The following is a 51,786-nucleotide window of genomic DNA, read 5'->3' as shown; positions in this document are numbered from 1 at the left end:
GAGCTGCTACTCTCTCCCAGCGGTTCATTCTCGCCTCTTGGCAATGAATGTCATAAGACAAGCGCGTCGCATGAGGCCGGTCGAACGCGACGCGCTTTAGTGACAGCCACCTTGGACAGCACCCCTTCTGCGCTCTCATGGCCGCCCGCCGCTGAAGACATGCACGGATAAAGATTTCTTTATATCCCATTGTCGTCCCACTCCCGATCTGCTAGTCAGGCCGGCAACTCGCGCCCTCCGACACGCCTTCGGGGCGGGCGCGTCCCGCAATCAATTCGCATCGGAGCACTGCCATGACGGGTAGCAAGGACTATGTGGTCGCAGACATCGCGCTTGCCGGCTGGGGCCGCAAGGAGATCGAGATCGCCGAAACCGAAATGCCGGGCCTGATGGCCTGCCGCGAGGAATTCGGCGACAAGAAGCCGCTCAAGGGCGCGCGCATCACCGGCTCACTGCACATGACCATCCAGACGGCGGTGCTGATCGAAACGCTTAAGGCGCTCGGCGCCGATATACGCTGGGCTTCCTGCAACATCTTCTCGACCCAGGACCACGCTGCCGCGGCCATTGCCGAGGCCGGAATTCCGGTGTTTGCCGTCAAGGGCGAGACGCTGGAGGATTATTGGGTCTACACCGACAAGATCTTCCAGTGGGCCGATGGCGGCACCTCCAACATGATCCTCGACGACGGTGGCGATGCCACCATGTACATCCTGATCGGCGCCCGCGCCGAGGCCGGCGAGGATGTGCTGTCCAATCCAGGCAGCGAAGAGGAAGAAATCCTGTTTGCCCAGATCAAGAAGCGCATGCAGGCATCGCCCGACTTCTTCACCAAGCAGAAGAAAGCGATCCGCGGCGTCACCGAAGAGACGACGACCGGCGTCAACCGGCTCTATCAGCTGCAGAAAAAAGGCTTGCTGCCGTTCCCGGCGATCAACGTCAATGATTCCGTGACCAAGTCGAAATTCGACAACAAATACGGCTGCAAGGAATCGCTTGTCGACGGCATTCGCCGCGGCACCGACACGATGATGGCCGGCAAGGTCGCGGTGGTCTGCGGCTATGGCGACGTCGGCAAGGGCTCGTCGGCTTCGCTCAAGGGCGCCGGCGCCCGTGTCAAGGTTACCGAGGTCGATCCGATCTGCGCGCTGCAGGCGGCGATGGACGGTTTCGAGGTGGTCACGCTCGAAGACGCGGCACCGACGGCCGACATCGTCATCACCACCACCGGCAACAAGGACGTCGTCACCCTCGACCACATGCGCCTGATGAAGGACATGGTGATCGTCGGCAACATCGGTCACTTCGACAACGAGATCCAGGTGGCCTCGCTGCGCAATCTGAAGTGGACCAACATCAAGCCGCAGGTGGATCTGATCACCTTCCCGGACGGCAAACGGATGATCCTTTTGTCGGAAGGCCGTCTGCTCAACCTCGGCAACGCCACCGGCCATCCGAGCTTCGTCATGTCGGCGTCCTTCACCAACCAGGTGTTGGCCCAGATCGAGCTGTACACCAAGCCCGGCCAGTACGAAAACCAGGTCTATGTCCTGCCGAAGCATCTCGACGAAAAGGTTGCGCGCCTGCATCTCGATAAGCTCGGAGCCCGCCTGACCGAACTGTCCGGCGAACAGGCGGCCTATATCGGCGTCACCCCGCAGGGACCGTTCAAGCCGGAACACTACCGCTATTAACCACGGCGAAAGTTGCTACTAGATATTGAAGCCGGGTGATTGACTTTTCGCCCGGCTTTATTTTTGCGCTGATTGATTCTTCACGCCGATTCGCGCAAGCGCTATGGTGCTGATTCGCGGTCCCGGGACGAGGCCCGGGCGCACGCATCAGGGCGGTCTTGCATTCAGGCGGCGAAGAGGACCAAGACATGCCGGGGGACAACCCGCCTTGCGCGGGACAGGCCGTTTCCGGCGGCCATAACGATTCGACTACGGGCTCCGCTGCTGGAGGCGGCAGCCTTTTATGGCGTGCCGGGAGCCGCGTCGGGGTGCTGCTGGCTTCTTCCGCGCTGGTTGGTCCGCTGCTTGGCTTTACTGCACATGCCCAGACACGCGTGGCGCAAAAGGCCGGCCTGTCGGTCAGCACGGTCGAGGTGATGCAACTCGCCATGTTCGTCGGCGTCATGGGGGCGGCATTGCTGTCGGCCATCTTTCTGATCCGCGAAAGGGCGCGCACCTCGGCGGAAAATGCCGAGCTCAGGACCCGCATCGCCGACGTCAATGCCGCGCTGCAGCGCTCGGAGGCACTGCTCCATTCCCGCGATCAGCGCGTGGTCGTGTGGGCCGCCGAGAACAAGAAACCCGAGCTTGTCGGGACGTTGCCGATCGAAAGCGGCGCGCCGGAGGACAGGGCGGCTTTCCTGGCTTTCGGCCGCTGGCTGATGCCGCGTTCGGCGGCCGCACTTGAACATGCCGTCGCGGCGCTGCGGGATAAAGCAAAGCCGTTCGATCTGGTCATCGAATCGCAGGCCGGCCAGCCGCTCGAGGTCCATGGGCGCAAAAGTGCGGCGCATGTGCTGGTTCGCTTCGTCTCGCTGTCGGAGACACAGCGAAGCCAGGCCAGGCTGAAAATCGAGAACCAGCGCTTAGCCGCCGACCATGAGACGCTGATCGGCCTTCTCGATGCGCTCAAGATGCCGTCATGGCTGCGCACCGTCGACGGGCGGCTGAAATGGGTCAACCGGGCCTATGCCGAAGCGGTCGAGGCCGAGAATGCCGAAGCGGCGGTCCGCGCTGGCAAGGAATTCCTCGGCGGCCAGGCGCGCGACACGATCGCTGCGCAGCACAAGTCGCACCCCGTCTTCGAACAGACACTCTCCACGGTGATCGAAGGCGACCGCCGTGTGTTTGCGGTGACCGATTTTGCCGGGGCGGATGGTTCGGCTGGTCTCGCCTGCGACATCAGCGCTATTGAGGCCATTCGCGCCGAATATGAGCGGACCGTGCAGAGCCACGCCGATACGCTCGATCAGCTCAACACCGCGGTGGCGATTTTCGATACCGACGAGAAATTGCGGTTTTTCAATCAGGCGTTCCAGAAACTATGGGGCCTCGACAGCGGCTTCCTGCACAGCGCGCCGGACAACGCCTTGCTGCTCGATCGCCTGCGCAGCGAAGGCAAGATCGCCGAGCAGCCCGAATGGCGGCGCTGGAAAGAGAGCCTGCTCGGCGCTTACCGCGCGGTTGAATCGCAGGAGCATTGGTGGCATCTGCCGGACGGCAAAACCATTCGCGTCGTCGCCAACCCGCAGCCCAAGGGCGGCGTGACCTGGGTGTTCGAGAATCTGACCGAGAAGATGGACCTTGAAAGCCGCTACCAGACCGCCGTCCGGGTTCAGGGCGAAACGCTCGACAACCTCGCCGAAGGCGTCGCGGTGTTTGGCCCCGACGGCAGGCTGAGATTGTCCAACCCGGCCTTCGCGGCACTGTGGGGGCTGGATGCCGATGCCTCAAAACCCAACGTCCATGTCTCGACGATCCGCGACCTTTGCGACCGCCATGCCATAGACAGTCCGTGGGGCTGGTTCGTTGCCGCCATCACCGGCTTCGACGACGAGCGCCGCGACCGCTACGGCCAGACCGAATTGCACAACGGCACCGTTTTGCGCTACGCCGTCATCCCTTTGCCCAACGGCCAGGTGATGATGACCTTCGTCGACGTTACCGACAGCGTCAATGTCGAGCGGGCGCTGAAGGACAAGAATGAGGCCCTGCAAAAGTCCGACCAGATCAAGAATGAATTCGTGCAGCACGTCTCCTATGAGCTGCGCTCGCCACTCACCAACATCATCGGCTTTACCGAGCTTCTTTCACTGCCGTCGACTGGTCCGCTGAACCAGAAGCAACGCGAATATATCGGGCATGTCGGCTCGTCCTCCTCGGTCCTGCTCACCATCGTCAACGACATCCTCGATCTGGCGACGGTGGATGCCGGCATCATGGAACTCGACATTTCCGAAGTTCACGTCGACCGAACCATTACAGCTGCCGCCGAACTGGTCGCCGACCGGCTGGAGGAACATGCGATCAAGCTTAGGATCGACGCGGCGGCCGCACCGAAGACCTTCCACGGCGACGAGATCCGCGTTCGCCAGATCCTCTACAATCTGCTCAGCAATGCCGCCAATTACGCGCCGGAGGCGAGCACCATAACGCTCGCCTGCCGCCAACTTGCCGACGGCGTGGAGTTTTCCGTTCACGATGACGGCCCCGGCATGCCGCCGGACGTGCTTGACTCAGTGTTCCGGCGCTTCGAGCCGCGCGCCAATGGCGGCCGCCGCCGTGGCGCCGGGCTCGGCCTGTCGATCGTCAAGAGCTTTGTCGAACTGCATGGCGGCAGCGTCCGCATCGAGACCGGCAGGGATAAGGGCACCACGGTTGTTTGTGCCTTTCCCGACACGCCGTCGGGCATCCGCGCGGCGGCCGAGTAGCGCGTTCGATGGCGGTATTGGTGCTGGAGCGTTTTCTCGCCGACGAGGCTGCGACGGCAAGGCTTGGTGAGGACCTCGCCATGTCGCTGCGCATTGGTGACGTGCTCGCTCTCAAGGGCGATCTCGGCGCCGGCAAATCGACCTTGGCGCGGGCGCTGATCAGGGCACTGGCCGACGATGCCGGCCTCGACGTGCCGAGCCCCACCTTCACGCTGGTCCAGAGCTACGACACGCGTGTGCAGGTCCATCATTTCGATCTCTACCGCCTGGGCACGGCATCCGAGCTGGACGAGCTGGGCTTCGACGAGGCGCTGACGCAAGGCGCTGCGCTGGTCGAATGGCCGGAGCGGGCAGAGGCATATTTGCCGAAAACCTCGGTGCTGGTCGAACTTCTCCAGCAGGGCGACGGCCGACTGGCGAGACTATCGGGAGAGGGCGCCGCCTTCGAGCGCGCGGCGCGATCGCTGGCAATGCGCGATTTTCTCGGCCAGGCCGGTTGGGGCGAAGCGCAGCGGCGATATTTCATCGGTGATGCCTCGGCCCGCTCCTACGAGATCGTCACGCTCGCCGGGTTTCTCCCGCGCGTGCTGATGAACTCGCCAAGGCTGGTGCTAGGCCCGCCAGTCCGCGACGGCAAACCCTATGCCGAGATCGCCCACACCGCCCAATCCGTTTCGGCGTTCGTCGCCATCGACCGGGCCTTGCGGGCCGGGGGCGTCAGCGTCCCGGAAATCCATGCCCAGGACCTCGACCAGGGTTTTCTCCTGCTGGAACATCTCGGTTCCCAAGGGTTTCTCGACAAGCGCGGCCAGCCGGTGGCCGAGCGCTACGCTGCGGCGGCCGAACTGCTTGCCATGATGCACGGCAAAACATGGCCGGCCCGTATGCAGGCCGGCCCCGGCGTCTTCCACCAGGTGCCGCCTTTCGACCGCGACGCCATGATGATCGAGGCCGAATTGCTGGTCGACTGGTATGTCCCGGCGATATCAGGCGCTCCGCCAACCGAGGTGCTGCGCGCCGGTTACCGCAGCGAATGGAATGCGGTGCTCGATCGGCTTCAAGGGCGCGAATACACGCTGATGCTGCGCGACTTTCATTCGCCCAACCTGATCTGGCGCGGTGACCGTTCCGGTCATGACCGCCTCGGCGTCGTTGACGTCCAGGACGCGCTGATCGGACCGTCCGCCTACGACGTCGCCTCGCTCGCCATGGACGCGCGCGTCACCATTTCACCCGAAATCGAAAAGCACACGCTCGCCGCCTATGTCGCCGCGCGACGCGCGGCCGGCGTTTTCGACGAGGACGAATTCCGCGAAACCTACGCAATCATGGCCGCACAGCGCAATTCCAAGATTCTCGGCATCTTCGTGCGGCTCGAAAAACGTGACGGCAAGCCTTATTATCTGAAGCATCTGCCGCGCATCCGCGACTATCTTCGCCGGGCGCTGGCGCATCCGGCGCTGGCAGGGCTGCAGGATTTCTATATCGCTCACGGCTTGCTGGAGGAACGGTCGATTTGACGGCTAAGGATTTGGCCCCGAAGGCGTCGGACGAGGGACCGATGCCGACGACCGCCATGGTGCTCGCCGCCGGGCTCGGCAAGCGCATGCGGCCGATCACCGAGACCATGCCGAAGCCGCTGGTCAAGGTCGCCGGCAAGACATTGCTCGACTGGGGGCTGGACTGCCTAGCCGAAGCCGGCGTCGCCAAGGCCGTCGTCAACGTGCATTACCTGCCGCAACAGATCGTGGACCACGTAACCCGCCGCATTGCGCCGAGGATCGTCATCTCGGATGAGAGTGGGGGCTTGCTCGACTCAGCCGGCGGTATCGTCAAGGCACTGCCCAGCTTGGGGGCGCCCTTCTATGTGCTCAACGCCGACACCTTCTGGATCGACAGCGGCGTTTCCAATCTCAGGCGACTTGCCCTTGCATGGGAGGGCGCGACAATGGACATTCTGCTGATGCTTGCGGATCTCCAGTCGGCCACCGGACATAGCGGCGGCACCGATTTCCTGATGCCGCCGGACGGCGCCTTGCGGCGTGCGAACAATGATCCGGCCGGCTTGATCTATGCCGGCGCCGCAATCGTTCATCCGCGCATCTTCAAGGATGCGCCGGCCGGCCCGTTGTCGCTCAACGCCTATTTCGATGCGGCAATCACCGCCGGCCGGCTGTTCGGCATGAAAATGCAGGGTCACTGGGTCACCGTTGGCACACCTGACGCGATCCCGCGGGCGGAAGCAGCGGTCGCCGCCGCGCTTGGCGGCACGCCCGATGCTGTTGCTGAGGCACCCGGCGCTCTTACCGAGTCGAAATGAGCGGCTCCCGCCGCGTTTTCTCGATCCCGCCCGGAGCGCCGTTCCTGCCGACGCTGGCCGAGGCGCTGCTTGCAGGGCGCCTGGTTCCCGGCTTTGCCTATGATGGCGATCCGCTGATGCTTGCCGATCTCACCATCTATGTGCCGACGCGCCGTGCGGCGCGGGCGCTTCGCGGCGAATTCGTCGATGCTCTCTCGCGCTCGGGAAGCCGCTCGGCGATCCTGCCGGTCATCCGCCCGCTTGGCGAGTTCGATGAAGATGAAGCCGCCTTCGAGGCGGGAGCTTCGGCCGCCATCGACCTTGCGCCGCCGATCGCCGCGGCAGAGCGCCTGTTGCTGCTTGCGCCGCTGGTGCGGGCGTGGAAACGCCGCCTGCCGGCACATGTCGCGGCATTGTTCGACGAGGAGATCGTCATTCCGGCCTCCGCCGCCGACGCCATCTGGCTGGCGCGCGAGCTGGCGCGCCTGATGGATGAGATCGAGACCGAGGGCACGGATTGGGCAAGGCTCGCCGACCTTGTGACCGGCAACCTGGCAGGCTGGTGGCAGGTGACGCTCGATTTCCTGACCATCGTCACCGAGAACTGGCCGAAGCTGCTCGAGGAGCGCCATCGCTCCAATCCGGCCGCGCATCGTAACGCCCTGATAAGGCTGGAGGCGGCGCGGCTAAAGCGCAACCCGCCGGCCGGACCGGTGATCGCCGCCGGCTCCACCGGCTCCATTCCCGCCACGGCCGAGCTGCTTGCCGTGATAGCCGGTCTGCCCAATGGCGCCGTTGTGCTGCCCGGCCTCGACCGGGCGCTGGACGAGCCGTCCTTTGCCGCGATCAGTGCACTCGGTGCGCGCCCCGCTCTGCTTGGTCACCCGCAATACGGCCTGGCAAAGTTGATCGGCAAGATCGGCGTGCCGCGCGCCGACGTCGAAGATCTTGCTGTTGCGCCGCGGCCGCTTGCACTGCGCGCCGCACTTGTCGGCGAAGCGCTGCGCCCGGCGGAGACTACCGAGCTGTGGGCGCAGACGCGCGCCCGTTTCACCGTTGGCGATATTGCCGAGGCCTTCGCCGGCGTGACGCTTCTCGAAGCGGCCTGCGAACGCGACGAAGCCGTGGCGATCGCCGTCGCGCTCAAAAGGGCCGTCGAACAGCCCGGCCAGCGCGCAGCGCTGGTCACCGGCGACCGTGCTCTGGCGCGGCGGGTCTCGGTCGAGCTGCAACGCTTCGGCGTCGCCGCCGACGATTCCGGCGGCACGCCGCTCATCAACACTCCAGCCGCCAGCCTGCTCAGGCTGGCGCTTCAGGCAGCCTTGCGTCCGGGCGACCCGGTCGCCGTGCTGTCGCTGCTCAAGCACCCCCTGCTTGGCCTCGGCCTGGAGCGGGCGAGCCTGCGCCATGCGGCCGAAATCGTCGAACTCGTGGCGCTGCGCGGCGGCACCGGGCGTCCGGACGTCGCGTCGCTGCCGCAGCTCTTCGATAGCCGGCTCCTCGAATTCGACGACGGCGGCAATCGCCGCCCGCCTTTCTGGCGATCGCGGCTCTCGGTCAGGCGCATCGAACAGGCGCGCGGTCTGCTGATCCGGTTAACGGCCGCGCTGGCGCCGCTGGTTGCCTTTCGCGGCGAGGAGAATGCCGATCTTGCCACGCTTGTGCGCGCCAGTGTCGGCGTGCTCGAAAGCCTCGGCCGCGCCGCCGACGGCAGCCTGAGCGAACTCTATTCCGGCGATGCCGGCGAAAAGCTCGCCGAGCTCTTGCGCGGGCTGGTCGCGGCCTCGGTGTCGTTCGCCTTCGCCGCTGACGAATGGCCTAACGTGATGGAGGCGCTGATCGCGCCCGAGACGGTCAAGCCGGCGCAGGGCACCGACAGGAACATCGCCATCTGGGGCGTGCTGGAAGCGCGGCTTCAGGACGTCGACACGCTGGTCGTCGGCGGGCTCAACGAAGGCGTGTGGCCGCGCAAGCCGGAGAGCGACCGCTTCATGTCGCGGCTGATGAAGACCGGCATCGATCTCGAACCGCCGGAGCGGCGCATCGGCCTTGCCGCCCATGATTTCCAGATGGCGATGGGCGCCAAAAAAGTGGTGCTGGCTCGCTCCGCCCGTTCCGGCGACGCACCGTCGGTGCCCTCGCGCTGGCTGCAGCGTATCCTTACTTTCGTCGGCGAGGATCATGCCGCGGCACTTCGCCGGCGCGGCGATGAGCTGCTCGCCTGGGTGCGTGCGCTCGATGCCGGCGAAAAGCAGGACTTTGCGCCGCGGCCGCAGCCGAAACCGCCGCTCGCCGCGCGGCCGCACCACTTCTCGGTCACCGAGATCGAAACGCTGCGTCGCGATCCCTATGCGGTCTATGCCAGAAGGATACTCGGCCTGATGCCGCTCGATCCGGTCATTCGCGATCCGGGCGCTGCCGAGCGTGGCACGCTGTTTCACGCTATTCTGCACCTCTTCACGGGGAGAGTTGCCGATCCGCGCGCACCGGACGCGCTGGACGGGCTCATCGCCGCAGGCCGGTCCTGCTTTGCCGACGCCGCCCTGCCCGCCGATGTCGAGGCGGTGTGGTGGCCGCGCTTCGAAAAGCTTGCCGCAGGCATCATCGAATGGGAGCGTGGCCGGGCCGCCGCCGTGGCACGGCGGCACGCCGAGGAGCGTGCCGAAAAGACTGGCGTCGGCCGATCCGGCGTGACCCTGTCCGGCTATGCCGATCGCATCGATCTGTTGGCTGGCGGCATGGCCGACATTCTCGACTACAAGACCGGCTCCTCGCCATCCAAGGCACAGGCGCACACGCTGCTCGCGCCGCAACTGGCGCTGGAGGGCGCGCTGCTGCGTCGCGGCGCCTTCAAGGAGCTTGGCGCATGCGAGCCGTCGCAACTGGCCTTCGTGCGGCTGAAGCCGAATGGCGAAGTCTTCGAGGAATCCATCCTCGAATACAACCGCAAGCCGCGAACCGCCGCCGATCTCGCCGAGGAGGCCTGGGCGCGGCTCGAAAAACTGCTGATCCACTACGCCGACCCCGCGACCGGCTATCTGTCGCGGGCACTGCCGTTCCGCGAGGGTGAGACCGACGGCGACTACGACCATCTCGCCCGCGTGCTCGAATGGTCGGCCGGCGGCGACGCCGACGACGAGGCAGGGGAGGCATGAAAAAGGCCTACCCCATTCCAAGCGACACCGCCGCCAGTCAGGCAAGCGCCTCCGACCCGCGCAATTCCGCCTGGGTGTCGGCCAATGCCGGATCCGGCAAGACCCATGTACTCGCCCAGCGAGTTATCCGGCTTCTGCTGCGCGGCACCGATCCGTCCAAGATCCTGTGCCTGACCTATACGCGTGCCGCCGCCGCCAACATGTCGAACCGGGTGTTTTCGACCCTGTCGCAATGGACGGCCCTGGGCGATGGCGAGCTCTCGACGCGGATAGAGTTGCTGGACGGCCGCCAGCCCGACGGCGAAACCATGCGCCGGGCGCGGCGGTTGTTTGCCGAGGCGCTGGAAACACCGGGCGGGCTGAAGATCCAGACCATCCACGCCTTCTGCGAATCGGTGCTGCATCAGTTCCCGCTGGAAGCCAACATCCCGGCACATTTCGAAATGCTTGATCCGCAAGTGGAGGCTTCGCTGTTCGCCGCTGCCCGCCGCGACATGATTTCGGGCGGCGTTGCAGGCGATGCGGCATTGGCCGAAGCTTTTGCCACCGTGCTGGAGCGCGGTGGCGAACATGGGCTCGACGCACTGCTCGCGGAGATCGTGCGCAAGCGAGACGGTTTGCGCGCCTTCATCGCCGCGGCCGGCGGCGATGGTTTTCAGGCGCTGTTCGACGAGTTCCACTTCCGCGCCGGCCAGACCGTCGAAGGCATAGCCGCCTCGGTCTGGCCGCTGCCCGGCTTCCTGCCGGATTATCTCGTCACCTTTTCACGGGCGGCGGACGCCGCTGATGCGCGCATCGTGCTGAATAATCTGCTGCCATATGCCCGTCTTGCCTTCGCCGAGAAGGATCCGGTCCGTCGCCTGAATTTGCTCTCCAAGGCTTTCCTGAGGGCCGACGGCGAGCCTTACGATCCGGCAAAGACGTTTAAAAGGGCATTGCTTGGCCGGCAGCCCGATCTTGCCGAACGTTATCTGGCGGCGGTCGACGCCATTCTCGAAATCTCCGACCGGCTGGCCTTGTTCAGGATGCTGGAGGGCACGCGTGCGGCGCTGACCATCGCCGACTGGCTGATCGCCCGCTACGAGCAATTGAAGCGCGCCCGAGGCTTCCTCGACTTCAACGACCTGATCACCCGCACGGTCAATCTACTGGCGCGGCCTGACGCCGGCCCCTGGGTGCAATACAAGCTCGATCGGGGCATCGACCACATCCTCCTCGACGAGGCGCAGGACACCAGTCCCGACCAGTGGGAGGTGGTCAAGCGGCTGGCGGAGGAGTTCTTTGCCGGGCTCGGCGCACGCGACGCCGTCCACCGCACCATCTTTGCCGTCGGCGACGAAAAGCAGTCGATCTACTCCTTCCAGGGAGCCGCCCCGGATTCCTTTGCCGACAGCCGGCTTTTGTTTGCCGGCAAAGTCAGATCCGCCGAGGCCGCCTTCGCCGATCTCAAGCTGACCTGGTCGTTCCGCTCGACCGAAGATGTTCTTGCGGCCGTCGACCGTGTCTTTGCCGACCCGAACGTGCGGCGCGGCATCAGCCACGATCCCGATCCGCTCGACCACAAGGCGATCCGTAGCGATGCGCCGGGTTATGTCGAGGTCTGGCCGTCGATCGGCGCCGACGTCGTCGACGAACCCGACGATTGGACGCAAGCGGTCGACCATGCTCACGCGCCAGCAGTCCGCGTCGCCGAAAACGTCGCCGCGACCATTGCCGGCTGGATCGGCAGCGGTGAGGTCATCGAAGGCCGCGGCAAGAAACTCCGGCCCGGCGACGTGCTGGTGCTGGTGCGCAAGCGCGATCGCTTCGTCCATGCGCTGACGCGGGCGCTGAAGCGCCGCGACATCCCGGTGGCCGGCGCCGACCGGCTCAGCCTGCCCGGCCATATCGCGGTAAAAGACCTGATCGCGCTTGGCCATTTCCTCATCCAGCCTGAGGACGATCTGTCGCTGGCCGCCGTGCTGCGCAGCCCGATCTTCGATGTCTCGGAAGAGCAGCTTTTCGCGCTTGCTGCCGAGAGGCCGTCCGGCGTCTCGCTGATCGCCTCGCTGCGCCGGCATGCCGGCGAAAGCGAAGCGTTGGCCGCCGTCGTCGGCCGGCTCGACACGTGGTCGAAAGAAGCCGCATTCAAGCCGGTGTTCCAATTCTATGCCGCGGCTCTCGCCCGCGACGGTCTGCGCAAGAAGATGATCGCGCGGCTCGGGCCGGAGGCCGGCGACATCCTCGACGAATTCCTCAATTTCTGCCTGGCCGAAGAACGGACCGGCCTGCCGGGACTGGAATCCTTCCTGTCGGTGCTGGAAAACGCCGGCCCCGAGATCAAGCGCGAGATGGACCAGACCCGCGACGAGGTTCGCGTCATGACCGTGCATGCGGCCAAAGGCCTTGAAGCGCCGGTGGTATTCCTGGTCGATGGCGGCTCCGCGCCGTTCAGCGACCAGCATCTGCCGAGATTGATGCCGTTCGAAGGTTCGGGCGACTGCTGGGAGGGCAAGGGCTATCTCTGGCGTTCGGCCAGCGATGTCGCCAATGGGTTTTCACGTACCGCATCGGCCCGCGCCCGCGAACTCGCCGACGACGAATATCGCCGGCTGCTTTATGTCGGCATGACCCGCGCCGAGGATCGGCTGATCGTCTGCGGCTACCATGGCAAGCGGGCGCCGAATACCGGCACCTGGCATTCGATCGTCAGCCGCGCACTGGTCGGTGCCGCGGACAGCGAGGAACGCCGGCATCCCGCCACTGGCGAGACCGTGCATCGTTTCCAGGTGACGAAGCTGCCGCCAATGCCGCTGTCGGCTGTGGACGAGGCACGACAGGCGGAACGCTTTGCGCCACTGCCGGAAACCCTGTTCCAGCCTCTGCCGCCCTTCGAGGAATTGCCGCGGCCGCTCTCGCCGTCCGGCGCCTCGGTGCTGATCGAGGAGGCGCGGCAAGCGGTGGCCGACACGCGTTCGCCGGTACTGGATGCCGACGCCGAGCCCGGCTTTGCCGTCATGCGCGGGCTGGCGCTGCATAAATTGCTACAGATGCTGCCCGGCATCGCCGAGGAAAAACGCCTGGATGCCGCCGAACGCTATCTGGCAAGAGCCGGCGCGGAATGGCCCGACGACGAGCGCGGCAAGGCCTTGGCTGGCGTTTTCAGAATTCTTGCCGACAGCCGCTTTGCGCCGCTGTTTGCGCCAAACTCGCGCGCTGAAGTCGCCATCATGGGCAGCCTGGAGGTGAGGGGCAAACTGCGCTCGATTTCCGGCAAGATCGACCGGTTGGCAGTAACGCCGGACAAGGTTTCGATCGTCGACTACAAGACCAATCGGCCAGCGCCAGCTACGCTCGCCGAAGTGCCGCAAGCCTATGTTCTGCAACTCGCGCTTTATCGCGCGCTGCTTCAGCCGCTCTATCCGGGACACGAGGTCTCGGCGGCGCTGCTGTTCACCGAGGCGCCGAGGCTGATCGAGCTGCCGGCAGCGGCCATGGACGACGCGCTTGCTAGACTCACGGGAGCGTGACACAACACTTGCTTGAAGACGGATGCGATCACCACCACATTTGGTGCGACGAACAAATCGAAAGGATCTCAGCATGGCCACCGTCAAGGTCGACAAGAGCAATTTCCAGGCCGACGTGCTCAACGCCAAGGAGCCGGTCGTGGTCGATTTCTGGGCGGAATGGTGCGGCCCGTGCAAGATGATCGCCCCGGCGCTCGAGGACATCGCCATCGAGCTCGGCAGCAAGATAAAGATCGCCAAGCTCAACATCGACGAGAATCCTGAGCTGGCCGCGCAGTTCGGCGTGCGCTCGATCCCGACGCTGATGATCTTCAAGGGCGGCGAAGTCGCCGACATGAAGGTCGGTGCCGTGCCGAAGACCGCATTGTCGCACTGGATCAACGGCAGTCTCGCCTGATCCGATCAAATTATGCAGAAAAGCCCGGCCTCGCGCCGGGCTTTTCTTTTGCTGGCGTCATTGGTGGGCCGCTCTGGCACTCGCGGCCTGCCGCCCGGTATTCTTCTCTTCTGAATACAAAGGAGAAGCGATATGACCGGATCCGCCAAGGCCACCGTCTTCATCGACAATGAGCGCGTCATCGTCACCGAATACCGCTTCGCTCCCGGCGACAACACCGGTTGGCACCGCCATGGCCACGACTATGTGATCGTGCCGCTGACCGACGGCAAGGTGAAGCTCGTGACCAAGGATGGCGAATCCTTCGCCGAGATGAAGAAGGGCGCGCCGTATTTCCGCAACGAGGGCGTCGAACATGACGTCATCAGCGCAAACGATGGCGAATTCGCCTTCATCGAGGTCGAGCTGAAATAGTCCACCAGCCATCGGCTGCGCCGCTACAATTGTCCGGCGAGGCGCTATTCACCAATCCGCGATACGATCGCCGCCGAGGAATTGGGCGCTTTTCTCAGTGTATTCGAACAGTTCTATCTTCACGCCGTTGGGGTCACGGATCCAAGCCTGGTAGGTGTCATCGCACGCGCGTTTCTTGGAAGTGACATGAACGCCCTTTGACCCCAGATGGGCGATCGCGGCGTCGATGTTCTCCACTTCGAGGCAGAAGTGGTTGATCTGGTTCAAGTCGCCATAGCTTGCGCCGCCTTTCTGGAACACCTCGACATGGCTACGGCTGCCGCAATTGAGGTAGAAGCCGAAAATCTTCCCGTCGCGCTGGAAATTGAACTGCGTGTCCATGCCGAGGACGTCCCGATAGAAGCTTCGCGTCATCTCCAAGTCATTCGCGAAAATGCAAACGTGGGCGAGCTGCTTTACCTTGATCATGATTGGCTGCTCCGGTGATCTGGTAGGTCTGTCCGGCTGAAGCACGCCTCAAACCGGCGGCGTGCCGTTTTCGGCCAATACCGCGCCGGCCAGGTAAAGCGATCCGCCGATCAGGATGCGTGGCGGTGGTCCGTCCCATGTGTCGCGCAGCAGCATCAGCGCATTGGCGACAGAACTGACCGGTTCGGCCGACAGGCCGGCCTCGGTAGCGCGCGTCGCCAGTTCGTCGTTCGGCACGCCGGCGTCGCTCAGGCTCACCGGCACGGTGTAGACATGCCGGACCAGCCCTTTGAAGGCGCGGAAATAGCCGCTCTGGTCCTTGGTGTTGATCATGCCCGAGATCAGGAACAGCGGCCGCGGGTTCTTTTCCTCCTGCTCGGCCAGCGCCTCGGCGACGACCACGCCGGCGCCGGGATTGTGGCCGCCGTCGAGCCAGATGTCGGCGCCCTTTGGCGCCAGTTCGCTCAGCCGGCCCTGAGGCAGCTTCTGCATCCGGCCCGGCCAGGCAACATTGGCCATCGCCTTCTCGGCGGCGCGGTGGCTGATCTCGAAACCCGCCGCCTTGACCGCCGCGATCGCCGCCGCCGCATTGGCGAATTGGTGGCGTCCCGGCAGGCGCGGCGGCGGCAGGTCCATCAATCCGTCTTCGTCCTGATAGACCATGCGGCCGTTTTCCTCATAGGCAAGGAAGTCCTGGCCATAGAGGAAGGCGGGGCAGTCGAGCCGCTCGGCGGTTTCGATGAGCACCTTCTGCGCCGTCTCGCTTTCCTGCGCGCCGATGACGACCGGGCATCCGCGCTTGATGATGCCGGCCTTTTCGGCGGCGATCAGCTCGACGCGGTCGCCGAGATAGGCTTCGTGGTCGAGCGAGACGGGCATGATCACCGACACGGCCGGCTCGGCGATGACATTGGTGGCGTCGAAGCGGCCGCCAAGGCCGACCTCGAGGATGACGGCATCGGCCGGATGTTCGGAAAACAGCAGGAAGGTGACGGCGGTGAGGATTTCGAAGACGGTGATCTTCTGGCCCTGATTGGCTTTGGCGACGCGGGCGATGGCTTCGGCGAAGACCTTGTCGTCCACCAGCTTGCCGCCGCCATCGGCGGCCAGCCGGTAGCGCTCGTGCCAGTTCACCAGATGTGGCGAGGTGTGGACGTGGACGCGGTAGCCGGCGGCTTCGAGCAGCGCCCGTGAAAAGGCGGCACAGGAGCCCTTGCCGTTGGTGCCGGCGATGTGGATGACCCGCGGCAGCTGGTCCTGCGGATTGCCGAGCCGCTCGAGCAGCCGCGAAATGCGGTCGAGCGAAAGGTCGAAGCCCTTCGGGTGAAGCGCCATCAGGCTTTCGATTTCGCGGTCGGCGGCAAGCGTGGTCATGGAAGAATCCTAGGCGCGTGCGCAACGGCACACAACAGCCGCTCGCGCCGCGTGATGTCGCTTCAGGCGTGCGGCCGGGCTTCGGCCGGAATCACCGAGGGCGGCAGGATTTCCGGCTCCTGCGGTTTTTGCTCTTCCGGCAGCTTGAGCAGCATTCTCAGCAGCCGCGCAATCGTCTGACGCATTTCCAGCCGTGACACCACCATGTCGACCATGCCGTGTTCCATCAGATATTCGGCGCGCTGGAAGCCGTCGGGCAGCTTTTCCCTGATCGTCTGCTCGATGACACGCGGTCCGGCAAAGCCGATCAGCGCGCCTGGCTCGGCAATATGCACGTCACCCAGCATGGCGTAGGAGGCGGTGACGCCGCCGGTCGTCGGGTTGGTCAGGACGACGATGTAGGGCAGGCCGGCCTCCTTCAGCCTGTCGACGCCGACCGTGGTCCGCGGCAACTGCATCAGCGACAGGATGCCTTCCTGCATACGGGCGCCACCGGAGGCTGCAAACAGAATCAGCGGCCGCTTGCGCTGCAAGGCGACCTCGAAGGCATGCACGATGGCGTCGCCGGCCGCCATGCCGAGTGAGCCGCCCATGAAGGCAAAATCCTGCACCGTCACCACCACCGGCAGACCTTCGACGGCGCCCAGCGCATTGATGATGGCGTCTTCCATGCCGGTCTTGGCCTTGGCATCCTTCAGCCGGTCTAGGTAGCGCTTCTCATCGCGGAACTTGAGCGGATCCTGAACGACCTTGGGGTTTTCCAGCGTCTCGTATTTGCCGTCGTCGAGGAAGAATTTCAGCCGTTCCTTGGCCGATATCTTCATATGGTGGCCGGAGGACGGGATGACGAACTGGTTCTGCTCCAGATCCTTGTGGAACACCATTTCGCCGGTCTCGGGATCCTTGATCCACAGGTTTTCCGGCATGTCGGTGCGGCGGCCGAGCATCGAATTGATCTTCGGGCGGACGTAATTGGTGATCCAGTTCATCGCTTCGGCTCCTGTCCTTACGAAGAGTTAGACCATGATCCCGAAAAGTGGAAACCGGTTTTCGGCAAAGATCATGGCCAACCAGAAGATCAAGATTATTCGGCGGCAGCAAGGCGTGCCGCGCGAACCCCTTGCGAAAGTCCGCTGACCAGCGTGGCGACGGCCTCGGCCGGGTCGGCGGTCTTTTCGCCCTTCGGCCCGAGCACGTTGGCGACGGCATTGACAATCGCGGTGCCGACGACGACGCCGTCGGCCGACGCGCCGATGGTGCGCGCCTGCTCGGCGGTCTTGACGCCGAAGCCGACGCAGACCGGCAGGTGGGTATGGCTCTTGATGCGCTTGACCGCCGCCGCCACCTTGCCGGTGTCGGCCAGCGCCGAACCGGTGATACCGGTCATCGAAACATAATAGACGAAGCCGGAGGTGTTCTGCAGCACCTTGGGCAGGCGCTTGTCGTCGGTGGTCGGCGTCGCCAGCCGGATGAAATTGATGCCGGCCTTGAGTGCCGGGATACAAAGTTCCTCGTCCATCTCAGGCGGCAGGTCGACGACGATCAGCCCGTCTATCCCGCTGGCCAGCGCATCGCTCAGGAAGCGCTCGACGCCGTAGATGTAGATCGGATTGTAATAGCCCATCAAGACGATCGGCGTTTCATTGTCGCCGGCGCGGAATTCCGAGGCCATCTTCAGCGTTTTGACCAGTGTCTGGCCGCCCTTCAGCGCCCGCAGGCCGGCCGCCTGGATCGCTGGGCCGTCGGCCATTGGATCCGAAAACGGCATGCCGAGCTCGATGATGTCGCTGCCGGCGCCGGGCAGCGCCTTCATGATCGACAGGGACGTGTCGTAGTCCGGGTCGCCGCCCATGAAATAGGTGACGAGTGCCGGTCGACCTTCGGCCTTCAGCTTTGCCATGCGGCGGTCGATACGGGTGGCCATGATCAGATCTCCATGCCCAGCATATTGGCCACCGTATGCACGTCCTTGTCGCCGCGGCCGGACAGGTTGACGATGACGATCTGGTCCTTGTCCATATCGGGCACGATCTTCACCGCCTGTGCGATGGCATGGGCCGATTCAAGCGCAGGAATGATGCCCTCGACGCGTGTCGTCAACTGGAACGCCTCCAGCGCCTCTTCGTCGAGGATCGGCACATAGTCGACGCGGCCGGAATCGCGCAGCCATGAGTGCTCCGGCCCGACGCCCGGATAATCGAGGCCGGCCGAGATCGAGTGGCCGTCCATGATCTGGCCGTCGGCGTTCTGCAGGAGGTAGGTACGGTTGCCATGCAGCACGCCGGGCGCGCCGGCACTCATCGAGGCGCAATGCTCGATGCCGTCGAGGCCGCGACCGCCGGCTTCGACGCCGATGATACGCACCTGCCTGTCGTCGAGGAAGGGATGAAACAGGCCGATGGCGTTGGAACCGCCGCCGACACAAGCGATGATGGTGTCCGGCAGCCGGCCTTCCTGCTCGAGGATCTGGGCGCGCGCCTCGGTGCCGATCACCGACTGGAAGTCGCGCACCAGCTCCGGATAGGGGTGCGGGCCGGCGGCGGTGCCGATCAGGTAATAGGTATCCTCGACATTGGTAACCCAGTCGCGCAACGCCTCGTTCATGGCGTCCTTCAGCGTGCCGTGGCCGGCGGTCACCGGCCGCACCTCGGCGCCCAGAAGCTTCATGCGAAAGACGTTGGGGCTTTGCCGGGCGACATCGGTTGCACCCATATAGACGATGCAGGGAAGCCCGAAGCGCGCCGCCACCGTGGCGGAAGCGACGCCATGCTGGCCGGCACCGGTCTCGGCGATGATCCGCGTCTTGCCCATGCGCTTGGCGAGCAGGATCTGGCCGAGGCAGTTGTTGATCTTGTGCGAGCCGGTGTGGTTCAGGTCCTCGCGCTTGAAATAGACCTTTGCGCCGCCCCCGAGGCCCTTAGCCGCGGAAACCCCGCGAAGATGCCTGGTCAGGCCTTCGGCGAAATAGAGCTTCGACGGCCGCCCGGCGTAATGCGTCGAGAGATTGGTGAGTTCGGCCTTGAAATCCGGGTCGTTCTTGACCTCGTTCCAGTGCCGCTCCAGCTCGAGGATCAGCGGCATCAGCGTTTCGGCAACGAAACGACCGCCAAAAATGCCGAACATACCCTGCTCGTCGGGGCCGGTGCGGAAGGAATTGGGTGTCGCCGGCCTGTCCATCGCCGATCTCCTGGTTTGTGGTTTGAAGCGCGGTCAGGCGGCGCGGTTGTCGCGTGCTGTCCCGACGGCCCGGAAAAATTGTTCGATCAGCGCCGGTTCCTTGATGCCCGGCGCGCTCTCCACGCCTGAGGAAACATCTATTCCTGGCGGGTTCGCCAGCCGAAGGGCGTCGCCGATATTGCCGGCATTGAGCCCACCGGAAAGCATGTAATCGACGCCGGCGTCAAGGCCAGCCAGAACGCGCCAGTCGAAGGCGAGACCGTTGCCGCCCGGCAATTCCGAACCCTTAGGCGGCTTGGCATCGAACAGGAAACGGTCGGCAATGCCGATGAAGGGTTTGACCCGCTCGAGATCGGCAGCCTCGCTGACCGGCAGCGCCTTCATCACCGGCAACCCGTAGCGCACCTTCACGTCGGCCACCCGCCCGGGGGTTTCGGCGCCGTGAAGCTGCAGCATGTCGGGCTGCATCTTTTTGACGATCTCATCCAGGAACACGTCGCTGGCGTCGACCGTCACCGCAACCGCCTTGGCGTTGCCGCGCACCGCTTCGCGCAGTCGGCCGGCTTCCGCCGGCTCGACATAACGCGGGCTTTTGGCAAAGAAAATGAAGCCGACATGGCTGGCGCCGCCGGCCAATGCCGCAGCCAGTGCCTTGTCGGTCTTCAACCCGCATATCTTGATGTCGAGCGCCATGGCGCGGGATTGGCACGAAACGGCCAAAGAGTCGAGAAAAAGCATCCTGTTTGCCGCCAGCGCGGAACGCGCTACCTTGCTAATGTAAGAGCGGAACGCGCCACCTTGCTAATATAAGAGCGCAACGCGCTACTTGCTCAGGCACAAAGGCGGGAGAACAAAGACCATGCCGGAAAAGACCGTCGCGGAACTCAGGCACAAGCTGGCGCAGGCCCATGAGGTCATCGCTCATTTGATGGACAAGGCCGCTTTCAACGGCGCCGAGGCGCACCGGGCGTTGGCCTATTTCAGCAACGACACCTTCGAGCAGGATTTCCTGCCCTGGCCGCGCCATGTCGATGAGGGGTTGCGGCCGGAGGAGTTGAACGCGGCGAATGACGATTGATCGGACAACTACTCGAACGTGATCGCCTGCAGCGCGCCGCCATTGCGCTTGAGCCAGTCCTTGCAGCGGTCAGTGTCCGGGCAAAGCTGCTCGCACAATTTCCAGAATTTCGGGCCGTGGTTCATCTCCTTGAGATGCGCCACCTCATGCGCGACAAGGTAGTTTATCACCGGCCGCGGCGCCATCATGATGCGCCAGGAAAACGACAGATTGCCCTCCGACGTGCACGATCCCCAGCGGCTCGACGTATCCTTGAAGCGGATCGCCTTGGCGCGCTTGCCGACCGCAGCACAGTGCTTGGTCACCAGCGCCTCGATCTCGCGCTTGGCCTCGCGCTTCAGGAAATCGGCGATGCGGCGCGGCAGATGCACGCGTTCGCCATGCACGATCATCAGCGGCCCGCGCTCGTCGCGCGACAGCGTGACGGTGCCGCGTTTCGACGGTTCATGGACGATGCGATGCGGCACGCCGCGCATCGGTATCTTGATGCCGGGCCGCACCTGTGGCCGATTAGGCACTTTGGCCAGCCTTTGCTCCAGCCAGTCCTGATGGCGGTCGAGGAATTTTTCGACCTCGCCGCGGCGCAGCCCCGGCGGCACGGTGATGCGCAGACCACGGCCGCCGGAATCGATGCGCAGCGTCAGGCGCCGCGCCCGGTCGTTCTCGACGATCTTGAGCGGCAGCGTGCGGCCGGCAACGCAATGCTCGCGCTCCACGACGGGCGTGGGCTTGGGTTTCGTCGGGGTGCGAAAGAAGCCGAAGGACATTCCGGGACGATACGTGATTCGAGGGAAACGACTAGAACAAAAAAGAAACGGCGCCGCTGACGCGACGCCGTTGGATTATCTATCTGGGCACGGGATCTTACTCGTCGAGCAGGCCTGGCGTGGACTTGCCGCTGGGTTTGTTGTTCGTCGTCGATCCGGTCGTGGGCGACGTCGACTTGTTGCGGTTGGCCATGAAGCGGTCGAACTCTTCCTGGTCCTTGGCGCGGCGCAATTCGCGGGCATATTCGTCGAACTCGCTCAGCATCTCGTCGAGCTTGCGGCGTTCCTCGGCAAGTCGCTCGAGCTCCTTTTCGCGCCAGTCGTCGAAAGCGACGTTGCCGGTGCGGGCGGAGCCATGACCCCAGCGTGCGGCCTTGTCGGAACCGCGGCGGCAGCCGGCGAAGATGCCGTCGGTAGCGCGGTTGACGTCACGCTTGAAGCCGTCGAGCCTGTCGCCCCAGATGATGTAGGCGAGCATGGCTAAGCCGAGCGGCCAGAACACCATGAACCCGATCACCATCAACGCGATGGTCGCCGGCGTCCAGGCCGGACGGATCAATGCAGATGTGTTCATTTCTCCCAATCCTTCAGTTGGAGACAGCCAAATCCGGCTGCGTGGAATCGAAATGGGATGGAGAAAACGGCGATTCAAGACAGCAACCGCCAAAACCGGACAAGCGGCTGAAATGATTATCGCTTTTTGACCTTTTCGAGGAAAAGCACGACCAATCCCGCTATCAGCCCCCAGAACGCCGCACCGACGCCGAATAGCGTCAGCCCTGATGCGGTGACCGCGAAGGTGACGGTGGCGGCCATCCGCTCGTCCTCGCCTTTCAAGGCGATCGACAGCGCATTGGCGAGCGGTGCCATTAGCGCCAGGCCGGCGACCAGCGCGATCAGGCTCTGCGGCAATACGGCGAAGATCGCCACCAGCGAGGCGCCGAACAGTGCAAAGACGAGGTAGGCCAGCGCGTAGAACGGCCCGGTCTTCCAGCGCTCGGCCGGATCGGGATGCACGTCAGGCCCGGTGCAGATCGCCGCGGAGATCGCCGCCAGATTGGTGGTCGAGGCGCCGAACGGCGCCGTCAGCAGCGAAAACAGGCCGGTGACGCCGATCAGCGGCCCGGGTTCGGGATGATAGCCGGCTGCCCTCAGTACGGCGAGGCCGGACAGGTTCTGCGAGGCCATGGTGACGAGGTAGAGCGGCAAAGCGAGGCCGATGATCGCGGTGGCGGTGAACTGCGGCATCACCAGCGTCAAGCTCGAGAGTTCCGGTGCCGGCAGGCCGCCGACCCGGCCGGTGAGAAAGGCGGCGAGGCCGCCGCCGATCAGCACCAACAGCACCGACAGCGCCGGGTTGAACAGGCGGATGACGAAGAACGCCGCAACCAGCGGCAGGATCAGCCACGGGTCGACGGGGACGGTTTTCACCGCATTGATGGCGAAGGTGACGACGATGCCGGCCAGCATTCCGGACGCGACCGAAGCCGGTATTCTGGCGATCAGCTTGGTCAACGGCCTGAACAGGCCTGTGGTGATCAGCAGGACCGCGGTGACGATGAAGGCGCCGACCGCCTCGCCCATCGAAAAGCCGCTCGATGCGGCGATCAGCGCCACGCCCGGCGTCGACCATGCGGTGATGACCGGCATTTTCGTGCGCCAGGACAGCCACAAGCTCTCGATCGCCATCGCCAGGCAAAGTGCCGTCACCCAGCTTGCGGTCCCGACCTGCGTTGCGCCGACCGCCTTGGCGGCGGCAATGACGATGGCCAGCGTACCGCCGAAGCCGACTATCGCCGCCACGAAGGCGGACACCGGAATGGAAATGCGCATGTCTCTATCCCGCCGCCTGCCGCACCATCGCGTCCACCGCCCGTACCAGCATGTCGAGATCCTGAGGCCGCGACAGGCGGTGGTCGCCGTCGGGAATGAGCGACAGCGTGACGTCGTCGGCCGGCAGCAGGCTGACCAGCTTCAGCGCATGGCTCGACGGCACGTCGGCATCGGCCAGCCCTTGCAGGATGTGGACCGGACAGTGCGTATCGATCGGCCCGGTCATCACCCGGTTGCCGCGGCCGTCCTCGATCAGTGCGCGCGTGTAGATGTACGGTTCGGCGGAATAGTCCGACGGCTCTTCGAAAAAGCCCTTTTTCCTGAGGTCGCGCTTCTGCGCCCCGGTCAGCACCGGCTCCACCAGTTCGAACGTGAAATCAGGCGCCGGGGCCAACAGCACAAGGCCGGCGATGCTGTCCTCGCCCGCCTTGCACAATTCCTGCACCATGCGCAGCGCGATCCAGGCGCCCATCGACGAGCCGACCAGGATTTGCCTGCCCTGGGTGAAGCGGCGGAAAACCGCCAGGCTCTCGTCCAGCCATTTCGAGATGGTGCCGTCGGCAAAGGCGCCGCCTGACTCGCCATGGCCGGAATAATCGTGGCGCAGGAAGGCCCGGCCTTCTTTGCGCGTCCATTCCGACAGGGCTTCGGCCTTGGTGCCCAGCATGTCGGATTTGTAGCCGCCAAGCCAGACGATGCCGGGCTCGGCACCTGCCGCATGCCTGACGGCGATGCTCGTCCCGTCGACATCCAGAAAGATCGGGGTGGTGGCGCTCATGGTGTATTCCCTCACGCCAGTCTTTTGGCACAGGCGGCGGTTCAACGAAAAGTGCTCTGCTACTTTCTTCGCTTGGTGCAGAGGAGCATTCATCGAGCAGGTGATTTCCTGAGAAGGCTGTGCTATTGACTCCGACCGCGCGCTCACCACATTGCGCGTTCGCAATTCTGAACTGAAGAACCCCTTAACGAAACGGCTCAAGGAGACCACGACCATTCGCAGACCTTTCAAAGCAGCGGCGCCCACCAAGGAAGGCCCGCGCTCCAACCGTGACATCCGGGTTCCCCGGGTCCAGCTAATCGACGCCGAAGGCCAGAACCGCGGCGATGTTTCCATCAACGACGCATTGCTGCTCGCCGAAGAGGCTGGGCTCGATCTGGTCGAGATCTCGCCTAATGCAGTGCCGCCCGTCGTAAAGATCCTCGATCTCGGCAAGCTGAAATACGCCAACCAGAAGAAGGCGGCCGAGGCGCGCAAGAACCAGAAGGTCATCGAGATCAAGGAGATCAAGATGCGCCCGAATATCGACAGCCACGACTATGAGACCAAGATGAAGGCCGTCCGGCGCTTTTTCGAGGAGGGCGACAAGGTCAAGCTGACGCTGCGCTTCCGCGGTCGCGAGATGGCGCATATGGAACTCGGCATGCAGCTTCTTAACAAGGTTCGCGAGGAAGTGGCGCCCATCGCTAAGGTCGAAGCCGAGCCGAAGCTCGAAGGCCGCCAGATGATGATGGTGCTGGCCCCCCGCTAAAGCGCATTGCGCTTTAGTTCTGTTTGTGTATGTCGTTGTCGCAAAACCGCTGCGCACTTTTGGGTCAAGCCCGTGGCAGGCTTTTGGGCGACATGCATTAAATCCGCCTGAATCATGTTGCAAGGCGTCCCGGCGATCGGCGGGGCGCCTGTTTTCTTGGCCAGACGCTGCGATCGCCGGCGAGAGCAAAGACGCTCTGGTTCCCTCGACGATCGGATTTCCCGACATGGTCAATGACGTCAAGCATTCGGAAGCCAAATATGGGCTGGGCAGCTACCAGCACACGCGCAGGATGGTGCTTGCCGTCGTCGTCGTCGTTCTGTTCGCGATGCTTTTGTTCGGGCAGTCGGTTTTTCCGCCCGATACGCCTGTGCATGAAACGATCGAAATGGTCGGCGTCGTGCTGATCTTTCTCGGCATCGTCGGACGCTTGTGGTCGACGCTCTATATTGGCGGTCGCAAATCCTCCGAAGTGGTGACCGGCGGACCCTATTCGATCACCCGCAACCCGCTCTATGTCTTCTCAACTTTAGCTGCCACCGGTGTCGGCGCACAGATCGGCTCCATCACCGCCACGATCGGCTTTGGAGCACTCTGTGCGGGTGCCTTTTACATCGTTATCCTGCGCGAGGAGAAATTCCTCAAGGAGGTTCTGGGTGCCCCATACCAGGCCTACCTGGCGAAAGTGCCGCGCTTCTTCCCGAAACTGTCGCTTTATCAGGAAGGCGACACCGGCAGCTTCAAGCCGCGCCTGTTGCGAACCACGCTGCTGGACGGTCTGGTCTTCCTGGTTGCCTTGCCGGCCTTCGAACTGATCGACGGCGCCCAGCAGTCAGGCATATTGCCGGTGCTGTTCCGTTTCCCCTGAGTATAGTGTTGCTGAGTACAGTGTTGCTGAGCACAGTATTGCTGGGCACGGGGGTGTTGCGCGCCAGCCCGCTTTGACGTATAGGACCGCCGTTCCCAAAAAACCGCCCGGCAGGGCATGCCGTGGCGGTTTCATTTGCTTTTCGGGCTTTGGTCGGCCTGGAGCGAACAAAAAGCGCATTGGTGCGCATATAAACGGAGTAGCAAAATGCCCAAGATGAAGACCAAATCGGCCGCCAAGAAGCGGTTCAAGATCACAGGTACGGGTAAAGTTCTGTCGGCCGCGGCCGGCAAGCGTCACGGCATGATCAAGCGTTCCAACAAGTTCATTCGAAATGCCCGCGGCACGATGGTTCTGGCTGAACCGGACGGCAAGAAGGTCATCAAGAATTTTCTGCCGAACGGCCTCTAGGCATGATGCCAAAAAGTTGCAGACTTTTTGGAAAACATCATGCGCCAAAATAAGGGGCATTCGGCCTGGACACGCATTTGTTTACGCAATTCCGAACGGAAAACCGCTAGGCACTTTTCCTGGAATTGCTTTTAAGGAGATCATGACATGGCACGCGTAAAGAGAGGCGTCACCTCGCACGCCAAGCACAAGAAGGTCCTGAAAGCCGCCAAGGGTTTTTACGGCCGTCGCAAGAACACCATCCGCATCGCCAAGCAGGCGGTGGAAAAGTCGCTGCAGTACGCCTATCGCGACCGCAAGAACCGCAAGCGTTCGTTCCGCGCGCTGTGGATCCAGCGCATCAATGCGGCGACGCATGAGCATGGCCTAACCTATGGCCGCTTCATCGACGGTCTCAACAAGGCCGGCATCGAGATCGACCGCAAGATCCTGTCGGACATGGCCATCCACGAGCCGCAGGCCTTCGCCGCACTCGTGGCCAAGGCCAAGGTCGCGCTCGAATACCTCAAGAATACCACGCCGAATGCTTTTGAAAGCGCTGTCGCTTAAGACCAGCGCTTCCCAAGCTATTCGACACTTGATTTGGGAAACCCGCGCTGGCAGGGCTGGCGCGGGTTTTTCTTTGCTTCCAATCGGATCTGGAACATGAGTGACATGGAAACTCTCGAACATTCCCTGATGGCCGAGATTGCCTCGGCGGCCGACGAGCAGGCGATCGAGGCGGTGCGTGTGTCGGCCCTCGGCAAGAGGGGCTCGGTTTCCGAGATGCTGAAGACACTCGGCTCGATGAGCGCCGAGGAGCGACAGGTCAAAGGCCCGGCAATCAACGGCCTCAAGAACCGCGTTACCGAGGCGCTTTCTGTTCGCCGCGCCGAGCTGAAAGACGCGGCGATTACGGCCCGTCTCGCCGCCGAGAAGGTCGACGTGACACTGCCGGTGCGGCAATCGCCGGCCGAGCGCGGCCGCATCCATCCGATCAGCCAGGTCATCGACGAGATCGCGGCGATCTTCGGCGATCTCGGCTTTGCCATTGCCGAAGGTCCCGACATCGAGACCGACTATTACAATTTCACCGCGCTGAACTTCCCGGAAGGCCACCCGGCGCGCGAGATGCACGACACCTTCTTCTTCCAGCCGGATGAGCAGGGCGAGCGCAAGCTTTTGCGCACCCACACCTCGCCGGTGCAGATCCGCACCATGGAAATGCAGAAGCCGCCGATCCGCATCGTCATTCCCGGCAAGACCTACCGACAGGATTCCGATGCCACCCACTCACCGATGTTTCATCAGGTCGAGGGGCTGGTGATCGACAAATCGGCCAATGTCGCCAACATGAAGTGGGTGCTGGAGGAGTTCTGCAAAGCCTTCTTCGAGGTGCCGAGCGTCAAAATGCGCTTCCGGCCGTCCTTCTTCCCGTTCACCGAGCCCAGCCTCGAGGTCGACATCCAGTGCGACCGTTCGCGGCCGGGCGAGGTGCGCTTCGGCGAAGGCTCCGACTGGATGGAGATCCTCGGCTGCGGCATGGTCCACCCCAATGTGCTCCGCTACGGCGGGCTCGATCCCGACGAATATCAGGGCTTCGCCTGGGGCTTGGGCATCGACCGCATCGCCATGCTGAAATACGGCATGCCCGACCTGCGCGCCTTCTTCGACGCCGATGTGCGCTGGCTGTCGCATTACGGTTTCAGGCCGCTCGACATGCCGACGCTGTTTGGCGGGCTAAGCTCGTGACGACCCGGCCGCACCAAATCCCCGGGCAGCTCGCCTTCCTGCACATGTCCGACGCGCGGCCGCATAGTTTCAAGCCCAACGTGCCCAGACCACACGGAACATAGTCATGAAACTCACCCTCTCCTGGCTCAAAGACCACCTCGAAACCGACGCCTCGCTGGCGGAAATCGTCGAGCGGCTGACCTCGATCGGCCTCGAGGTCGAGCATGTCGACGACCGCGCGAGCCTGAAACCCTTCGTCATCGCCAAGGTGCTGACGGCGGTCCAGCACCCAGACGCCGACCGGCTGCGCGTGCTGACCGTCGACACCGGCGACGGCAGGGCGCCAGTGCAGGTTGTCTGCGGCGCGCCGAACGCCCGCGCCGGCCTGATCGGCGCCTTTGCAGCGCCCGGCACCTATATTCCCGGCATCGACGTGACGCTGCCCATCGGCAAGATCCGCGGCGTTGAAAGCCACGGCATGATGTGCTCCGAGCGCGAGCTCGAACTCTCCGAAGAGCATGACGGCATTATCGACCTGCCGGCCGATGCGCCGGTCGGCACCAGCTTCGCCGCCTATGCCCATCTCGACGATCCGCTGATCGAGATCAATCTGACGCCGAACCGGCCGGATGCGACCAGCGTCCATGGCATCGCCCGCGATTTGGCGGCAAGCGGGCTCGGCACGCTGAAGAGCGCGCCGATAGAGCCGGTCCCCGGCAAGGGCGAGACGCCGGTCAAGGTGACGATCGAAGCGCCGGAGCTCTGTCCCGGCTTTGCGCTGCGCCTGGTGCGCGGCGTCAAGAACGGCCCCTCGCCGAAATGGCTGCAGCAAAGGCTTCTCGCCATCGGCTTGAGGCCGATCAGCGCGCTCGTCGACATCACCAACTACGTCACCTTCGACCGCGGCCGGCCGCTGCATGTTTTCGACGCTGGAAAGGTCACCGGCAACCTCACCGTGCGCCGGGCACGCGACGGCGAAAAGGTGCTGGCGCTCGACGGCCGCGAGTACACGCTGACGCCGGAGATGTGCGTGATCGCCGACCAGGATGGTATCGAGTCGATTGCCGGCATCATGGGCGGCGAGCATTCCGGCTGTGACGAGAACACCACCGACGTGCTGATCGAGTCCGCACTTTGGGACCCGATCGCCACCGCCCGCACCGGCCGCACGCTCGGCATCATCACCGACGCGCGCTATCGGTTCGAGCGCGGCGTCGACCCGGAAATGATGGTTCCCGGCCTGGAGCTGGCAACGAAGTTGGTGCTCGATTTCTGCGGCGGCACGCCGGCGCAAACCGAAGTCGTCGGCTATGCCGGCCATCAGCCGAAGATCGTCTCGTTCCCATTGTCGGAAGTGAAGCGGCTGACCGGCATCGAAGTGCCGCGATCGACAAGCCTCGACATTCTTGCCCGCCTCGGCTTCCGGCCGGAGGGTACCGGCGACGTCGTCAATGTGGCGGTCCCGTCCTGGCGGCCGGATATCGACGGCAAGGCCGACTTGGTCGAGGAGGTCATGCGCATCCACGGCGTCGACAATATCGCGCCGCAGCCGCTCGGTTCCCATAACGCGGTCAACGCCAAGATCCTGACTGTGCTGCAGATCCGCACCCGCGCCGCCAAGCGGGCGCTCGCCGTGCGCGGCATGATGGAGGCCGTCACCTGGTCGTTCATTCCGGCAAAACACGCCGAATTGTTCGGCGGCGGCCAGCAGGCGCTGAAGCTTGCCAACCCCATCGCCGCCGATATGTCGGACATGCGGCCGTCGCTGCTGCCGGGGCTGATTGCGGCAGCACAGCGCAATGCCGACAGGGGCATCGGCGATGTCGCGCTGTTCGAAGTGTCGGGCACTTACGAGGGCGCCGGCGCCGACCAGCAGAGGCGTGTTGCCGCCGGCGTGCGCCGCGGCACCGCCAAGCTCGAGGGCTCCGGCCGCCATTGGGCCGGCAATGCCGGCGCCGTCGGCGTCTTCGATGCCAAGGCCGATGCGATCGCAGCACTCGAAGCCTGCGGCGCGCCTGTCGAGCGGCTGCAGATCGAGGCCGGCGGCCCGGCCTGGTATCATCCCGGCCGCTCCGGTACGATCAAGCTTGGGCCGAAGGTCGTGCTCGGCACCTTCGGTGAATTCCATCCGAAGACGCTGGAGGGGTTGGACGCCTCCGGCCCACTGTGCGGCTTCGAAGTGTTCATCGATGCCGTGCCCGAACCGAAGGCCAAGCCGACGCGGACAAAGCCGCGGCTCGATCTGTCCGCCTTCCAGGCGGTCAAGCGCGATTTCGCCTTCGTTGTAGACAAGGCGATCGAAGCCGGCACACTCGTTCGCGCTGCCCTTGCCGCCGACCGGAAGCTGATTTCGGGCGTCTCGGTGTTCGACGTGTTCGAAGGCGCCGCACTCGGGGCGGCGAAGAAATCGATCGCCATCGAAGTGTCGATCCAGCCGGTCGAAAAGACGCTGACCGACGAGGATTTCGAGGCATTGGCCAAGCGCATCGTCGAGAATGTCGGCAAACAGACCGGCGGGGTTTTACGCGGCTGAGGGGTTGCGGGCGCCCGGCGAATCGCCCTCCAAAGGGCAATGGACCGTTTCCGCTATTCCGGACTCGCGTTCGAAACCCAACGGGCGGCGTTTCTCGACATCGTCTCGGCTGATCCGCTGATCGGCGAGACGCTGGAGCGGGTTCGAGAGCTTGACCTGCCCGACTGGCTGGTCGTTTCCGGCGCGCTCTACAACAGCGTTTGGAACCATCTGACCGGCAAGCCTTCGGGTTACGGCATCCGGGATGTCGACCTGTTCTATTTCGACGATAGCGATCTGTCCTATGAAGCCGAGGACAGTGTGATCGCCCGCGCCGCGCCGGTCTTCGCCGATCTGCCCGTGCCGGTCGAGATCCGTAATCAGGCGCGGGTGCATCTGTGGTATCCGATCAAGTTTGGGCAGGAATGCCCGCGTTATATGAGCGCCAGCGAATCGGTCAGCTATTTCGCGTCGAAGACGCATGCAGTCGGCGTGCGCTACGATGCCGAGGGGCGCCTCGATCTGGTGGCACCGTTCGGCCTCGACGACATCTTCTCGTTTCGCATCACCCCGAACCGGGTGATGGACAACCAAAAGACGCACGCGACGAAGGGCGCGCGTGCGAGGGAGAACTGGCCGGAGATTACTGTCGTGCCGTGGTAGAATGTCGGCGCGACCTTGTTGCACGGCGACACACAAAAAAGGGCGCCGAAGCGCCCCTTCTGTTTCATTGGCATTGATTCACCCGTTCACCAGCGCCAGCAGCTCCTCCGTATAGCGCTTGCCGACGACTTTCTCCGGCGACAGGGCGTCGCCGATGGAGGCCACCTCGGCTTCACTCAGTACGATATCGGCTGCCGCCGTATTCTGCTCCAGGTGGCGGATTTTTCGCGCACCGGGGATCGGCACGATGAAGTCGCCCTGATGCAGCACCCAGGCGAGTGCCAGCTGCGCCGGCGTCACGCCCTTCTCTGCGGCCATCTTTTCCAGCACGGCGACGACCGCCGCATTGGCCGCCATGGCGTCGGCCTGGAAGCGCGGCAACCCGCGGCGCCAGTCGTCGGCGCCGAGAACATCGGGCTTGGCGATCGTGCCGGTGAGCAGGCCGCGGCCGAGCGGGCTATAGGGGACAAAGCCGATGCCGAGCTCGCGGCAGACCGCAAGCACCTCTTCCTCCGGATCGCGGCTCCACAGTGAATACTCGCTCTGCACCGCTGCGATCGGATGCACGGCATGCGCCCGGCGGATCGTCGCCGCACTCGCCTCCGATAGGCCGAGCGCCCGCACCTTGCCCTCGCGCACCAGTTCTGCCATGGCGCCGACCGTATCCTCGATCGGCACGTTCGGATCGACGCGGTGCTGGTAATAGAGATCGATGGCCTCGGTATCCAGCCGTTTCAACGACGCTTCGGCAACCGCCTTGACATGTTCCGGGCGGCTGTCGACGCCGGCCATGCGCTCCATGCCGCTGCCCTCTTCCAGGATCTTGAAGCCGAATTTGGTCGCGATCGTCACCTTGTCACGCACCGGCTTCAGCGCCTTGCCAACCAGGATCTCGTTCTCGTAAGGGCCATAGACTTCGGCCGTGTCGAAGAAATTGACGCCGATGTCGACGGCGTGGCGCAGCGTCGCGATCGCGTCTGCCTCCAGCTGGCCGCCATAGGCAAAGCTCATCCCCATGCAGCCGAGGCCGACCGGGTAGACGTCAAGTTCATTGCCAAGCTTGCGGGTTTGCATCACGTGTCTCCTTGGATGGTTGTGATGCCGCAGAGATAGCGTCTTGCGCCGCGTTCGATAATCGGCTCTCATTTGCACGGGCTGTTCCCAAAAATAGATCAATGAAGCGAACCTATCTTTCACAGCTCGCTGTGCTGGCAACGGTCGCCCAATGCGGCAGTTTTCGCGGCGCGGCCAAGGAACTGGCAATCGCGCCATCGGCGGTCAGCCACGCGGTGTCCAGCCTCGAAGCGGGCCTCGGCGTGCGCCTTCTGGCGCGCAGCACGCGCAGCGTCGCCCCGACCGAGGAAGGCGCGCAACTGCTCGAACGCCTCAGACCGGCACTGTCGGAAATCGACCTGGCGCTGGAATCGGCGATCGAGGCACGCGACCGGCCGGCCGGCAATCTCAGGCTGACCGTGCCGCGCACCGCGGCCCACCTGGCGCTGACGCCAAGGCTCGGCGCCTTTGCCGCCGCCTATCCGAACATCGTGCTGGAGATCGTCATCGAGGACCGCTTCACCGATATGGTCGAGGGCGGCTTCGATGCCGGCGTGCGGCTGGGCGAGAGCCTGCAGCGCGACATGATCGCCGTGCGCATCGGGCCGAACCTGCGCGGCGCCGTGGTTGGCGCGCCGTCCTATTTCAAGACCATGCCCAGGCCGCTGCATCCGCACGATCTTGCCGCTCACCGCTGCATCCGTTTCCGCTTCTCCAGCGGCATTCTCTACCGATGGGAATTCGAGAAAAACGGCGAGGAGATCGAGATAGCGGTACAGGGGCCGCTGATCCTCGACGAGGACCATCTGATTGCCAATGCCGCGGTAGATGGCACCGGGCTTGCCTTCGTGTTCGAGGACTATGTCCGCGATGCGCTCACCACCGGCAAGCTCATGCGCGTGCTGGAGGACTGGTGCCCGCCTTTCGACGGCTTCTTCGTCTATTATCCCAGCAGCCGCCAGATGCGGCCGGCGCTCAGGGCCGTTGTCGATTTCTTCAAGGTCGGCGAGTAAGCCAACCCTCCCCACAAAGAGAGGTGGAAGAAAGCCGACCTGGCATTCGTTTACCGACCATGTCAGCACTGCCCAAAAACCAGACAACCGGCTATGGCTGGACGGCGATCGTCCTTCATTGGCTGATCGCCGCACTCTTTATCGGCCAGTTCGTGCTCGGCTTCGTCATGGTGCGGCTGCCCAGCCAGCGCACCGCCTTCGAGTTGATCCAGCTGCATAAATCCTTCGGCTTCCTGCTGCTTGGACTGGTCATCCTGCGCATAGCCTGGCGCCTGGGCAGACCGGCCCCGCCGCTGCCGCGCTCGGTCAGCCTCTTGGAGCGCCGCACGGCGCCGCTTGTCCATCTCGCGCTTTATGCGTTTCAGCTCGCTCTGCCGCTGTCCGGCTGGGCGCTGGTCTCGGTCTCGGTGCTGGAGATCCCGAGCGTGCCGTTCAATCTATTCGTCATGCCCAATCTGCCGCTGGGTGAATCGGACGTGGCAGAAAACTTCTGGGCGGCAACGCACTGGTATCTCGCCTATGCCGGCATCGGACTTGTCGCTTTGCATCTGGCCGCGGCGCTGCGCCATCATTTCTGGCTGAGGGATACCGTGCTGACGCGCATGATCACGGCTTCGTCACATCGCGACACGGAATAGAGCGGGCGACTCATTCGTTCATGTGGCGAGGACGCAAGAAAGCGTTGCCTCCCAAAAGGATCATTTCCATGTATGCGCGCATCTTCGGATTTGCGGCAGCCGCCGCTTGTTTTGCCATGCCTGTTTTCGCGGCGGTCGCGCTCAGTGACGCCGCCGGCAGCTACACGATCAACCCGGCGAACTCCAGCATCCGCTTCTCCATAGGCAAGGTCGGCGGCGGCGGGCTCGAGGGCGCCTTCGCCCGCTTCAAGGGCAGTATCCTCATCGACAACAGCGATGTCGGCCGGTCCCAGGTCAATTTCACCATCTTCCCCGAAAGCGTCGGTACCGGCCAAAGTCGCATCGATGCCTTTCTTCGCTCAGACGCGGTTTTCGACGCGGCCAACAGCCCGGAGATCCAGTTCCGTTCGACCAGCGTCAAACGCACCAGCGACACGTCGGCCCTTGTTACTGGCAGGCTGACGGCGCGCGGCAAGACCTTTCAGGAAAAGTTCACGGCCGAGCTCGGCGGCCTCAAGGCGGGCACGATAAAATTCCACGTCACCGGCAAGGTGTTGCGGTCGCGCTATGGCATGGATGTCGGCACGCCGATTTATTCCAACGCCGTCGACTTCGACATGACGCTGACGGGTAGAAGGGGATAGCCTTTGCAGGACTTGGGTTCCTCGCCCCCGCAAAGCGGGGGAGAGGTGGCCCGCATTGGCTTTTCTCTTGAATTAGGGCAAACCTCCAGGCCTGCAATCGAGAGGAGAAATCTGATGTTCCGATGGGGTGTTTTGTCGACGGCCAAGATCGGCCGCGAGCAGCTTTTGCCGGCAATCGTCGGGGCGGAGAACGGCGTGCTGTCGGCGATCGCCAGCCGCGATCTGTCAAAGGCCCGGGCGCTGGGCGAACGCTTCGGTGCGCGCCACGCTTTCGGCTCCTATGAGGAACTGCTCGCCTCCAGCGACATCGACGGCGTCTACATTCCGCTGCCGACCTCGCAGCATGTCGAATGGACGGCCAAGGCGATCGAGGCCGGCAAGCATGTTCTGGTCGAAAAGCCGCTGGCGCTCGATGCCAAGGACATTCCGCGGCTGATCAAGCTGCGCGATGCCAGGAAGGTGCTGGTCTGCGAAGCCTTCATGGTCGTCTACCATCCGCAATGGATCAAGGTGCGCGAGCTGATCGCCAGCGGCGCCATCGGCCGGCTGCGCCATGTCCAGGGCGCGTTCTCCTATTACAATGTCGACCCCAACAACATGCGCAACAAGCTCGATCTCGGCGGCGGCGCGCTGCCCGACATCGGTGTCTACCCGACGGTGTCGACGCGCTTTTCGACCGGCAAGGAGCCGCTGCGCGTCCAGGCGACGATCGAGCGCGACAAGACCTTCGGCACCGATATCTATTCCTCGATCCGCGCCGATTTCGGCGATTTCGAACTGTCGTTTTACCTGTCGACGCAGATGGCGGCGCGGCAGGTGATGGTCTTCCACGGCGAGAAGGGCTTCATCGAGGTGTTCTCACCCTTCAACGCCGGGCTCTACGACCATCACCGCGTCGAACTGCACAACCAGAACCACAGCGAGGCGCAGGTATTCCGCTTTCCCGGCACGCAGCAATACCAGCTGGAAGTCGAGGCCTTCGCACGGGCGGCGCAGGGCGGCAAGGACCGCGTCTTCACCCTGGAAGAATCGGTACTCAACCAGAAGGTCATCGATGCCATCTTCCGCGCCGGCGAGAAGGAAGGCTGGGAGGCAGTCTAGGCCGGCCATGACCCCAAAAGGTGGGGACCGGTTTTTGGACCAGATCATGGCCAAATAAAATGCCCGACGATGCGGATGTGATCATTGTCGGCGCCGGCCTTGCCGGTCTTGTCGCGGCGGCCGAACTGGCCGAGGCCGGCAAGAAGACCATCATTGTCGAGCAGGAGCCGGAGCAGTCGCTTGGCGGCCAGGCATTCTGGTCGCTCGGCGGCATTTTCCTTGTCGATTCGCCCGAACAGCGGCGCATGCGCATCCGCGATTCGTATGAGCTGGCGCTCGAGGACTGGTTGGGCACCGCAGCGTTCGATCGTGCGGAAGATCTCTGGCCGCGCCGCTGGGCCGAGGCCTATGTCGGCTTCGCCGCCGGCGAGAAGCGCTCCTGGCTCATGCAGCGCGGCCTGAAATTCTTTCCGGTGGTCGGCTGGGCCGAGCGCGGCGGCGGCAATGCCGTCGGCCACGGCAATTCGGTGCCGCGCTTCCAATGTCACCTGGGGCACCGGCCCTGGCGTGCTCGAACCGTTCGTGCAGCGCGTGCGCGAGGCCGAGAAGCGCGGGCTGATCCGCTTCAAATTCCGTCACCGGGTCAACGAATTGACCCGGGCGGGCGGCGTCGTCGACGGCGTGCGCGGCGACATACATATTGGCGGCGAGCAATGCCGAGCGCGGCCGCAAGAGCTCGCGCGAGATCACCGGCGATTTCGAGCTGAAGGCGCAGGCCGTCATCGTCGCCTCCGGCGGCATCGGCGCCAATCACCAGCTGGTCCGGGAGAATTGGCCGCAGCGGCTGGGCGCGCCGCCGAAAGGCCTGATCACCGGCGTTCCCGATCATGTCGACGGCCGCATGCTGGCGATCACCGAGGCTGCCGGCGGCCGGCTCATCAACCGCGACCGCATGTGGCACTATGTCGAGGGCGTCAGGAACTGGGCACCGATCTGGACCGATCATGCGATCCGCATCCTGCCCGGCCCGTCATCGCTGTGGCTCGAGGCGCGCGGCAAGCGCCTGCCGGTGCCGCTCTATCCCGGCTTCGACACGCTGGCGACGCTCAGCCACATCACGAGCACCGGATACGACTATTCCTGGTTCATCCTGACCAAAAGGATCATCCAGAAGGAGTTCGCGCTGTCGGGCTCCGAGCAGAATCCGGATTTGACGGGGAAGAGCTGGCGCCAGGTGCTCGGCCGCGCCACCAGCGGCGTGCCAGCGCCGGTCAAGGCGTTCATGGAGAAGGGCGAGGATTTCATCGTCGAGCCCGAGCTGCCGGCGCTGGTCGCTCGCATGAACGCATTGGCCGGCGGCGAGCCGCTGCTCGAATTGGCGCAGGTCGAGCGCGAAATCCGCGCCCGCGACCGGCAGCTCGACAATCCGTTCTCCAAGGACATGCAGATTACTGCGCTGCGCGGTGCGCGCGCCTATCTCGGCGACCGGCTGATCCGCACCGCAAGGCCGCACAAGCTGCTCGACCCCGCCAATGGCCCGCTGATCGCCGTCAGGCTCAGCATCCTGACCCGCAAGACGCTCGGCGGGCTTGAGACGGACCTCGACAGCCGCGTGGTGGGCGCCGGCGGCCAACCGGTCGAGGGGCTGTACGCGGTGGGCGAGGCCGCCGGTTTCGGCGCCGGCGGCATGCACGGTTATGCAGCGCTCGAAGGCACGTTTCTCGGCGGCTGCATCTTTTCCGGCCGCAGTGCCGGACGGGCAGCGGTGCGAGCGGTGGGGTGAAACAAGGCCCGCCCGCGGCCGTTGCGCCAAGGTGGCGGTCGCACCGAATGGCCAACTTCCCTTAGGCGAAGGGCTGCAAATTGACGTCCTGAAGCTTCGAACCGGCAAGCAAAGCCTCGAGCACCTGCTTCTTGAGAAACAGGCACTGCGAACGGGCAAGTTTGACGATGGCGGAAACGTCGCCTGCCTCGCAGGCAAGAACCAGTTCCTTTTGCTGGGCGATGATCAACTGGGTGAAATCGCGCGACTTGAACCCGAGGTGGAGAACCCGCGCCGACTGGTCGAGTATCTGGTCCAGCAGATGCGCCAGTCGTAGATTTCCCGAGAGCTCCGCAAGGGCCAGACGAAAGGCACGATCTGCTGCAAGGAAAGCGACGTGGCTGCGTAGCGTCTCCGGCTTCAGCACTTTTTTTGCTGCCAGCCTGATGTCCTCCAGCCCGCGCTCGGTCATGTTCGATGCCGCCACCCTGAAGACTACCGGTTCGATCAAGCTACGGACATCGAAGATCTCGTTGACATCGCGCAGGCTGAGCGTCGCGACGACGTAGCCGCGGCGCGGCTCGCTCCTGACCAGCCCTTCCTGCATCAGGCGGGCCAGCGCGGCGCGGATGGTCGCCTTTTTGATCTGGTATCGATCGCCGATCTGTTTCTCGGTCAGCGCTTCACCGGGGCGCAGCACGCAGGCAATGATGTCGTTCCTCAACTGCTCATATGCCTGTTCCCTGCGAAGGACATCGGCGGCTGACAGTGCTGTCGCCTCGACCGTGGCCGGCCTTGCCGGTTCGGCGCTCAACTTCGTCATTTTCATATTTTGTCCGTCTGGCTGTCCGGTTGACGCTGACATCAGCATTCGCTAGCGTGAGCATCTTAGATTGATGATCTGAGCATCTCACGGAGGATAAGTGATATGCCTTTAGCCGCCAACTCGCCTCTCTACGCCGTTGCCGATGGTATCGTCAATGCCGCGAAGGGGCCAGATCCCCTCGAAGCGGTAAGGACAGTGCTGAGCGACTACACCAACCGTTTTCACGCATCGGGAACGCTCGCTCACGAAGAAGACGACGACGAGGTGCTTTTGCATGCGAGCCCGAACCTGACGATCTATCACATCACTCTGTCGCCCGGCCTGCAGTACCCGCCTCATAACCACCTGATGGATGCCTTGATCGGCATCTACAAGGGCAGCGAGACGAACTTCATCTATCCCGTTGCCGGCAGCGAACTCGATATCCCGGAAAGGCGGGACATCGCAGCGCCTGCCGTCGTGCACATGGCGTCAAATACCGTGCATGCGGTTGCGAATACCGGCAGCGCGCGGTCCGGTGCGCTGCATGTTTACCTCGGTGATCTCACGCAAACCCACCGCCAGCTGTGGAGCCCGGACAGCAACCAGGCAGAGCCGTTTGACAATGACCGCTACCTGGCCGGCGCTCGGCCCATTCAGCAGTCCGGGCGCGAATGAGCGCAGGGGCGTCGCGGGCGGCGAAATCGGTCGTGATCAGCGAACCCGTCGGAATCGCGTCACACTTGTCACTCTCGCCAATCCGCTATCGCCCCTATCCTGGCTCACGACCCAACACGCAACACATCGCGCCGATGCGGCGACAAATCAGCAAGGGAGATGCACAATGACGGCACATCAGAATGGCACAGGCGAGCAGACGACGCGGCTCGCGATGAAGACACCACCGGTCGTTTCGCCTGACGCGTGGGAGGCCGCGCGCCAGCAGCTGCTCGTGAAGGAAAAGACCGTGACCCGGGCTCGCGACGCCTTGGCGGCCGAGCGCCGGCGGATGCCATGGATGGCGGTGGAGAAGACCTATACGTTCGAAGGGCCCGACGGAAAGGTGAGCCTGCTCGATCTGTTCGAGGGCCGCCGTCAGCTGATCGTCTACCGCGCCTTCTTCGAGCCTGGCGTATTCGGCTGGCCCGATCATGCCTGCCGCGGCTGCTCGCTGGGGGCCGATCAGGTCGGCAACCTCGCCCATCTGAACGCCCGCGACACCACGCTTGCCTACGCCTCGCGCGCACCGCAGGCAGATATTGCGCGGCTGAAGGCGCGGATGGACTGGAAGATGCCCTGGTACACCATCACCGACAGCTTCGATGCCGATTTCGGCGTTGACGAGTGGCACGGTCACAACGTGTTCATCCGCGACGGCGACCGCGTGTTCCGCACCTACTTCATCAACAACCGAGGCGACGAGGCGATGGGGACCGTATGGAGCTATCTCGACCTGTCGCCGCTCGGACGGCAGGAGGTGTGGGAGGATTCGCCCGAGGGCTATCCGCAGACGCCCACCTACAAATGGTGGAACTGGCACGACAATTACGGCGCCGAAGCCGTCCCCGACAAAAAGTGGGTCGAGGTGTCGGACGTCGGAGAGGCCGCGTTCCGGAACCGCACTGAATAGGACGTCCTCGGCGTCGCTCTGAGACAAATGGAGGAGCGGGATTCACGGTTCCATTCGACCGCATCCCGCTCACTACCAGGGACAACGGACATGAGCGAGATTCATGCAGGCGGATCCGCCGGCGATCCAAGCCCGGCCGGCCATAGTGCAGCCGATTGGCTGTCCTTTGCGGCCGCGCCGACCTTCGCAACCATGGCGCTGTTGACGTTTCTCGGCGGAGCGCCGGATATGATGTGCTCGACCGGGCAAGAGGCGTCGCCGCTGGGCGGCATGGTTCCGATGTACCTGCTGATGAGCGCCTTTCATCTGGGACCTTGGCTGAAGCAGGTTTCCGGCCGGCGACGCCGCCGCAAATAGAGCTGTACCGGCCGACAAAGGCCCGTTCTGGTCGGGATGACATCCCTCACCAGATCCACTCGCCCCTTCCCAAAACCGCTACCGCATCGACAATCCGGGTAAAGCTCGAGCGGGCGCGGCCGGCCGTGTGTCTGGCGCGCAAATAGCCGTGCACCAGCCCCGGCTCCTCGAACCACCAGGCGCGTCCGCCTGCGGCAACGATGCGGTCGCGATAGGCTTCGCCGTCCGACGACAGCGGATCGCATTCGGCGGTGATCACGACTGTGGGCGGCAGATTGGCAAACTCGGCATCGGCAAGCGGCGACAAGGTGAGATCGCCGGTGCGGTCCTCGCCGCCGGTCCTGATGTCCTTGTAGAAAACGAGGTCGCGCGCGTTAAGCATCGGCGCTTCGGCATGCGTGACGTAGGAGCCTGTGGAGCTGTCGCCGCCAAGGCCGGGATAGACCAGAATCTGGCCGATCGGCTTGCGCGCATGGCCGCGCGTCGCGTGGCTGACGGCGGCGGCGAGATTGCCGCCGGCACTGTCGCCGCAGAGCAGGACAGGACGCTCGTAAGTGGTCGACGCCCATTCGAAGGCGCTGATGGCATCGTCGAAGGCGGCCGGATGAAGGTGTTCCGGCGCCAGCCGGTAGTCGACCGAAACCACTTCGTAGCCGGTGCGCCCGCAAAGTTCGGCGCAGAGGTCGTCATGGCTGTCGACCCCGCCTAGCATAAAACCGCCGCCATGGAAATAAAGCACCATCGCCGCCGCTTCCGGCGCCGGGGCACGGTAGATGCGGATCGGGATGTGCCATGGCGTGGCAATGGCGGTGGTTTCCGCCGTGACGCCTTGGGGATAGCCGGCAAAGAACGCGCGGCACATCCGGTTATAGATCTCGCGCTGCTCGGCGATGGTGTAGTCGATCGTATCGGGCGGATAATAGGAGTTGGTCCGCTCGATGAAGGCCCAGGTCTCGGCGTCGATGAGGGTTTTGTAGTCGGTCATGGAAGGCGGAAGGATTGCCAATGCTGAGCCTGGGCACCCCCTTCTGGCCTCCCCTCTTTGCCACCACTTGGCATCTCCCCCGCAACGAGGGAGATCGGCAGCTTCACCTGCGGAGCTATTCTTGCAGCGTTGATGATTGGCGAAAGCAGAAATGACGGCCAATCTCCCTCCTTGCGGGGGAGATGCCCGGCAGGGCAGAGGAGGGTGTCTCGCGCCATCATCTCCGCAGTGTCATTTTCCCTTCCACACCGGCTCGCGCTTTTCGGCAAAGGCGCGAAAGCCTTCGAGATTGTCCTCCGAGCCGTAGAGCGCGTCAACCGTCGGCAGTTGCCGGCGCGTCACCCGGTTCATGGCGTCCTGAAATGTCAGCGATTCCGCGACCCGGGCCGTTTCCTTGATCGCGGCGAAGACCAGCGGCGGGCCGCTGGCAAGCAGCCGGGCGATTTCCCAGACGCGGTCCTCCAGCCTGTCCTTGGGCAGCACTTCGTTGACCAGGCCCCAGCGATGCGCCTCGGCGACGTCCATCCAGCGGCCGGTGAGCAAAAGGTCCATGGCGACATGGTAGGGGATGCGCTTCGGCAGCTTGATCGTCGCCGCATCGGCCAGCGTGCCGGCGCGGATTTCGGGCAGGGCGAAGGAGGAATGATCCGACGCGTAGATTAGGTCGCAGGACAGCGCCAGTTCGAAACCGCCGCCGACCGCCATGCCGTTGACGGAGGCGATCACCGGCTTGTTGAGATCGCGCAGTTCCTGCAGCCCGCCGAACCCGCCGACGCCATAATCGCCGTCGACGGCATCGCCGCCGGCCGCGGCCTTCAGGTCCCAGCCGGCGCAGAAGAACTTGTCGCCGGCGGTCTTGACGATGGCGACGCGCAGGTCGGGATCGTCGCGAAACGCCTTGAACGTCTCGCCCATCAGCCGCGACGTCTTCAGGTCGATGGCATTGGCCTTGGGCCGGTCGAGCGTGACTTCGACGATAGTGCCCTCGCGGCGGGTGGTGATGATTTCAGCCATTCTTCTTGTCTCCAAGCACCAGCAGCGCATCGGCGATCCAGGCGCCTTTGCCCTCGGTGCAGACGATCAGCGGATTGATGTCGAGTTCCTCGATATCGCCGGCGTTTTGCTGAACGAAAGCGGCAATGCCGGATATCGCCTCGATTGCCGCCGCGACGTCGGCCTTCGGCCGACCGCGATAGCCGTCGAGCAGCGGGAACAGTTTCAGCCCGCGCAAAGCGGCTTCGATATCGTCGCGGGTCGCCGGCAGCATCAGCGTGACGCTGTCGCGCAACAGCTCGACCAGCACGCCGCCGGTGCCGAGCGTCATCACCGCGCCGAACATCGGGTCGCGGGTGAAGCCGACCAGCAGCTCGGCGACGCCGTCGCGCACCATGCGCTCGACATAAAGGCCGCTGCCGAGTGGGCCGAGATCATGCGCGGCGGTGCTGACGGATTCGGCATCCCTCAAATTGAGCCGCACCGCATCCATCTCGGATTTGTGGATGACGCCAAGAGCCTTCAGCGCCACCGGGAAGCCGAGCGCCATCGAAGAGATGACAGCTTCGACCGCATTGCCGGCGCGCTCGCCTTTCGGTACCGGAAGCCCGGCCTCGATGAGCCGCGCTTTCGCCTCGGCCTCGTCAGGCGTGACATGGTCGCCCGCCGGCGCGCCGGACGCCGAGGTGTCGATCGGTTGCGCCTGCGGCTCGCGCCAGGCCCAGCCGATGAAGGCTGCCGCCTGGGCGGCATCCATGGCCTCGGAAATGCCGAACAGCGGCACCATGCCCCGCGCCATCAGCCCGGCAGTATATTCCTCGGGCAGGTTCTCCGGTAGCGAGGACACGATCGCGCCTTGCGCGCTGTTGGTCTTCAGCGCCGCTTCGAACGCGCGCAGCGTCGCCCACCAGTCGGTGTCCGAGCAGCGGTCTGGGCGCGGGAAATCGAGCACCAGCATGTTGAGGTCGAAGCCGCCAGACACCATGGCGGTGAAGGTGGCGGTCATCGCCGGCTCGTTGTTCCAGATGAAGGTGTGGTAGTCGAGCGGGTTGGCCACCGCGACCAGCGGCCCGAGCGTCGATTTGACATGCGCGCGATGCTCGGCGGTGAGTGGCGGAAAGGTCACCCAGCGGCCTTCGGCGCTGTCGGCCATGACCGAAGCCTCGCCGCCCGAACAACTCATCGACGACAGCCCGTAGCCGGGCAGGGGGCCGGTGACGTGCAGCAGCTTCAGTGCCTCGATGAAGGCCGGGATCGAATCGACGCGGGCAATGCCGAGCCGCTTCAGGAAGGCGCCGGACGCCGCGTCCGAGCCGGCCAGCGACGCGGTATGCGAAACGGTCGCCTGCCGCGCCTGTTCGGAGCGGCCGACCTTCATGGCGATAACAGGTTTTTTCAGCTCGCGCGCCCGCGCCGCCAGCCTTTCGAAGCCGGCTACCGAATCGAAAGCCTCGATATGCAGGCCGAGCGCGGTGACGCGGTCGTCCTCGATCAGGCCGAGCGCCATTTCGGAAAGTCCGGTCTGCGCCTGGTTGCCGGCGGTCATCAGAAAGGCGATCGGCAGGCCGCGCTTCTGCATTGTCATGTTGATGGCGATGTTGGACGACTGGGTAATGATGGCAACGCCGCGGCCGCCTTCTGGCAGCCTGACGCCGCCATGCTGGTCTGGCCACAAAAGCGCGCCGTCGGCGTAATTGATCAGCCCGTAGCAGTTTGGCCCGATGATCGGCATTTGGCCCGCCGCAGCGACCAACTCGGCCTGCAGCCGCTCGCCGTCCTCGTCATAAGCCTCGGTTTCGAGAAAGCCGGCGGCAAAGCAGACGGCGCCGCCGGCGCCGCGTTCGGCCAGCGCTTTGACCACCTCAATGGTCAAATGCCGGTTGACGCCGATGAAAGCGGCATCCGGCGCTCCGGGCAATTCGGCCACCGAACGATAGGCCTTGCGGCCCGCCACCTCGTCCTTGCTCGGATGCACCGGCCAGATCTCGCCGGCAAAGCCCATCTTGATCGACTGCGCGACAACCGCAGCAGCCTGCGCGCCGCCGAACACAGCGATTGTCCGCGGGCGCAAAAGGCGCTCAAGTTTGTGCATTGATCAGCCCCCAACGGCGCGCAGCAGCGCTCGGGAGATGATGTGGCGCTGGATTTCCGAGGTGCCTTCCCAGATGCGCTCGACGCGGGCGTCGCGCCAGATGCGTTCCAGCGGCAAATCGTCCATCAGCCCCATGCCGCCATGGATCTGGATCGCCTCGTCGGCGACGAAGGCAAGCATCTCAGTGGCCTTCAGCTTGGCCATGGCCATGTCCTGGTCGGTGACGGTGCCCTGATCGTACTTCCAGCCGGCTTCGAACACCATCAGGTCGGCGGCCTTCAGCTCGGTCGCCATATCGGCGAGCTTGAACGACACGCCTTGAAACTTGCCGATCGGCTGGCCGAATTGCTGGCGCTGCGCGGCGTATTCGATGGCATGGCCAAGCGCCCGCTCGGCGCGGCCGAGGCAGGTGGCACCGACCTGCAGGCGCGTCGCGCCGAGCCATGAATTGGCGACGTCGAATCCCTTGTGGACCTCGCCCAGAACCTGACTGGCCGGCAACCGGCAATCGTCGAATTCGAGGATGGCATTGGTGTAGCCGCGATGCGAGACGTTGCGGTAGCCGTCGCGCACGGTAAAACCCTTGGTGCCCTTGTCGACGAAAAAGGCGGTGATCTTCTTGCGTTTTCCACGCGAAGACTCTTCCTCCCCCGAGGCCATGAAGACGATGGCGAAATCGGCGAGGTCGGCGTGGCTGATGAAATGCTTGGTGCCGTTCAGCACCCAGTCGTCGCCGTCTTGTACGGCGGTTGCCTTCATGCCGCGCAAATCGGAGCCGGCGCCCGGCTCGGTCATCGCCAGGCAGTCCCATTTTTCGCCGCGAATGCACGGGAACAGATATTTTTCGCGCTGCTCCGGCGTGCCGGCAAGCAGGATATTCGAAGGCCGCGCCACGCAGGTCCAGTGCAGCGCGTAATTGGCGCGGCCGAGCTCCTTTTCATAGAGCAGCCAGGTCACCGTATCGAGCCCGGCGCCGCCGACATCGGCCGGCATGTTGGCGGCATAGAGGCCGGCTTCGATCGCCTTGGCCTTGATCTCCTCGATCAGCTCGCGGCGCAGCACGCCGGCACGCTCGACCTCGCGCTCATGCGGGTAAAGCTCGTTCTCGACGAAGGCCCGCGTCGTCTCGACGATGAGCTTCTGCTCCTCCGAAAGACCAAAATCCATGGTCTCAGCCTTTCTTCTTTCTCTTCGGCTTTTCAGCCTTGGCCTTTTCGGCCGCCTCGGAGGCAACGGGCTTCTTCGCCGCAAGCTTGGCCAGCTGCCTGGTGTAGTCCTTATGCAAGGCGCCGGCACCCCAGCCTTTGCCTTTGTTCTGCTTCGACAGTGCCTCCATGATGGCGACCAGATTGTCGTCGCGGATTTTTTCGAGCTCGCGGATCGACAGACCGTGCGCCTGGTCGTCCGACTGCGTCGCGATCAGCTCGACCAGCTCGTCGTTGAACTCCGGCACGTCCATCAGCTTGGTCCACGGCCATTTCAGGCACGGGCCGAACTGCGCCATGAAGTGGCGCATGCCGGCCTCGCCGCCGGCGACGCGATAGACCTGGAACATGCCCATCTGCGCCCAGCGCAGGCCGAAGCCATAGCGCATGATGTCGTCAAGCTCCTCGACCGTGCAGATGCCGTCCTTGACCAGCCAGAGCGCCTCGCGCCAGGCCGCTTCGAGCAGGCGGTCGCCGACGAAAGCCTCGATCTCCTTGCGGATCACCACCGGCTTCATGCCGATCGAGGCATACATCTCCTTTGCGACCTCGATCGCCTCGGGAAAGGTCTGTTCGCCGCCGACGATTTCGACCAGCGGCAAGAGATAGACGGGGTTGAACGGATGGCCGACGACCAGCCGCTCCGGGTGCTTTTTCATCGCCACCTGCATGTCGGTCGGCTTGATGCCGGAGGTGGAGGAGCCGACAATGGCGTTGGCCGGCGCATAAAGGTCGATCTCGGCCAGCACGCGGTGCTTCAGGTCGAGCCGCTCAGGCACGCTTTCCTGGATGAAGTCGGCATCGGCCACCGCCTCGGCGATCGTCCTGGCGAAGGTCAGCCTGCCCTCTTTCGGCAGGCCGCCGGGCAGCATCAGCTTGTAGGCGCGTCGCGCTCCCTTCATCACCTCGCCGACCTTGCGCGACGCCTCGGGGTCGGGATCGAAGATCGATACGTCGATGCCGTTCAAGAGCAGCCGCGCCACCCAGCCGGCGCCGATGACGCCGCCGCCGATGGCGGCCGCCTTGTTGATGATGCTCATGCGGAGGCTCCGGTTCTTCTGCTGGCTGTTGCGGGGTCGTTGAGGGCGACACGCTCGCCGGCACGGATAACGGACGCGTCATAGGCCTTGCGCGCGAACACTTCGAGCACGAAGGGCCGGAAGAAATCGATCGGCAATGTCTCGTAGTCGGGATCGAAGCTCGACTGATCCCAGCGTTCGCAAAACTCATCGCAATCGTCGAAGTAGATGTGCCCGGCGAAACGGTCGCGGGCGTGCGGATTGCCGCCGAGGTGGTGGGCGTAATAGAGGCGCTGGAAGTCGCCGTGCTTCTCCACCACCCAGGTACATTGCTCGCGCACAAAAGGCTTCAGGATCGACGCCGCATACTCGTCGTGATTATAGGGCGCATAGATGTCGCCGATGTCGTGCAGCAGCGCGCAGGCGATCCAGTCGGTGTCGGCGCCGTCGCGCCAGGCCCGTGTTGCCGCTTGCAGCGAATGGCCGAGCCGGGTGATCTTGTAGCCCGACAGGCCCGCATCAAGCTGGACCAGCGCGTCGAGCAATCGTTCGCCGGTCTTTGCCGCGTAGTCGATCTCGTGCTCGGTGAGGAAGGCATAATCCTCGCGGTCGCCGTCCTTCATGGCGGTGAATTTCACGGTCTTCATCGGCGGCTCCTCCCAACCGGCTACCGGCTTTTCAAAGCGGTGCGCGCTTCGTCAGGTTCAGCTTCTTGCGGACTTCGTCCGGGCCGATGACCCTGGCGCCCATATTCGACACAATGCTGACCGCCCGTTCGACCAGCTGCGCATTGGTCGCCAGCACGCCCTTGTCGAGCCAGAGATTATCCTCCAGCCCGACGCGGACATTGCCGCCGGCCAGCACCGCGGCCGCGACATAGGCCATCTGGTTGCGCCCGATGGCAAAGGCCGACCAGTTCCAGGTCGACGGTACATTGTTGACCATGGCCATGAAGGTGTTGAGGTCGTCCGGCGCGCCCCACGGCACGCCCATGCACAATTGCACCAGCGCGTCCGGCTTCAGGACTTCTTCCTCGACCAGTTGCTTGGCGAACCACAGATGCCCGGTGTCGAAGGCCTCGATCTCCGGCTTGACGCCGAGCGCCGTCATCATGCCGCCCATGGCGCGCAGCATGCCGGGCGTGTTGGTCATGACATAGTCGGCCTCCGCGAAATTCATGGTGCCGCAGTCGAGCGTGCAGATTTCCGGCAGGCACTGGCGCACATGTTCCATGCGGTTGCTCGCGCCGCCCATATCCGTGGCTTTTTCGTTCAGCGGCAGCGGCTTCTCCGGCGGGCCGAATACCATGTCGCCGCCCATGCCGGCGGTCAGGTTCAAAACGACGTCGACATCCGCTGCGCGGATGCGCTCGGTTACCTCGCGGTAGAGATGCACATCGCGCCTAGGCTTGCCGGTTTCGGGATCGCGCACATGGCAGTGGACGATCGCAGCACCTGCCTTTGCCGCCTCGATGGCCGAATCGGCGATCTGCTTGGGCGAACGCGGCACATGCGGGCTGCGGTCCTGCGAACCGCCGGACCCGGTCACGGCACAGGTAATGAAAACCTCACGGTTCATCGCTAGCGGCATCGGACTCTCTCCCAATAGAACGTAGGGTAAGAATGCCTGACTTGCCGGAAACTGTTTTGCGTTTTACGAAGATCGTGTGGCCAAAAACGAAAAACCGACGATCTTTCGTGCCGAACGTTTGCCGCTCAAGGTGACGCTGCTGGTATTCTCCGGCTCGTCGATCATGTGCGTCGCCTCAGCCGTCGATCCGCTGCGCGCCGCCAACCGCATTGCCGGCGAGACGCTGTTCGATTTCAGGCTGGTCTCGGTCACAGGCGAGGCGCCGGTCACCACATGCGGCCTGCCGGTGGCGGTCAGCGGTCGCTTCGATGCGGCTGACACAACCGATATGCTGATCGTCGTCGCCGGCTTCGGCACGCAGAACTACGCCACATCGGCTCTGCTGTCCGGACTGCGCCGGGCGGCGCGCGCGGCACGCGCCTGCGGTGGCGTCGAGGCGGGTACGTGGCTGGTGGCGCGGGCTGGCTTGCTGGAAGGGCGCAGCGCTACCACCCATTGGGAGGACATGGAGGATTTTTCATCGGCTTTTCCGGGCGTCGACGTGCGCCCCGACCGCTACGTCATCGATGGCCCGGTGTTCACCACCGGCGGCGCCTCGCCGACCTTCGACCTGATGCTGCATCTGATCCGCACGCGGCTCGGCATGGCCGTCGCGCTCGATGTGGCGAGCGTCTTCATCTACGACCAGGCGCGCGCCGCGACCGACGCGCAGCCGCTGGTCTCGCTCGGCCGTCTTGACGGCTACGATCCCAGGCTGGCGCAAGCCATCCGACTGATGGAAGCGCATGTCGACCAGCCGCTCACCATTGCCGCAGTGGCAAAGCGCGCCGGGGTGACGGCACGGACGCTGGAAAGCATCTTTCGCAAGTCGATCGGCGAAACGCCAGGCGCTTATTATCTCAGGCTGCGCCTCGGCGCCGCGCGCCGGCTGGTGGTCGATACGCGCATCGCCATGGCGGACATTGCCGGGCGAACGGGGTTTTCGTCCGCCGCGGCATTTTCCAGAGCGTTTTCAAGAGCGTTCGGCGAGGCGCCGGTCAGGCTGCGCCAGGGATAATGCATGTCGCCCAAAAGCATGCCCTCGGGCTTGACCCGAGGGTGCGTAGCGGTTTTGGGGTACGACATGCATAGACAAAGGTGGATCAGGCAGCGTCCTGGCGGTCGCTATTGCCGTCGATCTGCGAGCGCATCTGTCTCGCCAGATGGGTCTCGAAGCGGCTGGCGACTGCGCGATCCCATTCGTTTGCACTCAGCGCACCATGCTTCGGGTGCGGCAGCGCCATCAGCCGGTCGATGATCGATCCGGCCTCGCCAGATGAGAGCAGGGCGTCGATTTCGCGTTCGTGCTGCATATCGTTTCGCCTCCTTCTTTCTGATTCCCGCCATGAGCCAGACTATAGGAAGTTCGTGACGGCTGTTTGAAGGCAAGAGCGAGGCGATTGATGGGCGATGCCGGGCAAAACCTTGTCGTCGGCTCCAGGGCGGAGCAGGAGTGGAGTTTGGATTAGACTAGAAACGCTCCGTAGCGTTCCGTCGCGCCTACATCAAAGGTTATGGAACCCGCCCTTCGCCTCAGACGTATCGGTTGACGATATTCTCCAGCAGTTCCTGGCGGCCGGATCTGGGCTGCGGCTCGATCTTCTCCTTGACGACGCGCGCAGCGATATCCTCGAGCGTGCGCTTGCCGGCAAGCATCGCCTTGGCCTCGGCCGAATCCCAGCCGGCATAGCGCTCGGCGAGCGGGGCGGACAGCGCCTTGTCCGCGACCATGCGCGCTGCCGCCTTGAGGCCGCGGGCGCAGCAATCCATGCCGCCGATATGGCCGATCAGCAAATCCTGCGGATCGAGCGACTGGCGCCTGAGCTTGGCGTCGAAATTGGTACCACCGGTCTTGAAGCCGCCCGCCTGCAGCACCTGATAGTAGGCCAGTGCCATCTCCGGTACATTGTTGGGGAACTGGTCGGTATCCCAGCCCGACTGGTAGTCGTTGCGGTTCATGTCCATCGAGCCGAAGATTCCCAGCGCATTGGCCAACGCCAGTTCATGTTCGAACGAATGGCCGGCGAGGATGGCGTGGCCCTGCTCGATGTTGAGCTTGACCTCGTTCTCCAGTCCGAAACGCTTGAGGAAGCCATAGACGGTAGCGACGTCGTAATCATACTGGTGCTTGGTCGGCTCCTGCGGCTTCGGCTCGATCAGGATGGTGCCTTCGAAGCCGATCCTGTGCTTGTAATCGACGACCAGATTGAGGAAACGGCCGGCCTGTTCCTGCTCGCGGGCAAGGTCGGTGTTGAGCAGCGTTTCATAGCCCTCGCGGCCGCCCCATAGCACGTAGTTCTCGCCGTTCAGCCGCTTGGTGACGTCGATGCAGTGCTTCACCGTCGCCGCCGAATAGGCAAAGACGTCCGGATCGGGATTGGTGGCGGCGCCCGACATGAAGCGGCGGTTGGAAAACAGGTTGGCCGTGCCCCACAACAGCTTGACGCCGGTCTGCTTCATCTTTCCCGAGAAATAATCGGCGATCTCGTCGAGCCGCGCGGCACTTTCGGAAAAGTCCCGGCCCTCCGGCCGCACATCCGCATCGTGGAAGCAGAAATAAGGCGCGCCCAGCAGCGAAAACATCTCGAAGGCGACGTCGGCCTTGAGCTTGGCCAACTCCATCGTGTCGGTGCCGCCGGCCTTCGGAAACCACGGCCGCTCAAACGTTTGGCCGCCGAACGGATCCCCCCCCGGCCAGGCAAAGGAATGCCAATAAGCGACGGCAAAGCGCAGATGGTCCTCAAGCCGCTTGCCGGCGACAATCTCGTCGGGATTGTAGAACCGGTAGGCCAGCGGATTGGTCGAATCCGGTCCCTCATATTTGATCTGTTGGATGTCGCCGAAAAAACCGCTGCTCATGTTCTTTTCCTCTCGCATGGTTCGGCCTGATTACCTCAGGCGTAATTGGTTTCGCGCTGGCGGTGGTCGAAAAGGCTCATGTCAAAGCCACTCAACGAAGGAGACAGACCATGACCGACCTCAACACCATTGCCGAAAACTACATCGCCGCCTGGAACGAGAGCGACGCCGCGCGCAGAAAAGCCTTGCTCAAGACGACCTTCACCGAGGATGTCGGCTACCGCGATCCGATCATGCAGGGCGATGGCCATGACGGCATCGCCGCGCTGATCGAAGGCGTGCAGCAGCGCTTTGCCGGCTTCAGGTTCTCGCTGAAAGGCAAGCCGGACGGTTTTGCCGATACGATCCGCTTCTCGTGGAACCTCGGGCCGGGAGGCGCCGGTTCCGTCATCGAAGGCACCGATATCGGCGTCATCGAGAATGGCCGGCTGAAAAGCGTCACCGGCTTTCTCGACAAGGTGCCGGCGCAGTGAGGCCTTCTCGGCAGGCCGCGGCGAGGGCGGGAAACTGCTCACGCCGTGGCGCTCCTGATCGCCGGATAAAGCTGGCGGTAGCGCTGATAGGCATCCGCATAAGCATTGCCGAGGGCGGCGACCGGTTCGACCGTGGCGTCCGTCGCCGGCGCCGTGCACACGGCGCGCGGATCGGCGCCGGTCGCTGCGATCAGACCAAGCCGGGCCGCGCCGAAGGCGGCGCCGAAATCGCCGTCGGCTGGAATATCAATGGGCAGGCCAAGCGCTGTCGCGATGGCCTTCAGCCAGTAGCGCGAACGCGAGCCGCCGCCGATCGCCGTCACCCGGGTCAGCGTCGTGCCGGCCTTGGCCAGCGCGTCGAGGCTGTCGCGGAAGGCGAAGGCGACGCCTTCGAGCACGGCCTGGGTGAGCGCGGCGCGGCCGGTCTCGTGCGCAAGCCCGGTAAAGGCGCCGCGAATGGCGGAATCATTGTGCGGCGTCCGTTCGCCTGAGAGATAGGGCAAAAAGGAGACGCCGGTCGGCGCCTGCAGCGCATCGCCGAGTTCGGCGGTCAACTCGCCGGCGCTCTTTCCCGCGATTGCCGACAGCCAGTTGAGTGAGTCGGTTGCCGACAGGATGACGCCCATCTGGTGCCAGGTGCCGGGCAGGGCGTGGCAGAAGGTGTGTACCGCACTTTCCGGGTTGGGCAGATAGGACGCGTTGGCGGCAAAAAGCACGCCGGACGTGCCGAGCGAGACGAAAGCCTGGCCGGCGCCGACCGTGCCCATGCCGCAGGCCGAGGCCGCGTTGTCGCCGGCGCCGCCGGCGATCGGGATGCCCGCCTGCATGCCCCATTTCGCAGCCAGTTCGCCGCGCAAGGCGCCGGCCATTGCCGTGCCTTCGACCAGTGACGGCATCTGCCTTTCGTCGAGCGACGTGGCGGCGAGCAGTTCGGCGGACCACGCTCGTTTGCCGACATCGAGCCACGACGTGCCGGC

The 51,786-nt window shown here is 64.0% G+C and carries 49 protein-coding genes (1 of these 49 cut by a window edge); 27 read left to right on the top strand and 22 right to left on the bottom strand.

The window, feature by feature from the left end; all coding sequences use genetic code 11:
• Positions 1-293 precede the first annotated feature (293 nt).
• The 8 genes from ahcY to AC0L2P_RS18985 all read left to right on the top strand — a co-directional run bounded on the left by ahcY (position 294) and on the right by AC0L2P_RS18985 (position 14,218).
• The gene (gene ahcY / locus AC0L2P_RS19020) at positions 294-1,694 is read left to right on the top strand and encodes an adenosylhomocysteinase (RefSeq protein WP_473502927.1); all 1,401 of its coding nucleotides are present in this window, start codon (positions 294-296) and stop codon (positions 1,692-1,694) included.
• A gap of 188 nt (positions 1,695-1,882) precedes the next feature.
• A complete protein-coding gene (locus AC0L2P_RS19015; RefSeq protein WP_473502925.1) occupies positions 1,883-4,444 on the top strand; it encodes a sensor histidine kinase in 2,562 nt (853 codons plus the stop codon).
• Positions 4,445-4,452: 8 nt separating this feature from the next.
• The gene (tsaE, locus tag AC0L2P_RS19010) at positions 4,453-5,964 is read left to right on the top strand and encodes a tRNA (adenosine(37)-N6)-threonylcarbamoyltransferase complex ATPase subunit type 1 TsaE (RefSeq protein WP_473502923.1); all 1,512 of its coding nucleotides are present in this window, start codon (positions 4,453-4,455) and stop codon (positions 5,962-5,964) included.
• Positions 5,965-6,005: 41 nt separating this feature from the next.
• Positions 6,006-6,764, top strand: coding sequence for a nucleotidyltransferase family protein (locus AC0L2P_RS19005; RefSeq protein WP_473502921.1), 759 nt, complete (start codon positions 6,006-6,008; stop codon positions 6,762-6,764).
• Entirely contained in the window at positions 6,761-9,898 is a 3,138-nt protein-coding gene (gene addB / locus AC0L2P_RS19000; protein ID WP_473502919.1) for a double-strand break repair protein AddB, read from the top strand. The genes AC0L2P_RS19005 and addB overlap by 4 nt, the downstream gene beginning before the upstream one ends.
• The gene (gene addA, locus AC0L2P_RS18995; protein WP_473502918.1) at positions 9,895-13,407 is read left to right on the top strand and encodes a double-strand break repair helicase AddA; all 3,513 of its coding nucleotides are present in this window, start codon (positions 9,895-9,897) and stop codon (positions 13,405-13,407) included. The genes addB and addA overlap by 4 nt, the downstream gene beginning before the upstream one ends.
• A 73-nt stretch (positions 13,408-13,480) precedes the next feature.
• On the top strand, positions 13,481-13,804 hold the full coding sequence (gene trxA / locus AC0L2P_RS18990) for a thioredoxin (protein WP_473502916.1): 324 nt from the start codon (positions 13,481-13,483) through the stop codon (positions 13,802-13,804).
• Positions 13,805-13,936: 132 nt separating this feature from the next.
• Positions 13,937-14,218 (top strand): cupin domain-containing protein, encoded by a 282-nt coding sequence (locus AC0L2P_RS18985; RefSeq protein WP_473502914.1) that lies wholly within the window; start codon positions 13,937-13,939, stop codon positions 14,216-14,218.
• A gap of 48 nt (positions 14,219-14,266) precedes the next feature.
• Here the strand turns inward: AC0L2P_RS18985 and AC0L2P_RS18980 are convergent, their stop codons facing one another.
• The 6 genes from AC0L2P_RS18980 to AC0L2P_RS18955 form a co-directional block, all read right to left on the bottom strand.
• Positions 14,267-14,686 (bottom strand): VOC family protein, encoded by a 420-nt coding sequence (locus AC0L2P_RS18980; protein ID WP_473502912.1) that lies wholly within the window; start codon positions 14,684-14,686, stop codon positions 14,267-14,269.
• Between the two features lie 48 nt (positions 14,687-14,734).
• Positions 14,735-16,060 (bottom strand): bifunctional folylpolyglutamate synthase/dihydrofolate synthase, encoded by a 1,326-nt coding sequence (locus AC0L2P_RS18975; RefSeq protein ID WP_473502910.1) that lies wholly within the window; start codon positions 16,058-16,060, stop codon positions 14,735-14,737.
• Positions 16,061-16,122: 62 nt separating this feature from the next.
• Positions 16,123-17,049, bottom strand: coding sequence for an acetyl-CoA carboxylase, carboxyltransferase subunit beta (accD, locus tag AC0L2P_RS18970; protein ID WP_473502908.1), 927 nt, complete (start codon positions 17,047-17,049; stop codon positions 16,123-16,125).
• Between the two features lie 95 nt (positions 17,050-17,144).
• Complete coding sequence (trpA, locus tag AC0L2P_RS18965; RefSeq protein ID WP_292662785.1) at positions 17,145-17,984, bottom strand: tryptophan synthase subunit alpha; 840 nt, start codon at positions 17,982-17,984, stop codon at positions 17,145-17,147.
• A gap of 2 nt (positions 17,985-17,986) precedes the next feature.
• Positions 17,987-19,237: a tryptophan synthase subunit beta gene (gene trpB / locus AC0L2P_RS18960; protein ID WP_473502906.1), complete on the bottom strand. Its 1,251-nt coding sequence runs from the start codon at positions 19,235-19,237 to the stop codon at positions 17,987-17,989.
• Positions 19,238-19,270: 33 nt separating this feature from the next.
• A complete protein-coding gene (locus tag AC0L2P_RS18955; protein WP_473502943.1) occupies positions 19,271-19,930 on the bottom strand; it encodes a phosphoribosylanthranilate isomerase in 660 nt (219 codons plus the stop codon).
• A 166-nt stretch (positions 19,931-20,096) separates the two neighbouring features.
• Here AC0L2P_RS18955 and AC0L2P_RS18950 point away from each other — a divergent pair, with 166 nt between their 5' ends.
• Entirely contained in the window at positions 20,097-20,315 is a 219-nt protein-coding gene (locus AC0L2P_RS18950; RefSeq protein ID WP_352464644.1) for a hypothetical protein, read from the top strand.
• 8 nt (positions 20,316-20,323) lie between these two features.
• Here the strand turns inward: AC0L2P_RS18950 and AC0L2P_RS18945 are convergent, their stop codons facing one another.
• The 4 genes from AC0L2P_RS18945 to AC0L2P_RS18930 form a co-directional block, all read right to left on the bottom strand.
• Entirely contained in the window at positions 20,324-21,082 is a 759-nt protein-coding gene (locus tag AC0L2P_RS18945; protein ID WP_473502904.1) for a M48 family metallopeptidase, read from the bottom strand.
• Between the two features lie 97 nt (positions 21,083-21,179).
• The gene (locus AC0L2P_RS18940) at positions 21,180-21,656 is read right to left on the bottom strand and encodes a DUF2852 domain-containing protein (protein WP_352663452.1); all 477 of its coding nucleotides are present in this window, start codon (positions 21,654-21,656) and stop codon (positions 21,180-21,182) included.
• Positions 21,657-21,772: 116 nt separating this feature from the next.
• Positions 21,773-22,915: a benzoate/H(+) symporter BenE family transporter gene (locus AC0L2P_RS18935; protein ID WP_473502902.1), complete on the bottom strand. Its 1,143-nt coding sequence runs from the start codon at positions 22,913-22,915 to the stop codon at positions 21,773-21,775.
• A 4-nt stretch (positions 22,916-22,919) separates the two neighbouring features.
• Entirely contained in the window at positions 22,920-23,693 is a 774-nt protein-coding gene (locus AC0L2P_RS18930) for an alpha/beta hydrolase (protein WP_473502900.1), read from the bottom strand.
• Between the two features lie 214 nt (positions 23,694-23,907).
• Between AC0L2P_RS18930 and infC the strand changes: the two genes are divergently transcribed.
• From infC to AC0L2P_RS18895, 7 genes are all read left to right on the top strand, one after another.
• A complete protein-coding gene (gene infC / locus AC0L2P_RS18925; RefSeq protein WP_023677573.1) occupies positions 23,908-24,444 on the top strand; it encodes a translation initiation factor IF-3 in 537 nt (178 codons plus the stop codon).
• Between the two features lie 226 nt (positions 24,445-24,670).
• A complete protein-coding gene (locus AC0L2P_RS18920; RefSeq protein WP_473502898.1) occupies positions 24,671-25,312 on the top strand; it encodes a methyltransferase family protein in 642 nt (213 codons plus the stop codon).
• 207 nt (positions 25,313-25,519) lie between these two features.
• A complete protein-coding gene (gene rpmI, locus AC0L2P_RS18915) occupies positions 25,520-25,723 on the top strand; it encodes a 50S ribosomal protein L35 (RefSeq protein ID WP_006201248.1) in 204 nt (67 codons plus the stop codon).
• Between the two features lie 147 nt (positions 25,724-25,870).
• On the top strand, positions 25,871-26,272 hold the full coding sequence (rplT, locus tag AC0L2P_RS18910) for a 50S ribosomal protein L20 (RefSeq protein WP_006201247.1): 402 nt from the start codon (positions 25,871-25,873) through the stop codon (positions 26,270-26,272).
• 96 nt (positions 26,273-26,368) lie between these two features.
• On the top strand, positions 26,369-27,454 hold the full coding sequence (pheS, locus tag AC0L2P_RS18905) for a phenylalanine--tRNA ligase subunit alpha (protein WP_473502896.1): 1,086 nt from the start codon (positions 26,369-26,371) through the stop codon (positions 27,452-27,454).
• A gap of 106 nt (positions 27,455-27,560) precedes the next feature.
• On the top strand, positions 27,561-29,969 hold the full coding sequence (gene pheT, locus AC0L2P_RS18900) for a phenylalanine--tRNA ligase subunit beta (RefSeq protein WP_473502894.1): 2,409 nt from the start codon (positions 27,561-27,563) through the stop codon (positions 29,967-29,969).
• A 39-nt stretch (positions 29,970-30,008) separates the two neighbouring features.
• Complete coding sequence (locus tag AC0L2P_RS18895; RefSeq protein ID WP_473502893.1) at positions 30,009-30,611, top strand: nucleotidyltransferase family protein; 603 nt, start codon at positions 30,009-30,011, stop codon at positions 30,609-30,611.
• A gap of 78 nt (positions 30,612-30,689) precedes the next feature.
• On the opposite strand, the gene AC0L2P_RS18890 is transcribed toward AC0L2P_RS18895, so the two are convergent.
• On the bottom strand, positions 30,690-31,685 hold the full coding sequence (locus tag AC0L2P_RS18890) for an aldo/keto reductase (RefSeq protein WP_473502891.1): 996 nt from the start codon (positions 31,683-31,685) through the stop codon (positions 30,690-30,692).
• 101 nt (positions 31,686-31,786) lie between these two features.
• On the opposite strand from AC0L2P_RS18890, the gene AC0L2P_RS18885 reads away from it, so the two are divergent.
• The 6 genes from AC0L2P_RS18885 to AC0L2P_RS18860 all read left to right on the top strand — a co-directional run bounded on the left by AC0L2P_RS18885 (position 31,787) and on the right by AC0L2P_RS18860 (position 36,783).
• Complete coding sequence (locus AC0L2P_RS18885) at positions 31,787-32,677, top strand: LysR family transcriptional regulator (RefSeq protein ID WP_473502889.1); 891 nt, start codon at positions 31,787-31,789, stop codon at positions 32,675-32,677.
• Positions 32,678-32,736: 59 nt separating this feature from the next.
• Complete coding sequence (locus tag AC0L2P_RS18880) at positions 32,737-33,315, top strand: cytochrome b (protein ID WP_473502887.1); 579 nt, start codon at positions 32,737-32,739, stop codon at positions 33,313-33,315.
• A gap of 68 nt (positions 33,316-33,383) precedes the next feature.
• A complete protein-coding gene (locus tag AC0L2P_RS18875) occupies positions 33,384-33,959 on the top strand; it encodes a YceI family protein (RefSeq protein WP_473502885.1) in 576 nt (191 codons plus the stop codon).
• Positions 33,960-34,073: 114 nt separating this feature from the next.
• Entirely contained in the window at positions 34,074-35,060 is a 987-nt protein-coding gene (locus tag AC0L2P_RS18870) for a Gfo/Idh/MocA family protein (protein WP_473502883.1), read from the top strand.
• 59 nt (positions 35,061-35,119) lie between these two features.
• Complete coding sequence (locus tag AC0L2P_RS18865; RefSeq protein ID WP_473502881.1) at positions 35,120-35,767, top strand: FAD-dependent oxidoreductase; 648 nt, start codon at positions 35,120-35,122, stop codon at positions 35,765-35,767.
• Complete coding sequence (locus tag AC0L2P_RS18860) at positions 35,701-36,783, top strand: FAD-binding dehydrogenase (protein ID WP_473502879.1); 1,083 nt, start codon at positions 35,701-35,703, stop codon at positions 36,781-36,783. Before AC0L2P_RS18865 ends, AC0L2P_RS18860 begins: the two co-directional genes overlap by 67 nt.
• Before the next feature lie 61 nt (positions 36,784-36,844).
• Here AC0L2P_RS18860 and AC0L2P_RS18855 read toward each other — a convergent pair whose 3' ends face one another.
• Positions 36,845-37,585 (bottom strand): GntR family transcriptional regulator, encoded by a 741-nt coding sequence (locus AC0L2P_RS18855; protein ID WP_473502877.1) that lies wholly within the window; start codon positions 37,583-37,585, stop codon positions 36,845-36,847.
• 105 nt (positions 37,586-37,690) lie between these two features.
• On the opposite strand from AC0L2P_RS18855, the gene AC0L2P_RS18850 reads away from it, so the two are divergent.
• From AC0L2P_RS18850 to AC0L2P_RS18840, 3 genes are all read left to right on the top strand, one after another.
• Positions 37,691-38,245, top strand: a complete 555-nt coding sequence (locus AC0L2P_RS18850; RefSeq protein ID WP_473502875.1) for an autotransporter — start codon at positions 37,691-37,693, stop codon at positions 38,243-38,245.
• A gap of 166 nt (positions 38,246-38,411) precedes the next feature.
• On the top strand, positions 38,412-39,197 hold the full coding sequence (locus AC0L2P_RS18845) for a DUF899 domain-containing protein (RefSeq protein WP_473502873.1): 786 nt from the start codon (positions 38,412-38,414) through the stop codon (positions 39,195-39,197).
• Between the two features lie 90 nt (positions 39,198-39,287).
• Positions 39,288-39,554 (top strand): hypothetical protein, encoded by a 267-nt coding sequence (locus tag AC0L2P_RS18840; protein ID WP_473502871.1) that lies wholly within the window; start codon positions 39,288-39,290, stop codon positions 39,552-39,554.
• A gap of 46 nt (positions 39,555-39,600) precedes the next feature.
• On the opposite strand, the gene AC0L2P_RS18835 is transcribed toward AC0L2P_RS18840, so the two are convergent.
• From AC0L2P_RS18835 to bcoG, 7 genes are all read right to left on the bottom strand, one after another.
• Positions 39,601-40,539 carry an alpha/beta hydrolase gene (locus AC0L2P_RS18835; protein WP_473502869.1) on the bottom strand — a complete coding sequence of 313 codons (939 nt, stop codon included), beginning with the start codon at positions 40,537-40,539 and terminating at the stop codon, positions 39,601-39,603.
• A gap of 231 nt (positions 40,540-40,770) precedes the next feature.
• On the bottom strand, positions 40,771-41,553 hold the full coding sequence (locus tag AC0L2P_RS18830; protein WP_473502867.1) for a carnitinyl-CoA dehydratase: 783 nt from the start codon (positions 41,551-41,553) through the stop codon (positions 40,771-40,773).
• Positions 41,546-43,624, bottom strand: a complete 2,079-nt coding sequence (locus tag AC0L2P_RS18825) for an acetate--CoA ligase family protein (RefSeq protein WP_473502865.1) — start codon at positions 43,622-43,624, stop codon at positions 41,546-41,548. The genes AC0L2P_RS18830 and AC0L2P_RS18825 overlap by 8 nt, the downstream gene beginning before the upstream one ends.
• A 3-nt stretch (positions 43,625-43,627) precedes the next feature.
• Positions 43,628-44,791 (bottom strand): acyl-CoA dehydrogenase family protein, encoded by a 1,164-nt coding sequence (locus tag AC0L2P_RS18820; RefSeq protein WP_473502863.1) that lies wholly within the window; start codon positions 44,789-44,791, stop codon positions 43,628-43,630.
• A gap of 4 nt (positions 44,792-44,795) precedes the next feature.
• A complete protein-coding gene (locus AC0L2P_RS18815) occupies positions 44,796-45,869 on the bottom strand; it encodes a 3-hydroxyacyl-CoA dehydrogenase NAD-binding domain-containing protein (protein WP_473502861.1) in 1,074 nt (357 codons plus the stop codon).
• Positions 45,866-46,495, bottom strand: a complete 630-nt coding sequence (locus AC0L2P_RS18810; protein ID WP_473502859.1) for an HD domain-containing protein — start codon at positions 46,493-46,495, stop codon at positions 45,866-45,868. The genes AC0L2P_RS18815 and AC0L2P_RS18810 overlap by 4 nt, the downstream gene beginning before the upstream one ends.
• Positions 46,496-46,526: 31 nt before the next feature.
• Complete coding sequence (gene bcoG / locus AC0L2P_RS18805) at positions 46,527-47,438, bottom strand: 3-dehydrocarnitine:acetyl-CoA trimethylamine transferase BcoG (RefSeq protein WP_473502857.1); 912 nt, start codon at positions 47,436-47,438, stop codon at positions 46,527-46,529.
• 76 nt (positions 47,439-47,514) lie between these two features.
• Here bcoG and AC0L2P_RS18800 point away from each other — a divergent pair, with 76 nt between their 5' ends.
• On the top strand, positions 47,515-48,495 hold the full coding sequence (locus tag AC0L2P_RS18800; RefSeq protein ID WP_473502855.1) for a GlxA family transcriptional regulator: 981 nt from the start codon (positions 47,515-47,517) through the stop codon (positions 48,493-48,495).
• Positions 48,496-48,580: 85 nt separating this feature from the next.
• Here AC0L2P_RS18800 and AC0L2P_RS18795 read toward each other — a convergent pair whose 3' ends face one another.
• Entirely contained in the window at positions 48,581-48,790 is a 210-nt protein-coding gene (locus AC0L2P_RS18795) for a hypothetical protein (RefSeq protein WP_473502853.1), read from the bottom strand.
• Between the two features lie 220 nt (positions 48,791-49,010).
• Positions 49,011-50,336 (bottom strand): xylose isomerase, encoded by a 1,326-nt coding sequence (xylA, locus tag AC0L2P_RS18790; RefSeq protein ID WP_473502851.1) that lies wholly within the window; start codon positions 50,334-50,336, stop codon positions 49,011-49,013.
• A gap of 110 nt (positions 50,337-50,446) precedes the next feature.
• Here xylA and AC0L2P_RS18785 point away from each other — a divergent pair, with 110 nt between their 5' ends.
• Entirely contained in the window at positions 50,447-50,809 is a 363-nt protein-coding gene (locus tag AC0L2P_RS18785) for a nuclear transport factor 2 family protein (RefSeq protein WP_473502849.1), read from the top strand.
• A gap of 38 nt (positions 50,810-50,847) precedes the next feature.
• Here the strand turns inward: AC0L2P_RS18785 and xylB are convergent, their stop codons facing one another.
• Positions 50,848-51,786 carry the 3' portion of a xylulokinase gene (gene xylB, locus AC0L2P_RS18780; RefSeq protein WP_473502941.1) on the bottom strand. 516 nt of this gene lie beyond the right edge of the window, so the window shows 939 of its 1,455 coding nt (coding positions 517-1,455); its start codon lies beyond the right edge, outside the window; it ends in the stop codon at positions 50,848-50,850.

The sequence above is a fragment of the Mesorhizobium sp. WSM4836 genome, assembly GCF_055811815.1.
Note: the sequence above shows the minus strand (reverse complement) of the source record. Positions and strands in the feature narration are given on the sequence as shown.

Bases quoted from the DNA above. Each gene is read 5' to 3' on its own strand.
- AC0L2P_RS18855 (WP_473502877.1), bottom strand. From the start codon at position 37,585: ATGACGAAGTTGAGCGCCGAACCGGCAAGGCCGGCCACGGTCGAGGCG.
- AC0L2P_RS18815 (WP_473502861.1), bottom strand. From the start codon at position 45,869: ATGAGCATCATCAACAAGGCGGCCGCCATCGGCGGCGGCGTCATCGGC.
- AC0L2P_RS18950 (WP_352464644.1), top strand. From the start codon at position 20,097: ATGCCGGAAAAGACCGTCGCGGAACTCAGGCACAAGCTGGCGCAGGCC.
- AC0L2P_RS18820 (WP_473502863.1), bottom strand. From the start codon at position 44,791: ATGGATTTTGGTCTTTCGGAGGAGCAGAAGCTCATCGTCGAGACGACG.
- AC0L2P_RS18810 (WP_473502859.1), bottom strand. From the start codon at position 46,495: ATGAAGACCGTGAAATTCACCGCCATGAAGGACGGCGACCGCGAGGAT.
- AC0L2P_RS18825 (WP_473502865.1), bottom strand. From the start codon at position 43,624: ATGCACAAACTTGAGCGCCTTTTGCGCCCGCGGACAATCGCTGTGTTC.
- AC0L2P_RS18865 (WP_473502881.1), top strand. From the start codon at position 35,120: ATGCCCGACGATGCGGATGTGATCATTGTCGGCGCCGGCCTTGCCGGT.
- trpB (WP_473502906.1), bottom strand. From the start codon at position 19,237: ATGGACAGGCCGGCGACACCCAATTCCTTCCGCACCGGCCCCGACGAG.
- AC0L2P_RS18840 (WP_473502871.1), top strand. From the start codon at position 39,288: ATGAGCGAGATTCATGCAGGCGGATCCGCCGGCGATCCAAGCCCGGCC.
- AC0L2P_RS18875 (WP_473502885.1), top strand. From the start codon at position 33,384: ATGTATGCGCGCATCTTCGGATTTGCGGCAGCCGCCGCTTGTTTTGCC.
- trxA (WP_473502916.1), top strand. From the start codon at position 13,481: ATGGCCACCGTCAAGGTCGACAAGAGCAATTTCCAGGCCGACGTGCTC.
- AC0L2P_RS18920 (WP_473502898.1), top strand. From the start codon at position 24,671: ATGGTCAATGACGTCAAGCATTCGGAAGCCAAATATGGGCTGGGCAGC.
- AC0L2P_RS18945 (WP_473502904.1), bottom strand. From the start codon at position 21,082: ATGTCCTTCGGCTTCTTTCGCACCCCGACGAAACCCAAGCCCACGCCC.
- AC0L2P_RS18845 (WP_473502873.1), top strand. From the start codon at position 38,412: ATGACGGCACATCAGAATGGCACAGGCGAGCAGACGACGCGGCTCGCG.
- AC0L2P_RS18885 (WP_473502889.1), top strand. From the start codon at position 31,787: ATGAAGCGAACCTATCTTTCACAGCTCGCTGTGCTGGCAACGGTCGCC.
- bcoG (WP_473502857.1), bottom strand. From the start codon at position 47,438: ATGCCGCTAGCGATGAACCGTGAGGTTTTCATTACCTGTGCCGTGACC.
- tsaE (WP_473502923.1), top strand. From the start codon at position 4,453: ATGGCGGTATTGGTGCTGGAGCGTTTTCTCGCCGACGAGGCTGCGACG.
- AC0L2P_RS18830 (WP_473502867.1), bottom strand. From the start codon at position 41,553: ATGGCTGAAATCATCACCACCCGCCGCGAGGGCACTATCGTCGAAGTC.
- rplT (WP_006201247.1), top strand. From the start codon at position 25,871: ATGGCACGCGTAAAGAGAGGCGTCACCTCGCACGCCAAGCACAAGAAG.
- AC0L2P_RS19015 (WP_473502925.1), top strand. From the start codon at position 1,883: ATGCCGGGGGACAACCCGCCTTGCGCGGGACAGGCCGTTTCCGGCGGC.
- AC0L2P_RS18880 (WP_473502887.1), top strand. From the start codon at position 32,737: ATGTCAGCACTGCCCAAAAACCAGACAACCGGCTATGGCTGGACGGCG.
- AC0L2P_RS18850 (WP_473502875.1), top strand. From the start codon at position 37,691: ATGCCTTTAGCCGCCAACTCGCCTCTCTACGCCGTTGCCGATGGTATC.
- AC0L2P_RS18930 (WP_473502900.1), bottom strand. From the start codon at position 23,693: ATGAGCGCCACCACCCCGATCTTTCTGGATGTCGACGGGACGAGCATC.
- accD (WP_473502908.1), bottom strand. From the start codon at position 17,049: ATGAACTGGATCACCAATTACGTCCGCCCGAAGATCAATTCGATGCTC.
- AC0L2P_RS19005 (WP_473502921.1), top strand. From the start codon at position 6,006: ATGCCGACGACCGCCATGGTGCTCGCCGCCGGGCTCGGCAAGCGCATG.
- pheT (WP_473502894.1), top strand. From the start codon at position 27,561: ATGAAACTCACCCTCTCCTGGCTCAAAGACCACCTCGAAACCGACGCC.
- addB (WP_473502919.1), top strand. From the start codon at position 6,761: ATGAGCGGCTCCCGCCGCGTTTTCTCGATCCCGCCCGGAGCGCCGTTC.
- AC0L2P_RS18975 (WP_473502910.1), bottom strand. From the start codon at position 16,060: ATGACCACGCTTGCCGCCGACCGCGAAATCGAAAGCCTGATGGCGCTT.
- AC0L2P_RS18870 (WP_473502883.1), top strand. From the start codon at position 34,074: ATGTTCCGATGGGGTGTTTTGTCGACGGCCAAGATCGGCCGCGAGCAG.
- trpA (WP_292662785.1), bottom strand. From the start codon at position 17,984: ATGGCCACCCGTATCGACCGCCGCATGGCAAAGCTGAAGGCCGAAGGT.
- AC0L2P_RS18980 (WP_473502912.1), bottom strand. From the start codon at position 14,686: ATGATCAAGGTAAAGCAGCTCGCCCACGTTTGCATTTTCGCGAATGAC.
- AC0L2P_RS18985 (WP_473502914.1), top strand. From the start codon at position 13,937: ATGACCGGATCCGCCAAGGCCACCGTCTTCATCGACAATGAGCGCGTC.
- AC0L2P_RS18835 (WP_473502869.1), bottom strand. From the start codon at position 40,539: ATGACCGACTACAAAACCCTCATCGACGCCGAGACCTGGGCCTTCATC.
- AC0L2P_RS18890 (WP_473502891.1), bottom strand. From the start codon at position 31,685: ATGCAAACCCGCAAGCTTGGCAATGAACTTGACGTCTACCCGGTCGGC.
- AC0L2P_RS18935 (WP_473502902.1), bottom strand. From the start codon at position 22,915: ATGCGCATTTCCATTCCGGTGTCCGCCTTCGTGGCGGCGATAGTCGGC.
- AC0L2P_RS18895 (WP_473502893.1), top strand. From the start codon at position 30,009: ATGGACCGTTTCCGCTATTCCGGACTCGCGTTCGAAACCCAACGGGCG.
- AC0L2P_RS18940 (WP_352663452.1), bottom strand. From the start codon at position 21,656: ATGAACACATCTGCATTGATCCGTCCGGCCTGGACGCCGGCGACCATC.
- ahcY (WP_473502927.1), top strand. From the start codon at position 294: ATGACGGGTAGCAAGGACTATGTGGTCGCAGACATCGCGCTTGCCGGC.
- AC0L2P_RS18795 (WP_473502853.1), bottom strand. From the start codon at position 48,790: ATGCAGCACGAACGCGAAATCGACGCCCTGCTCTCATCTGGCGAGGCC.
- rpmI (WP_006201248.1), top strand. From the start codon at position 25,520: ATGCCCAAGATGAAGACCAAATCGGCCGCCAAGAAGCGGTTCAAGATC.
- xylA (WP_473502851.1), bottom strand. From the start codon at position 50,336: ATGAGCAGCGGTTTTTTCGGCGACATCCAACAGATCAAATATGAGGGA.
- AC0L2P_RS18955 (WP_473502943.1), bottom strand. From the start codon at position 19,930: ATGGCGCTCGACATCAAGATATGCGGGTTGAAGACCGACAAGGCACTG.
- AC0L2P_RS18785 (WP_473502849.1), top strand. From the start codon at position 50,447: ATGACCGACCTCAACACCATTGCCGAAAACTACATCGCCGCCTGGAAC.
- pheS (WP_473502896.1), top strand. From the start codon at position 26,369: ATGAGTGACATGGAAACTCTCGAACATTCCCTGATGGCCGAGATTGCC.
- addA (WP_473502918.1), top strand. From the start codon at position 9,895: ATGAAAAAGGCCTACCCCATTCCAAGCGACACCGCCGCCAGTCAGGCA.